This window comes from Vibrio splendidus, from assembly GCF_001557875.1.
GTDB classification, from domain to species: domain Bacteria; phylum Pseudomonadota; class Gammaproteobacteria; order Enterobacterales; family Vibrionaceae; genus Vibrio; species Vibrio splendidus_F.
Genome location: NZ_LNRF01000001.1, coordinates 461,374 through 519,044, shown reverse-complemented (window position 1 = coordinate 519,044; position 57,671 = coordinate 461,374). Strand labels below are relative to the sequence as shown.

52 protein-coding genes and 1 pseudogene (1 of these 53 running past the window's edge) are annotated in these 57,671 nt (G+C 45.0%); 28 read left to right on the top strand and 25 right to left on the bottom strand.

Annotated features, from left to right (window positions below):
- The first annotated feature begins 256 nt into the window (after positions 1-256).
- Complete coding sequence (locus ATB74_RS02265) at positions 257-721, top strand: hypothetical protein (RefSeq protein ID WP_061016256.1); 465 nt, start codon at positions 257-259, stop codon at positions 719-721.
- A gap of 177 nt (positions 722-898) precedes the next feature.
- Entirely contained in the window at positions 899-1,873 is a 975-nt protein-coding gene (locus ATB74_RS24370; RefSeq protein WP_061016252.1) for a YadA C-terminal domain-containing protein, read from the top strand.
- Between the two features lie 515 nt (positions 1,874-2,388).
- Here ATB74_RS24370 and ATB74_RS02255 read toward each other — a convergent pair.
- The 3 genes from ATB74_RS02255 to ATB74_RS02245 form a co-directional block, all read right to left on the bottom strand.
- Positions 2,389-3,084: an aspartate/glutamate racemase family protein gene (locus tag ATB74_RS02255; protein WP_061016251.1), complete on the bottom strand. Its 696-nt coding sequence runs from the start codon at positions 3,082-3,084 to the stop codon at positions 2,389-2,391.
- Positions 3,085-3,289: 205 nt separating this feature from the next.
- On the bottom strand, positions 3,290-4,273 hold the full coding sequence (locus ATB74_RS02250) for an HAD family hydrolase (protein WP_061017699.1): 984 nt from the start codon (positions 4,271-4,273) through the stop codon (positions 3,290-3,292).
- Positions 4,274-4,516: 243 nt separating this feature from the next.
- Positions 4,517-5,761: an NADH:flavin oxidoreductase/NADH oxidase family protein gene (locus ATB74_RS02245; RefSeq protein WP_061017697.1), complete on the bottom strand. Its 1,245-nt coding sequence runs from the start codon at positions 5,759-5,761 to the stop codon at positions 4,517-4,519.
- Positions 5,762-6,042: 281 nt separating this feature from the next.
- Here ATB74_RS02245 and nfsA point away from each other — a divergent pair, with 281 nt between their 5' ends.
- On the top strand, positions 6,043-6,765 hold the full coding sequence (gene nfsA, locus ATB74_RS02240; RefSeq protein ID WP_061016250.1) for an oxygen-insensitive NADPH nitroreductase: 723 nt from the start codon (positions 6,043-6,045) through the stop codon (positions 6,763-6,765).
- A 104-nt stretch (positions 6,766-6,869) separates the two neighbouring features.
- Here nfsA and ATB74_RS02235 read toward each other — a convergent pair whose 3' ends face one another.
- Together ATB74_RS02235 and ATB74_RS02230 are read right to left on the bottom strand one after the other, a co-directional pair.
- A complete protein-coding gene (locus ATB74_RS02235) occupies positions 6,870-8,399 on the bottom strand; it encodes a phospholipase D family protein (RefSeq protein WP_061016246.1) in 1,530 nt (509 codons plus the stop codon).
- Positions 8,400-8,606: 207 nt separating this feature from the next.
- Positions 8,607-9,176 carry a TetR/AcrR family transcriptional regulator gene (locus ATB74_RS02230; protein ID WP_061016244.1) on the bottom strand — a complete coding sequence of 190 codons (570 nt, stop codon included), beginning with the start codon at positions 9,174-9,176 and terminating at the stop codon, positions 8,607-8,609.
- A gap of 61 nt (positions 9,177-9,237) precedes the next feature.
- On the opposite strand from ATB74_RS02230, the gene ATB74_RS02225 reads away from it, so the two are divergent.
- From ATB74_RS02225 to ATB74_RS02210, 4 genes are all read left to right on the top strand, one after another.
- Positions 9,238-9,804, top strand: a complete 567-nt coding sequence (locus ATB74_RS02225; RefSeq protein ID WP_155645117.1) for a dihydrofolate reductase family protein — start codon at positions 9,238-9,240, stop codon at positions 9,802-9,804.
- A 235-nt stretch (positions 9,805-10,039) separates the two neighbouring features.
- Positions 10,040-10,831: an oxalate:formate antiporter gene (locus tag ATB74_RS02220; protein ID WP_061016240.1), complete on the top strand. Its 792-nt coding sequence runs from the start codon at positions 10,040-10,042 to the stop codon at positions 10,829-10,831.
- 209 nt (positions 10,832-11,040) lie between these two features.
- Positions 11,041-11,538, top strand: coding sequence for a hypothetical protein (locus ATB74_RS02215; protein ID WP_061016237.1), 498 nt, complete (start codon positions 11,041-11,043; stop codon positions 11,536-11,538).
- A 202-nt stretch (positions 11,539-11,740) separates the two neighbouring features.
- The gene (locus tag ATB74_RS02210) at positions 11,741-12,031 is read left to right on the top strand and encodes a putative quinol monooxygenase (RefSeq protein WP_061016236.1); all 291 of its coding nucleotides are present in this window, start codon (positions 11,741-11,743) and stop codon (positions 12,029-12,031) included.
- A gap of 81 nt (positions 12,032-12,112) precedes the next feature.
- On the opposite strand, the gene ATB74_RS02205 is transcribed toward ATB74_RS02210, so the two are convergent.
- The 5 genes from ATB74_RS02205 to ATB74_RS02185 all read right to left on the bottom strand — a co-directional run bounded on the left by ATB74_RS02205 (position 12,113) and on the right by ATB74_RS02185 (position 18,445).
- Positions 12,113-13,393 carry a dicarboxylate/amino acid:cation symporter gene (locus ATB74_RS02205; protein ID WP_061016235.1) on the bottom strand — a complete coding sequence of 427 codons (1,281 nt, stop codon included), beginning with the start codon at positions 13,391-13,393 and terminating at the stop codon, positions 12,113-12,115.
- A gap of 166 nt (positions 13,394-13,559) precedes the next feature.
- The gene (locus ATB74_RS02200; protein ID WP_017631496.1) at positions 13,560-14,708 is read right to left on the bottom strand and encodes an S-(hydroxymethyl)glutathione dehydrogenase/class III alcohol dehydrogenase; all 1,149 of its coding nucleotides are present in this window, start codon (positions 14,706-14,708) and stop codon (positions 13,560-13,562) included.
- A gap of 395 nt (positions 14,709-15,103) precedes the next feature.
- Positions 15,104-15,664 carry a sugar O-acetyltransferase gene (locus ATB74_RS02195; protein WP_061016234.1) on the bottom strand — a complete coding sequence of 187 codons (561 nt, stop codon included), beginning with the start codon at positions 15,662-15,664 and terminating at the stop codon, positions 15,104-15,106.
- A gap of 249 nt (positions 15,665-15,913) precedes the next feature.
- Positions 15,914-16,912, bottom strand: coding sequence for a LacI family DNA-binding transcriptional regulator (locus ATB74_RS02190; protein ID WP_061016232.1), 999 nt, complete (start codon positions 16,910-16,912; stop codon positions 15,914-15,916).
- A gap of 93 nt (positions 16,913-17,005) precedes the next feature.
- Positions 17,006-18,445, bottom strand: a complete 1,440-nt coding sequence (locus ATB74_RS02185) for a 6-phospho-beta-glucosidase (protein ID WP_061016230.1) — start codon at positions 18,443-18,445, stop codon at positions 17,006-17,008.
- Between the two features lie 319 nt (positions 18,446-18,764).
- On the opposite strand from ATB74_RS02185, the gene ATB74_RS02180 reads away from it, so the two are divergent.
- From ATB74_RS02180 to ATB74_RS24365, 3 genes and pseudogenes are all read left to right on the top strand, one after another.
- Positions 18,765-20,327, top strand: a complete 1,563-nt coding sequence (locus ATB74_RS02180; protein ID WP_061016228.1) for a bifunctional metallophosphatase/5'-nucleotidase — start codon at positions 18,765-18,767, stop codon at positions 20,325-20,327.
- Positions 20,328-20,688: 361 nt separating this feature from the next.
- A complete protein-coding gene (locus ATB74_RS02175) occupies positions 20,689-21,768 on the top strand; it encodes a hypothetical protein (protein WP_244270898.1) in 1,080 nt (359 codons plus the stop codon).
- A 132-nt stretch (positions 21,769-21,900) separates the two neighbouring features.
- Positions 21,901-21,993: pseudogene (locus tag ATB74_RS24365) on the top strand (EamA/RhaT family transporter); the annotation flags it as partial.
- A gap of 94 nt (positions 21,994-22,087) precedes the next feature.
- Here ATB74_RS24365 and ATB74_RS02170 read toward each other — a convergent pair.
- Positions 22,088-22,612 (bottom strand): hypothetical protein, encoded by a 525-nt coding sequence (locus ATB74_RS02170; RefSeq protein WP_061016226.1) that lies wholly within the window; start codon positions 22,610-22,612, stop codon positions 22,088-22,090.
- A 51-nt stretch (positions 22,613-22,663) separates the two neighbouring features.
- Positions 22,664-23,053: a VOC family protein gene (locus ATB74_RS02165; protein WP_061016224.1), complete on the bottom strand. Its 390-nt coding sequence runs from the start codon at positions 23,051-23,053 to the stop codon at positions 22,664-22,666.
- 196 nt (positions 23,054-23,249) lie between these two features.
- Between ATB74_RS02165 and ATB74_RS02160 the strand changes: the two genes are divergently transcribed.
- Positions 23,250-24,146 (top strand): DMT family transporter, encoded by an 897-nt coding sequence (locus tag ATB74_RS02160; RefSeq protein ID WP_061016220.1) that lies wholly within the window; start codon positions 23,250-23,252, stop codon positions 24,144-24,146.
- A gap of 56 nt (positions 24,147-24,202) precedes the next feature.
- Here the strand turns inward: ATB74_RS02160 and ATB74_RS02155 are convergent, their stop codons facing one another.
- Positions 24,203-25,117 carry a LysR family transcriptional regulator gene (locus ATB74_RS02155; RefSeq protein ID WP_061016218.1) on the bottom strand — a complete coding sequence of 305 codons (915 nt, stop codon included), beginning with the start codon at positions 25,115-25,117 and terminating at the stop codon, positions 24,203-24,205.
- Positions 25,118-25,306: 189 nt separating this feature from the next.
- On the opposite strand from ATB74_RS02155, the gene ATB74_RS02150 reads away from it, so the two are divergent.
- Both ATB74_RS02150 and ATB74_RS02145 read left to right on the top strand, forming a co-directional pair.
- Positions 25,307-27,379, top strand: coding sequence for an alkyl/aryl-sulfatase (locus ATB74_RS02150; protein ID WP_061016216.1), 2,073 nt, complete (start codon positions 25,307-25,309; stop codon positions 27,377-27,379).
- A 309-nt stretch (positions 27,380-27,688) separates the two neighbouring features.
- Complete coding sequence (locus tag ATB74_RS02145) at positions 27,689-28,000, top strand: hypothetical protein (protein ID WP_060980697.1); 312 nt, start codon at positions 27,689-27,691, stop codon at positions 27,998-28,000.
- A 510-nt stretch (positions 28,001-28,510) separates the two neighbouring features.
- On the opposite strand, the gene ATB74_RS02140 is transcribed toward ATB74_RS02145, so the two are convergent.
- Both ATB74_RS02140 and ATB74_RS02135 read right to left on the bottom strand, forming a co-directional pair.
- Complete coding sequence (locus ATB74_RS02140) at positions 28,511-29,125, bottom strand: short chain dehydrogenase (protein WP_060980698.1); 615 nt, start codon at positions 29,123-29,125, stop codon at positions 28,511-28,513.
- Between the two features lie 15 nt (positions 29,126-29,140).
- Positions 29,141-30,109 carry a haloalkane dehalogenase gene (locus tag ATB74_RS02135; protein ID WP_061016214.1) on the bottom strand — a complete coding sequence of 323 codons (969 nt, stop codon included), beginning with the start codon at positions 30,107-30,109 and terminating at the stop codon, positions 29,141-29,143.
- Positions 30,110-30,301: 192 nt separating this feature from the next.
- Between ATB74_RS02135 and ATB74_RS02130 the strand changes: the two genes are divergently transcribed.
- Both ATB74_RS02130 and ATB74_RS02125 read left to right on the top strand, forming a co-directional pair.
- On the top strand, positions 30,302-31,162 hold the full coding sequence (locus ATB74_RS02130) for a LysR family transcriptional regulator (RefSeq protein WP_060980700.1): 861 nt from the start codon (positions 30,302-30,304) through the stop codon (positions 31,160-31,162).
- A gap of 141 nt (positions 31,163-31,303) precedes the next feature.
- Positions 31,304-32,143: an SDR family NAD(P)-dependent oxidoreductase gene (locus ATB74_RS02125; RefSeq protein ID WP_061016210.1), complete on the top strand. Its 840-nt coding sequence runs from the start codon at positions 31,304-31,306 to the stop codon at positions 32,141-32,143.
- Between the two features lie 2 nt (positions 32,144-32,145).
- Here the strand turns inward: ATB74_RS02125 and ATB74_RS02120 are convergent, their stop codons facing one another.
- A complete protein-coding gene (locus tag ATB74_RS02120; protein WP_061016209.1) occupies positions 32,146-32,847 on the bottom strand; it encodes a lipoate--protein ligase family protein in 702 nt (233 codons plus the stop codon).
- Between the two features lie 228 nt (positions 32,848-33,075).
- Here ATB74_RS02120 and ATB74_RS02115 point away from each other — a divergent pair, with 228 nt between their 5' ends.
- The 3 genes from ATB74_RS02115 to ATB74_RS02105 all read left to right on the top strand — a co-directional run bounded on the left by ATB74_RS02115 (position 33,076) and on the right by ATB74_RS02105 (position 36,618).
- Entirely contained in the window at positions 33,076-33,975 is a 900-nt protein-coding gene (locus tag ATB74_RS02115) for a homocysteine S-methyltransferase family protein (protein ID WP_061016207.1), read from the top strand.
- A 113-nt stretch (positions 33,976-34,088) separates the two neighbouring features.
- The gene (locus ATB74_RS02110) at positions 34,089-35,099 is read left to right on the top strand and encodes a Gfo/Idh/MocA family protein (RefSeq protein WP_061016205.1); all 1,011 of its coding nucleotides are present in this window, start codon (positions 34,089-34,091) and stop codon (positions 35,097-35,099) included.
- Between the two features lie 10 nt (positions 35,100-35,109).
- Positions 35,110-36,618 carry an SgrR family transcriptional regulator gene (locus tag ATB74_RS02105; RefSeq protein WP_061016203.1) on the top strand — a complete coding sequence of 503 codons (1,509 nt, stop codon included), beginning with the start codon at positions 35,110-35,112 and terminating at the stop codon, positions 36,616-36,618.
- A gap of 98 nt (positions 36,619-36,716) precedes the next feature.
- Here the strand turns inward: ATB74_RS02105 and ATB74_RS02100 are convergent, their stop codons facing one another.
- The 4 genes from ATB74_RS02100 to ATB74_RS02085 form a co-directional block, all read right to left on the bottom strand.
- A complete protein-coding gene (locus tag ATB74_RS02100) occupies positions 36,717-37,811 on the bottom strand; it encodes an HDOD domain-containing protein (protein ID WP_060980706.1) in 1,095 nt (364 codons plus the stop codon).
- A gap of 236 nt (positions 37,812-38,047) precedes the next feature.
- A complete protein-coding gene (locus ATB74_RS02095) occupies positions 38,048-39,103 on the bottom strand; it encodes an alcohol dehydrogenase family protein (RefSeq protein ID WP_061016201.1) in 1,056 nt (351 codons plus the stop codon).
- The gene (locus tag ATB74_RS02090; RefSeq protein ID WP_060980708.1) at positions 39,100-39,618 is read right to left on the bottom strand and encodes a TetR/AcrR family transcriptional regulator; all 519 of its coding nucleotides are present in this window, start codon (positions 39,616-39,618) and stop codon (positions 39,100-39,102) included. The genes ATB74_RS02095 and ATB74_RS02090 overlap by 4 nt, the downstream gene beginning before the upstream one ends.
- Positions 39,619-39,819: 201 nt before the next feature.
- On the bottom strand, positions 39,820-40,941 hold the full coding sequence (locus tag ATB74_RS02085) for a multidrug effflux MFS transporter (protein ID WP_061016199.1): 1,122 nt from the start codon (positions 40,939-40,941) through the stop codon (positions 39,820-39,822).
- 97 nt (positions 40,942-41,038) lie between these two features.
- On the opposite strand from ATB74_RS02085, the gene ATB74_RS02080 reads away from it, so the two are divergent.
- The gene (locus ATB74_RS02080) at positions 41,039-41,812 is read left to right on the top strand and encodes an AraC family transcriptional regulator (RefSeq protein ID WP_061016197.1); all 774 of its coding nucleotides are present in this window, start codon (positions 41,039-41,041) and stop codon (positions 41,810-41,812) included.
- A 101-nt stretch (positions 41,813-41,913) separates the two neighbouring features.
- Here ATB74_RS02080 and uxuA read toward each other — a convergent pair whose 3' ends face one another.
- From uxuA to ATB74_RS02065, 3 genes are all read right to left on the bottom strand, one after another.
- Positions 41,914-43,101: a mannonate dehydratase gene (uxuA, locus tag ATB74_RS02075; RefSeq protein ID WP_017068145.1), complete on the bottom strand. Its 1,188-nt coding sequence runs from the start codon at positions 43,099-43,101 to the stop codon at positions 41,914-41,916.
- 207 nt (positions 43,102-43,308) lie between these two features.
- On the bottom strand, positions 43,309-44,091 hold the full coding sequence (locus ATB74_RS02070; protein WP_061016196.1) for an FCD domain-containing protein: 783 nt from the start codon (positions 44,089-44,091) through the stop codon (positions 43,309-43,311).
- Between the two features lie 107 nt (positions 44,092-44,198).
- On the bottom strand, positions 44,199-45,182 hold the full coding sequence (locus ATB74_RS02065) for a TRAP transporter substrate-binding protein (RefSeq protein WP_048610341.1): 984 nt from the start codon (positions 45,180-45,182) through the stop codon (positions 44,199-44,201).
- Positions 45,183-45,481: 299 nt separating this feature from the next.
- Here ATB74_RS02065 and ATB74_RS02060 point away from each other — a divergent pair, with 299 nt between their 5' ends.
- From ATB74_RS02060 to ATB74_RS02020, 9 genes are all read left to right on the top strand, one after another.
- A complete protein-coding gene (locus tag ATB74_RS02060; RefSeq protein ID WP_048609952.1) occupies positions 45,482-45,994 on the top strand; it encodes a TRAP transporter small permease in 513 nt (170 codons plus the stop codon).
- A 15-nt stretch (positions 45,995-46,009) separates the two neighbouring features.
- Positions 46,010-47,317, top strand: a complete 1,308-nt coding sequence (locus ATB74_RS02055) for a TRAP transporter large permease (RefSeq protein WP_048609953.1) — start codon at positions 46,010-46,012, stop codon at positions 47,315-47,317.
- A 96-nt stretch (positions 47,318-47,413) separates the two neighbouring features.
- Positions 47,414-48,877 carry a fructuronate reductase gene (locus tag ATB74_RS02050; RefSeq protein ID WP_061016194.1) on the top strand — a complete coding sequence of 488 codons (1,464 nt, stop codon included), beginning with the start codon at positions 47,414-47,416 and terminating at the stop codon, positions 48,875-48,877.
- 12 nt (positions 48,878-48,889) lie between these two features.
- Entirely contained in the window at positions 48,890-50,302 is a 1,413-nt protein-coding gene (uxaC, locus tag ATB74_RS02045; RefSeq protein ID WP_061016192.1) for a glucuronate isomerase, read from the top strand.
- Between the two features lie 3 nt (positions 50,303-50,305).
- Positions 50,306-51,283 (top strand): sugar kinase, encoded by a 978-nt coding sequence (locus tag ATB74_RS02040; protein ID WP_061016190.1) that lies wholly within the window; start codon positions 50,306-50,308, stop codon positions 51,281-51,283.
- Between the two features lie 9 nt (positions 51,284-51,292).
- Positions 51,293-51,919, top strand: coding sequence for a bifunctional 4-hydroxy-2-oxoglutarate aldolase/2-dehydro-3-deoxy-phosphogluconate aldolase (locus ATB74_RS02035; RefSeq protein WP_060980716.1), 627 nt, complete (start codon positions 51,293-51,295; stop codon positions 51,917-51,919).
- Between the two features lie 130 nt (positions 51,920-52,049).
- On the top strand, positions 52,050-52,553 hold the full coding sequence (locus ATB74_RS23610) for a YgjV family protein (protein ID WP_017057788.1): 504 nt from the start codon (positions 52,050-52,052) through the stop codon (positions 52,551-52,553).
- A gap of 269 nt (positions 52,554-52,822) precedes the next feature.
- A complete protein-coding gene (locus tag ATB74_RS02025; protein WP_061016189.1) occupies positions 52,823-54,871 on the top strand; it encodes a glycoside hydrolase family 3 protein in 2,049 nt (682 codons plus the stop codon).
- Between the two features lie 64 nt (positions 54,872-54,935).
- Complete coding sequence (locus ATB74_RS02020; protein ID WP_017057786.1) at positions 54,936-55,316, top strand: hypothetical protein; 381 nt, start codon at positions 54,936-54,938, stop codon at positions 55,314-55,316.
- Between the two features lie 108 nt (positions 55,317-55,424).
- Here the strand turns inward: ATB74_RS02020 and ATB74_RS02015 are convergent, their stop codons facing one another.
- The gene (locus ATB74_RS02015; RefSeq protein WP_061016187.1) at positions 55,425-56,879 is read right to left on the bottom strand and encodes a glutathione synthase; all 1,455 of its coding nucleotides are present in this window, start codon (positions 56,877-56,879) and stop codon (positions 55,425-55,427) included.
- A gap of 117 nt (positions 56,880-56,996) precedes the next feature.
- Positions 56,997-57,671, bottom strand: the 3' portion of a protein-coding gene (locus tag ATB74_RS02010) for a LysR family transcriptional regulator (RefSeq protein ID WP_061016185.1). It continues 273 nt past the right edge of the window; 675 of the gene's 948 nt are visible here — the last part of the coding sequence; the start codon falls outside the window, past its right edge — the gene reads right to left on this strand; it ends in the stop codon at positions 56,997-56,999.

Below are 57,671 nucleotides of genomic sequence, written 5' to 3'. Positions count from 1 at the left end.
GATTGGTATTAAGCACATTTCATTATTAACCTTAGCAAGTGCTTCAAATAACAAATGAGATCCAGTACACAGCCTAGAATATAGACAATTCAGATTCACAAATTTACAACATGTATTTGGAGAATCGGTTTACTGATTTTGATTAATCCCCATAGAAAAAGTCATTAGCAAGGTTCTTTAAACAAAGAGCACCAAGCTCCTTGTTGATATTAGGTGTTTATACGTTATAGTGACAAAAACGATTTGGAGAAAACGAATGGCACGCATATCAGCAAAAGAGAAAGAAGAGAAACAAAAGAAATATGACGACGTTGTCTTTAATATCTTCATTACTGAAGGTTGGGATGCAATCAGCTATGGACGTATAGCTAAAGAAGTCGGAGTCACCGCTTCATCACTACAAAATTATTATCCTCGACTGGTCGATTTTGGCAGAGCACTGCAGGGACGTGTTTTCCCAATGGTCGCACATCAATTAGATTTCTCTTCTAAAGAAGCATTTGTGGCTTCATGGGATATAGCGATACAAGGTGGAGGCTTATTTCCTTCATTGGTGAGAATGCTCATTCAAAGTGCTCTGGAAGCCGAGACTAGCCCGCAAACAGTTCAGGGTATCATCCGACTAAAAGGTATTTTAGGGCAGCACATGAGTCCAGAAGACGCAGATTCGGCAATAAAATCCGCGTTAGGTACAACAATAATAACCCTAATGAATCAATAGCTTAATAATAAATCAATAAAATAAACTAAATTTCTTTTAAAAATCGCTTGTCTTTATTCGTATATATACCCATAATTCACTCCATCGAAACGGAACAGCGTTTCTAAGCCGGTCAACCGGCTTTATTTTAAAACTTAATACGTACATATATGCTTTTAATATTTTATAGGTAATGAAATGAAAAAGACAATTTTAGCTACAGTAATCGCGGCAACTTCTTTTGGTGCAATCGCAGAAGCTACTATCCCTCACGTTCCGGAACTGGGTCACCGCATCCCCGATACAATTGTCGCTCCAGTACCAGATGTGATTGTAAAGCCTATTCCTGTTGATCAAACCCCAATTCACGGTGGCGACGGCACTGGTCGTGAGGCAGTAGCAGCTTACATAAAATCAAACAACGGTGATGTTGGAGTTAACCCTCCTGTAGCTAAACTTCCACCTGTAGATGATGTAATCGTTGAACCTGCGCCAACTATCCCTCACGTTCCGGAACTGGGTCACCGCATCCCCGATACAATTGTCGCTCCAGTACCAGATGTGATTGTAAAGCCTATTCCTGTTGATCAAACCCCAATTCACGGTGGCGACGGCACTGGTCGTGAGGCAGTAGCAGCTTACATAAAATCAAACAACGGTGATGTTGGAGTTAACCCTCCTGTAGCTGAACTCCCACCTGTAGATGATGTAATCGTTGATCCAGTAGATGGTTCAAAGCCACAACCATCGGAAGGCCAAAAAATCGTAGAAGGTCTTAAAAAAGCAGCTGATGGCATCCGCGATGCAGAAAAAGATTGGGGCGAGAACTCTACAGGTTCAGTGATAGCACACTCTCAAACGGTTCAAGCTCAAACACAGCAACAGCTTGCCGATATCGAAAACGATGTAGATGTTCTATTCGGCGAAGTTGACCGCCTAGATACTCGTATTGACCAAACTCAAGCATTAAACGCGGCAACGGTTAACGCTCGCCCAATGGTGACAAACGGTATGACTGCTTTCGGCGCTGGTGTTGGTTACGCAGGTTCTGAAACTGCACTAGCAATCGGTGTTGCTCACAGCTTTGAAGATACAGGTTGGTCTGCTTCAGGTACTGTTGCAGCCTCTTCTGATGATTCAGTACTAGGTGCGGGTGTTCAATACGCATTCTAAGAGTTACCTATAAAACATAAGTTTTAGCCCCTCGAAAGAGGGGTTTTTTTCGTTTACGGCAAAATAAAAGCCTTGTGATAAAACAAGGCTTTATAGGGGATAACTCTTTATGGGGGTCGCTATCGGAGCAGCTAAAAAGGTGTTTCTGAAAAAGAGATTAACTACTACACCCACTCGTATCCACTTTATTCATTTGATCATGTGAAGATGTGTCAGAGCCTGTCGATTGGCATCCTGCCACAAACAATAGCGTTACAGACAAGATAAGCCATTTCATAATTAATCCTCTTTTAGTCATGACTAAAGCATAGTGCTTTTAAGTGCAGATACCTCAGTCATTAACTAAAGCCTTACCTACCGATAAAGCCTTGGTTAATGAACAAAGCATCGCTTCATTAATTAACGACCTGCTTTTGTACAAAAAACTTTCACTCAACTGAATAAAAATCGTTCAAAAACTGGAAGAGGACAGTTGTGGAGCCATGACGAGGATCTAAAAAACAAGTCGCTAAATGTTAGTCACTAGTCGCCAAACGCACTGCCGCTTCTGCATGGATGGCAGTGGTATCAAACAGAGGCACATCGGTATGTTGTTGCTGAATCAGCAGGGCTATTTCAGTACATCCCAAAATAACGGCTTCAGCACCTTGCTGGCTTAGCTTCTCGATGATTTGACGATATACATCTCGAGACTCTTTTTTTACTTCGCCTCGACACAGCTCTTGATAAATGATGTTGTGCACTTTCTGTCGGTCACTCTCATCAGGAATAACAACATCAATACCGAACTTGTTAGTCAGGCGCCCTTTATAGAAATCTTGTTCCATCGTGAAAGCGGTACCGAGTAATCCTACTTTCTTCACGCCCTGCTCCAGCAGCTTCTGCGCGGTGGTATCAGCGATGTGCAAGATAGGAACCGTGATCTTTTCTTCTATTTCAGGAACGACCTTATGCATGGTATTAGTACAGATAAGAATGAAGTCCGCCCCTCCTTTTTCAACAGATAGAGCCGCTTCCGATAAGATGTCTGCCGTCTCTTCCCAACGACCTTGATGTTGGAGCTTTTCTATCTCATCGAAGTTCACGCTGTACATACAAACCTTTGCAGAATTGAGCCCACCAAGGATCGCTTTAACACCCTCGTTGATGGATTTGTAGTAGCTCACTGTCGACTCCCAACTCATACCGCCGAGCAAACCGATCGTTTTCATGTTTTTATTCCTTTATTTTTCGACTATCCGATTAAACCGTCATGAGTTAAGAACTTATAGTACGTTCTTGCTTATAGCGAGGCATTAAGCCTTCATTGTTTTTAAACGTTCATTCCAAACCTCTGATTTCAAATACGTCCGCGAACAAAAAAGCTCGAATTAACAATCCGAGCCTTTATGATTTTGACCAAAGGTAAACGAGGCGTTAGTACACCTCACACCAATCTGATTTCATGTCTATCAGCGTCCAGTCCTCCCTGGAATTCGCTTCATCTAGAGCTTTATCCAACTTACCAACATGAGACTTACGATCGTACTTCCACTCTCGCTCAGCATCAGTGTGATGAACAATCATCGCCATTGAGTTGGGTTGGCTCGTTGCCCATTGCATCATAGCTTGGTCACCGTCTGAGTTGCCTACTGCTAAAATAGGCTTCTTACCGATAATATGCTGAATATTCGTGACCTTTCCAGCTTTGTCATCAATGGTCAAAATGGACGAATCCTTAGTAACCGTCGGCTTACCATCGTTGTAGCTATAATTGTATTTAAGCGCGCTGCCGATAATCTGTTCGGTAGGAATGTTGTAAGCTTGCGGAGCCCACGCTCGCATGAAATCAACACCACCTCCCGACACAATGTAAGTTTTAAAGTCATGCTCTTGTAAGTAAGTCAGCATCTCTTTCATTGGCTGATAAGTCAGGTCTGTGTAGGCTTTATTGAAACGTCCGTCTTTTGCTACCGTCAACCATTGCTCAACGTCTTGTTGGTATTGCTCAACAGTCATACCAGAATGTGTCGCCATAATAATTTTCAATAACCCTTCTTCACCGCTGCCAAGAACGCTCTCGATATCATCTTCAAGCACAAACTTAAAAGGTGCTTCGGTTTTCCATTCAGGGTGATCTGGTGCCATCTCTTTTACACGGTCTAACGCAAAAGCCAGTTGGAAGTAGTAAGGCTTTTCCGACCAAAGCGTACCGTCGTTATCGAACACGGCAATACGATCTTCAATCGCCACGAACATATCAGACTCAGCTTTGGTGGTTTTCCCAACATAGTCGACGATAGCGGATTTGCTCTCGCTATCTTTCCAAGAAGGCAGCAAATTGGGATCACAATCTTTAGCAAAAGATGAGAAAGAAAGACTGGATAAAATCGCGACGGATAAAAGGGTTATTTTCTTCATTGCAACTACCATGTTGTTGAATTAATTGTAGGGTTTAATTCAATTCATCCTAGTTGGTCTACTCTAATTTTCCACTTATGGACACTATAACCAATACTCATGTTGGTATTGGATTAGTGCCGCAACAAGGACTGACCGAAAGTGCTATACGACGTATTTCTCGAGAATTCAGATTTTAAAAGAGACAAACAAAAAAGAAGAACTTCGATTCCTCAAAGTTCTGCTTTAACAATCCATTACTGCTTACGCTCTGCGCTTTTTGAACGCGTGCCAGCCGGCGCTGAAAACTGTTTTTAACACCACACCGAGTGCGCTTAATTTAGGGTCGGCATTCTTGCCAGAGGCAATACGCCACATCTGATGCTCATACCAAACCAACCCGACCATCGCCACCTTGTCTAATGCGGGTTTACCTGTGGTTGGCACCGTTAGCGGCATGCCGTGGCTAGGGTTTTTGATTAACTTGTTAGGAAAATCAGGATCAACCGCCATTGTGCGCGCAATACCAATAAAATCGGTTGCCGATGTGTTTAATGCTTCATTCATTGCTTGCGCGGTTCGAAAGCCACCCGTGACCACCAGCGGTGTGCTGACGAGCTTTCTCGCCTTAACCATGTAATCCATAAAATACGCTTCACGTTTTACTGTGCTGGCCTTGATGGGTTCATCCTTGTTCTTTGAACCCATCATTGAAAGACTTTCATAGGTACCGCCGGAGATCTCAATCAGGTCAATGCCATTATCACTCAGTGTTTGCACAACCTGCATCGACTCTTCTTCCGTGAAGCCTCCTTTCATGAAGTCAGCGCTGTTGAGTTTAATTCCGACAGGGAAATCGTCACCAACCTCTTTTCGAATCGCACGATAAACCTCAAGTACGAAACGAAGTCTGTTTTCGAGTGAGCCCCCCCATTTGTCTTGGCGTTGATTGTGTCTCGAAGACAAAAACTGACTGACAAGATAACCATGAGCACCGTGAATCTGCACGCCAGTAAAACCCGCTTGTTTTGCAAGCTTTGCACTCAACGCGAACTTATCAATGATTGCGATTATTTCCGTCTCAGTAAGAGCTCGTGGCGTATTGAAGCCTTTTTCTAATCCGCGCTCTAAAGAGATAGCTGAAGGGGCAACCGGGCTATCACATAAAAACTTAGGAATTTGCTTACCTGGGTGATTCAGTTGCATCCATATCTGAGAACCGTTCTGTGTCCCAGCCTTCGCCCATTCACGAAATATGGTTAAGTCACTGTGCTCATCCAACACAACGTTCTTAGGTTCACCAAGCGCACCTCTATCGACCATCACGTTGCCCGTCATGGATAGACCAATTCCTCCTTGAGCCCAACGCTGGTAAAGCGTGACTAAACCTTGCTTAGGGTTATGGTGTTTATCACCTAGCTGTTCACTCATTGCCGATTTGAACAGGCGATTTTTGATTACTTGGCCATTAGGAAGAGAAAAAGGGTCGTTGAGGCAGATGGGATTCATGCGCATGGTTACTTTCTTGGGTTTATATATTGCGTCCAGTATGCCCTATTTTATCTGACAGTTCTGAGCATTTAACGCCTATTTCGAAGCAAGCTTTGCTCAATAATAAAATGCCAACTGCATAACAGCTGGCATTAATCGATAATAAACAGAGTCTCAAAAATCGAAGCGGGCGCTACGGAGTTTCGCTAACAAGAAAAGCTCTATCTCCTTTACGCTTATGGTAATTGTCGTTATTGTGATTCCCTACGTCATCATCACCACAAGGACTGTCAGAGAGCATGAATAGCACGATTGAGACCATTTTGGGGCATCGCTCCATTCGCCAATATACGGATCAACCTATAGATAAGCAGCACCTCGATTTAATTGTTCAGGCAGGCCTTGCCGCATCGTCATCGAGCTTACTGCAGGCTGTTTCTATTGTGAGAGTGACCGACAAAGAGAAGCGAAAGCTGCTAACAGAATACGCAGGCAACCAAGCTTACGTTGAAAGTGCGGCTGAGTTTTTAGTATTCTGCATCGACTATCAACGCCACGCTCAAATCAACCCTGAAGTGAAAACCGACTTTACTGAACTGACCCTGATTGGCGCAGTCGATTCAGGCATCATGGCGCAAAACTGCATGCTGGCTGCTGAGTCTCTTGGCTTAGGTGGTGTGTACATTGGTGGCCTGCGTAACAGCGCACAACAAGTCGATGAACTGTTAGAACTACCACAACACACCGCCGTGTTGTTCGGGATGTGCTTAGGTCACCCGGCACAGCAACCGGAGGTGAAGCCTCGCCTCCCTGCTCACGTAGTGATGCACGAAAACCAATATCAACCATTGAGCCTAGATGAAATCGCAAGCTATGACGATTCAATGCAGAGCTACTACGCCAACCGCTCAAGTAACCAGAAGCAAAGCAGTTGGTCACAGCAGATCACGCAAAAGCTGTCTGGTGAATCTCGTCCTCATATTCTGCCGTACTTGAACAGTAAGCAACTGACTAAGAGATAGCATTCAAGACCTAGCTCAGATAAAAAGCTCAGTTTCAATCACCATAAACAAAAATGTCAGCGTATTATGCGCTGACATTTTTATTCTCTATGGTTCTGATTTTATTATAGATATTTCTCTATCGGGAGAAGCTGTAGGAAGCCTGATTGCATGCGTTCCCACTTGCCGGTTTCTGGTTCGCTGTCCCAGCTTTGCTCACCTGAGTACCAATACACATCACCATCTTCTAGCTCCAAGCGCCAACTGTTATCTTCGCTCATCGCCTGTTCGATAGTTTCAGCTAGCGTTTCAGCAATCGCTTTGTTTTCGATGATTAACACAGACTCCGTATTTAGGTAAGTCGAGCGCAGGTTGAAATTGAATGAACCAATACTCGCAATACTGCGGTCAAATACCACTGATTTAGCATGCAGACCATAAGCCGTCTCTGGCGCACACTTAGACACGTCTTGGGTAGATGCTTCACACAACTTGGAATCTGGTTTTAGCTCAAACAGGCCGATGCCATGCTCTAACATATCGTAGCGTCTGCCCGCGTAGGCAGAGTGGTTAGTAACCAAGTCATTTGACGCCATTGAGTTAGTCAGTGCCTTTATCTCAACGCCTTCGTCATTCAGCGTTTGCCACTCATCTAATTGACCATCATCGAATACCAAGTAGGCCGATTCAAGTAAGATCTCTTGTTTAGATTCACTGGCTAGCTGACCTAGCAGAACCGCCGTTGCTTTAGGTTCATCAGTATTGTCTGAATCAACAGGCACAGGACGATCATAAGCAAAACGAGCATTCACCCAAGTCATCTCATCTAGAGCCTCTTTCAGCAGGCTATCTGCCGCTTCACGATTTAATGGTAACTCTGGGTAGTTTTTGTATTTTGGAACGGTTATATCGTCAATCTTTGAAAGATCCGGTTGTTCCTCGTCACCTAACATATCGACAGGGTAAGACCAACGGCTGTCCCAATACTCAATAAAGCTGGTTTGGATAGTGGTAACGACGGTACCCATCACCAATACATCACGATCTCGGAAGTTGATTTCATCAGAAAGATCGAAATATTCATCACCAATATTACGTCCACCAACCACAGACAAGGTGCCATCTACGGTAAACGACTTGTTGTGCATACGGCGGTTTAAGCGAGAGAAGTCGCCAAGGAAGCTCAACCACTTACTGAAACCACGGCGCGTTGGTGTTGGGTTGAAGATGCGGATCTCGACATTCGGGTGAGCATCGAGTGCTGATAATAGCCCTTCACGCTCATTGAGGTTGATGTCATCCAACATCACTCGAACCTTAACACCACGATCAGCGGCTGCTAATAAACGGCTAGCGAGATATCTGCCCGATTCATCGGAGTTCCAGATGTAGTATTGAATATCAATGGTGTACTCTGCACTTTCAACCAACGCCAATCGCTGCGCTAAAGCATCCCAACCGGATTCTTGTAAACGAACGGCGGTCGTCGCCTGCTCTGATGCGGGTTGATATTCATCTGCCAAAACCGACAAAGTGCTTGGTCCATAAGAGGTGTACGGTTCTGCAGGGTGGTCAATGCCTTCTGGTAATGAAGAACAACCGCCCAGAATAGCGGCTAAAATTAAGATTAAACTGATGCGTTGGAGCACAGGCATGTGTCTGACTTCCTTTTCACGATGACGTCTTTGAGAATAGCCTCGACAACTTTACAACTATCAAGCTATTCGGGTTTATTCATTGATTATTACTGCTAAATCCAGAAATTTATAGGTAATTATCCAGTATAAATAAAACTTAGTTGCTCCATCGTGGAGAATACATCCCCAAAGCTCACGATCTGGCTATCAAACTGTGCGGCAAGATCACGATGATTTCAGTTGTTCGATGCCCAAACAATAAAGACCTAAAGGCTTTCTCACTATCTCAACCGTAATCTCTGTTCTATCTGGGTTACAGTTCAATGCAAGCGCATAACCATGCAAATAGTCCACTAGCAAATGAAGGGCGTCTTCGGTTTGCTCTGATGTGAGATTCAGCGGGCTCAACACCGCTTCAAAGCGTTCACTAAACACCTCGACAGGCCCAAGCGATTTCATCGTTAGTAGAGTTTCAAGCAGCCCACGGTAGTCATTCAACACCGACAGGTAACTCACGCTAAGCTGATAAAGATTCTCTTGCCACACTTGGTTTTGCTCAGGCAGCGCCACTTCTCCGACTAAAGAGACAGTGATCGATTCCAATAGATCATTTTTGTTTTTGAAGTAATGGTATATCGCCATCGCATCCACACCAAGCTCTTTGGCTAACCCTCTGATACTCGGCACTTTACCGCCTTCACGCATCATGCACTTTGCCGTATCTAAGATCTTTTCGGCACTTAGTTGGCTTGATCCACTCTTTGGTCGACCTCGCTTTTGAGCCTTGACAGTCATAACACCACCTCTTAAACTTAATTTTCTACACTGTAGAATATTTTAATTTAATACAGTGTAAATGCCAAGTTCCTGTTCAATTTCGGAGTTAACAATGTCAAATATTGTCTTTATCGGTACGAGTCTTGATGGTTACATTGCAGACAAAAACGGTGGTCTAGATTGGCTACAAGCCATCCCAAATCCAGAGGGTGATGACATGGGGTACAACGCCCATATCGATCGTATCGATGCTTTGGTAATGGGCCGAAATACAATGGATATGGTGCTGAGCTTCGGTATTGATTGGCCTTACACAAAACCTGTTTATGTATTGAGCAACACGTTGACGGAAGTACCTAAAGAGGTTGAAGGTAAAGTGTTCTTGATAAAGGGCAAACTCACTCAGATCATCGAAGACCTCAACAGCAAAGGCCTTAACAATCTGTATATTGATGGCGGTGTGACCATTCAAAACTTTCTGAGAGAAGATCTGGTTGATGAACTGATTATCTCGACGCTCCCTGTCGTTCTTGGTGGAGGCGCTCCGCTATTTGGTGACTTAGTCTCTCCTCTCGACTTTACGCTGAAAAGTGTCACCACTTACCTTGATGAGATCGTAACCACTCACTACTTGCGTAAGCTTTAAACCATTTAAATGATCGATGCTGATGAGCCAAAATCGAGTTGGCTCATCATGACTTACGAAATCTAAAGTCTGCAACCGCAGCTCTCACCTCAAAGCCACTATCTATTTTGTTCACAAGCGAATTATTGACAAGCTAGTATTTGACAAGCTAAGCCGACATTGACACTCTGTAATGCTGCGTTGATTTTGCCGCACTAGCTGCACTGCAGTTCTAACTTGTTAAGATAGGTAAAATATGAACTACCCAAGCACTCTTCCAGCACCTCACAAAGCACTTCTCATCAAAGTGGTTGATGTCTTGTCTCAAGATCCTCGTATATGTGGCATTGCCGCAAGTGGCTCCTTTGGCGCTGATTCGATGGACAAATACAGCGACTTAGATTTTGTTATCGCGGTCAACCCAGCCGACTATGAAAGCGTAATGCAAGAACGGTTCAACATTCTTGATAGCATTGGAGGTAAAGTCGCGGCCTTCACGGGTGAACATGTTGGTGAACCACGTTTAATTGTGTCGATATTTGGCCCAGAACCTGTGCACGTTGATTTCAAATTTGTCTCTCTGCCAGATGCAGCAATTCGAGTTGATAACAACCTGGTGTTATGGGAGCGAGATAGCTTATTAACCGATGTATTCAGCAGTGCGGAACCACGCTACCCACAACCAAACCCGCAATGGATTGAAGATCGTTTTTGGATTTGGACGCACTATGCCGCAACCAAGATAGCTCGTGGCGAATACTTCGAAACGGTTGAGTTTCTCTCTTTCGTTCGTCAAAACGTTCTATCGCCGCTGGCGCTAAAGCAAGCAGGGCTCACGCCATCTGGTGTTAGGAAAATTGAAGAGCGACTGCCTGAGTTTGCACAAGCACTCGTAAAAACAGTCGCAATGCCAGAACGCGACGCGTTAATCCCTGCACTCAAACAAGCTGTCACACTGTACCTTGAGTTAAGAGGTAACGAGCAAGTCAACATTGATGATCATGCTCAGTCATTTTGTCTTCAATACGTTGAGGACGAGTTAAGCTAATTCCGTATTAAGTGAACCACAGGTTTTAACTGTCAATTCATAAATGCGCCGAGGGCTAATTGCTCTCGGCGTATTCACCCTCGACACATACATTATAAATACAGCAATCTTGACACGACACTTGCAATACCGGGTTGCTCGCTCCTACACAACACTACCCAAAATTAGTACCATTGATCGTATCTCATTCTTAATGGTATTTATGCCTTATGAAGCTTTTAGTCGATCGTACTGGTGAACAGTTTTTAGAAATTCTGGAAGAATCAGGAGACAAACTGACGGTTCAATTCATTAGCAATGAAGGTAATCGAAAGGGTAAACCGTTCCAAGATAGCTTGAGTGGCTTGTTCCTCACAGGCTGGAAGCCTCGCACGACCTCTACCGCCATTGGCTTAGAACGCTTTAAACAAGGCAAGCTGCAAGACCCGAAAGTGAGCTTCGCGCTTCATCAGCTCTACCCACTTGGCCGAGATGTAAAACTGCCTACTGGAGATATCGCCACAATAGCAAGTTACGCCAATACTCACAGCGACGGCTACTATATGTTTGTGCGCCTCAACGATGAGTTAACCCGACTCAGAATTACGCCCGATTGGGAACTGCAACCTTCCGCTCAAAGATTGGCTCTGCCTTATTACCCTGCTCCAAGAAGCCAACAAGAACTCGACAATATTGATGATTTTGATGCTTGGGCTGGCGGGTTTTAATACTCTTTAGCCCATACCCGAAAGACTGTAAACCTAAGTTTATTATCAAATAATTTTTGATAATTATTCTAACTGCGCGCGGTTTATCGTTTTGAATATCCCTACTATTATTTATCCATCGACACAGACGAGCTAGATAAACAAAGCGCCCTGTGACAAAGAACAACACCACTTCGGTGAATCAAATATATAGGTAACGAACATGACTCAACTGACTATCATTGCAAACATCGTCGCTAACGAAGACAAAGTTGAACTGGTTAAAGCAGAGTTGCTAAAGCTGATTGATATCACTCGCGCTGAAGAAGGTAGCATCAACTACGACCTACACCAAGACAATGAAAATCCTGCGCATTTCACGTTCTACGAAAACTGGACATCACGTGAACTGTGGCAAGCGCACATGGGTAATACTCATCTCGCTGAGTACATGGCTGCAACCGAAGGTTGTGTGGCGTCGTTCACTCTCAATGAGATGACGAAAATCGGTTAGTCACTGACTGCACACATTAACAAACAATAAAAAGCCCGTTCAGAACACCTGAACGGGCTTTTTCATTGAACTTGGTATTCTCTAAGCTACAGACTCGCTCAGTGCAGGTTCAAACACTGTCTTTTGTTGTTTCTGCCATTTATCCACGACCAATGCGGCAATCATGTCACCTTCTACGTTGACCGCAGTACGGAATGTATCCAGCGGTCGCTCAATGATCAGTAAGATCGCTATCGCTTCAAGTGGGATACCTGCCGCCAATAGAACAAGCTGCATGCCTGACATCGAGCCAGATGGCATGCCCGGAGCACCTACAGAAGAGACCATCGCCATAATGAAAATCATCACCAAGCCAGAGGTAGTGAGGTCAACACCAAATAGTTGAGCCAAGAAGATTGCCGCAACACCTTCAAAAAGTGCCGTGCCATCCATATTCATCACTGCACCCAGTGGCAGCACCATGCTACTCGTACTTTGCGATACACCGAGTTTTTCTTCTGCACTCTGCATCGCCAGTGGCAATGTAGCAGAGCTTGATGACGTTGCGAACGCCATTGCCATCGGTGCAGAGATACCTTTGAATAATGTGCTGAGACGAATCCCAGTCATCACCTTCGCAATGGTCGGCAGTACAATCGCCCCGTGGATCAAAGTCAGCACAAACACGAGCAAAGCAAATAGTGCCAATTGCTCAAACAGTGACTCACCACCACGCACCGTAAAATCGAAAACAATGGCGAAAACCGCGAGTGGAGCTAAACGAATGATCCAACCAACAATGGTATTGATGCTCTTGTTCAAGCCATTAAGCACCTCAAAAATCGGATGTTTTTCTGGCAATGAAGAAAGTAGAGCAATACCCAGCATGAATGAGAACACGACAATCGCGAGCAAGTTACCATTGGTTAAGGCCGCTACCGGGTTCACGAGTGCCATACTAAAAAGCTTGCTAGCAATCGCAGCGCCACCTGCCGCATCTTCGCTTATAAGCTGAACATCATCTCCAATCGTAGCAACACTGGTCAAAGGCTCCCAAGCAGGCAACAGCAGTGAAGCACCCAAGCCCAAAGAGATGGCTATCAACGTCGTGAAGCTATAGAAAAGCACCGTATTGCGGCCAATTTTCTTCAATCGAGTTATCGAACCAATGCTTGTTATGCCTTGCAGTAACGAGAATAAAACCACTAACCCAACGACCATTTTTAGCAAGCCGATATAGGTAGTTTTGCCAAGCATTAAAAACTGATACCAACCCGATTGGGTTACATCAGATGTTGGAGAAATAAGTTGTGCGAGAAACCAAGCAAGCAATGCAGCGAGCATTAGTTGAAGAGGTAGAGAGTGGCGAAGTTTGGTCAACATAAGGATGATTCCAGTAACCCTGTAGGACAATTCAGATACCTTTATTAAAGGGAACAACCTTTAATAAAAATATTCCTTGGTAAAGTGTGCCTAGGAAAAAATAAAGTCCGTTAGAGATTCAATCTAACGGACTTTATGAAAACCAGATGAGGTTTAAGATTTAAGGCTATTTATCCATGTGTAGAACAGTGCGGATAGACTCACCTTTGTGCATTAGTTCGAATGCTTCGTTTACGTCTTCAAGACCCATAGTGTGAGTGATGAACTCTTGTAGTCCGAACTCACCCGCCATGTAACGGTTTACGATTTCTGGAAGCTCAGAGCGGCCTTTAACACCACCGAAAGCAGAACCACGCCATACACGACCTGTTACTAGTTGGAACGGACGAGTTGAGATCTCTTGGCCTGCACCTGCAACACCAATTACAACTGATTCACCCCAACCTTTGTGACAACACTCAAGAGCTTGACGCATCACATTTACGTTACCGATACACTCGAATGAGTAATCAACACCACCGTCTGTCATCTCAACGATAACGTCTTGGATTGGCTTGTCGTAGTTCATTGGGTTGATGCAGTCAGTCGCGCCAAGTTGTTTTGCTAGCTCGAATTTGCTCTCGTTAATATCAACACCGATGATTTTGCTTGCACCCGCCATACGAGCACCGATGATTGCAGAAAGACCGATACCGCCTAGGCCGAATACAGCAACTGTGTCACCTTTTTCAACTTTAGCTGTGTTCAGTACCGCACCCATACCAGTGGTTACGCCACAACCTAGAAGACAAACTTCCTCAAGAGGGGCTTCTTTGTTTACTTTCGCTAGTGAGATTTCTGGAAGTACAGTGTACTCAGAGAAAGTAGAACAACCCATGTAGTGGAAAATTGGCTCACCGTTGATAGAGAAACGGCTTGTGCCATCTGGCATTAGGCCTTTACCTTGAGTTTCGCGAACCGCTTGGCAAAGGTTAGTTTTACCAGACTTACAGAATTTACATTCGCCACACTCAGCTGTGTAAAGTGGGATAACGTGGTCGCCGACTTCAACGCTTGTTACGCCTTCGCCAACCATTTCAACGATACCGCCACCTTCGTGACCAAGGATAGAAGGGAAGATGCCTTCTGGATCGTCACCTGAAAGAGTGAATGCGTCAGTGTGACAAACACCAGTAGCAACGATACGAACAAGTACTTCGCCAGCCTTTGGCAGTTCAACGTCAACCGTTTCACGCTTTAGCGGCTCACCAGCTTTCCAAGCAACCATAGCTTTAGATTGGATATGAGTTTGACCAGGTTTGATTTCGATAGTCATGTGATATTTCCTATATTAGTCAGTCAACGTTGAGCTTGTTTGTCATCGCTCTCTCGTTTTGTTGAGGCTAGTATAGGTGCGACCATCCAATTTGATAATCCCATATTTTTGATAATGATTATTACATATTGGTAATAATAAATAGCAAGATTAATTTCGTCTAACAGTGAATCAAAGGTTTAACCTAGGCTGAATAAAATCAATAAACGCGGAGATACGCTTGGATACCGAGGATGACTTTTAGAACACAGCATTGACTCGCTACTGTATTAACTCGATTCAGTGGTGTTCGAGACAAGAAACTAGATCAGCAAACTGTCCCTGCTAACACCTCACTAGAATAGAAAAAACAAAGCCCGAATCTAGGTTCGGGCTTTGTCTATTTGGTTGTTCTACTATTCATTATCAATTGGCTTCAAAACTCGGCATGGATTACCGACCGCGACCACATTGTCTGGAATATCTTTGGTCACCACGCTACCTGCGCCAATCACACTGTTCTTGCCTATGTTCACGCCCGGGCAAATGATCACACCTGCACCAATCCAAGCATTGTCACCAATCGAAATTGGCGTACCGAACTCAACGCCTTCAGCGACGCGGCTCTTCACATCCAATGGGTGACCTGCCGTAAGCACTTGTACATTCGGAGCAAACAACACATTGTCGCCAATCGTAACTTCTGCCACATCTAAAACGACGCAATTAAAGTTGGCATAAAAGTTCTTACCCAGCTTAATGTTTGAACCATAGTCACAACGAAATGGTGGCTCTAAATAAGCGCCTTCAGAATCAGGAATTAGAGTGTCAATTGCAGAGCGCCATTCGTCACTGTCTGGAATACTGTTGTTAAGCTTTTGAAGAACCTTACGACACTCGATTCGCTCCGCGTACAGCTCTTCATCCCATGCTAAATAAGGCTCTCCGGCCAACATTTTCTGTTTTTCTGTTTTCACGTTATTTACCTATTTCCACACTACTTACCCAGTAATGGTCAATTCATCGACCAAAAAACGCAATATCGCATATCTTTCCCTCTCACAATAAGAGCGGTTTTAAGAGTCTTACGGAGATGCGCTTCCTGTCACGATTTGTAGTGAACGACCCATTAAAATTCATGCACAACAAACGAAACACATAGATGACGCCAATAAAAAAGCCTTTGTTATTAAGCAAAGACCAGTATGAAATTGATGTGTTTTCGTTTAGGTACGCTGAGCAACTGAATCCCGAATTACAAGGCTGCCAGTAGTGTCGATGGCACCTGATTGTTCCGAATCTCCAACGATTTGCAGAATCGCTTTTTGCGTCATCTGCTCCAGCGGTACGCTGACAGAGGTTAAGCTTGGTGTTAAAAACTCGCCCACTTTGCTGTTATCAAAACCGACGATAGAGATATCTTGAGGTAATGAATATCCCAGCTCAGTTAACGCCTTAATCGCACCAATCGCCATGTCATCGTTTTCAGACAAGATAGCAGTGAAGCTTGCTTTGCTTTCCACTAAAGCTTGCGCGGCACAGTAACCACTCTCCATCGTCCAATCGCCTTGAACCACACTAGACTCGTTCAGCTCAATACCATGCTGAGTGAGCATATCTTGGTAAGCTTGATAACGTTGCTCATCGGTCGACGACCCTGCTTTACCACGAATGACCGCAATCTCTGTATGACCTTGCTCGATGATGTGTTCAACCATCAAACAAGCGCTTTGATAGTGATCTGTAGTGATCGCGTGATCAGGCTTCGAAGGCATTTCACGGTTGAGCACCAGAATCGGTGTATCCGTGCTTTCGATGATCTGAGCTATCTCGCTTTCTGTTAGACATTGCGGATAGATGATGATGCCCGCGCATTTCATATCAAGTAAGAAATTGATCGCCTTTCTTTCGTCTTCAGCACTGTGTTTACCATCGGTGATCACCAATTGGTGATTCGACTTTTCACTGTATGAAGCCGCGTGGTACATCAAGGAAGAAAAGTAAGGGCCGTTGAACAACTCATTGGTGATAACAAAGCCGATGAAGTTGGTCTTCTTGGTCGCCAATTGCTGAGCTAACAAGTTTGGTCGATAGCCCGTTTCTTGAATCGCATCAAATACCTTTTTCACCACATCAGGGCGCACGATATTCTTGCCATTTAAGACACGAGAAACCGTCGATTTAGATACCCCTGCGCGATTCGCGACATCAAGCATTGTGACCATTCGCTTCTTTTCCTCATATAAAAAATTAGCCGACATAGGCCGACTAATTTAATGTTAATTCAGTTTGCGCGTAACGACGCAACAAAACGCATTCTAAATAGTGGCACCGTTAGATGCAATCACGCCTTTATACCACTCGAACGACTTCTTACGCTTGCGCTCTAGTGAGCCAGATTGATCGTTGTGCTTATCTACGTAGATGAAGCCGTAGCGTTTTTTCATCTCACCCGTAGTAAACGACACCAAATCGATACAGCCCCAAGGGGTGTAGCCCATCAAGTCAACGCCATCAATCGCAACGGCTTTTTTCATCTCTTTGATGTGGTCGCCAAGGTAAGCAATGCGGTAGTCGTCATTAATGCTGCCATCTTCTTCAATGCTATCAACAGCGCCAAAACCGTTCTCAACGATGAACAATGGCACTTCATAACGTTCATACAGAGACGCTAAACAGAAACGCAAACCTGTTGGATCAATTGGCCAGCCCCAATCGCTCGACTTGATAAACGGGTTATCGACCGAGTTTTCATGACCGCCGTCCATCGCTTCTTCTGTCGATTGGTGAGAAGACGAATCCAATGTATTCGACATGTAGTAGCTAAAGCCTAAGTAATCGGCCTTACCTTCTTTTAGGATCTGCTCATCTTCTGGCTGCATTTCAATATTGAAGCCTTTGATAGCCCAATCGCGTTTTGCGTAGCTTGGGTAATGACCGCGAACCATCACATCTGAGAAGAAATAACGATCACGCATCGCTTGCTGTGCCACCATGATATCTTCTGGCTTTGAAGAACGAGGGTAGAAAGGTACCATCGCACACATTGCACCGATCTGAAGATCTGGGTTGATCTCATGACCTTTCTTAACCACCAGCGCACTCGCAACAAACTGGTGGTGAACCGCTTGATACATCGCCTCTTGCGGTTTTTCGCATTGTGGGAACTTCACGCCAGAGCACAGCCAACCGAAGATGTCTGCCGAGGTGTTCATCTGGTTGTTGATCTCGTTAAACGTCATCCAGTATTTAACTTTGTGCTGGTATCGCTCCATCACCGTAGTTGAATACTTAACAAAGAAATCGATCACTTTACGATTCATCCAGCCGCCATATTCATTAGCTAGATGGTAAGGCATTTCAAAGTGGCTCAGTGTTACCACAGGCTGAATGTCATATTTTAACAGCTCATCAAACAGATCATCGTAAAACGCTAAACCCGCTTCACACGGCTCAGATTCATCGCCATTTGGGAAGATACGTGTCCACGCGATACTGGTGCGGAAACACTTAAAGCCCATCTCAGCGAATAACTTAATGTCTTCTTTGTAACGATGGTAGAAATCCACTGCGACTTGGTTTGGATAGTTTTCGCCATCAATCACACCATCAGTGATTCGACGCTGTACCCCATGAGCGCCCGCTGTTAATACATCAACAACACTGACACCTTTACCATTCGCATCCCAGCCGCCTTCTAACTGATGCGCTGCTACTGCACCGCCCCATAAAAAATCGTTCGGAAATTCGTTGTTCATACCATTACTCGCTACAAGTTATTCGTGAAAAAGATCAGGATTAGAGATGTGGCTTCAACTCTGAAACCGATTTCAATAAAAACAAAGATACAGATTGAAACCGGTTTCAGCAATACCTTTTTGATCTTTTTTTGATCAAAGCTAAGGGGGGATTTAAGGTCACATCTGACAACTTGACTCCTTTAACCAAAAACCAACTCAAACGGTAATTCCTTACTTTCTAAGAACAATCTATACCAAAGACTGTGCTTTGGCGCACACTCATCCAACTAGCGCTCACTAAAATGGCAAACGTTTCCTTCACTGACATGAGCACGCTATGAAAAACCTTAAAATGAAACCTTTATGCTTTGCTGTCTCCGTATTAACGACAGTGGCTTCAATGCCAGCCTTAGCCGAAATAAAAGAGATCACTCTGCTTCATACCAACGATATTGAAAGTGTTTACGAACCCGTAGACGCGTTCTGGAATGATGACATTGAGCTGATTGGCGGTATCCCTTACTTGGCGACGTTAATCAAAAACGTTCAAGCTGAGGAAGAAACCAGTTTTCTATTAGACGCTGGTGATATTTATACGGGCGCACTCTCTAAAAAGTCGAAAGGGAAGCTGCCTTTCGATCTTTATAGCTCAATGGGTTATGACGTAATTACACTGGGTAATCATGAATTTGAATACGGTTGGAAATCATTGGTAGAAACCATGCCTCGTGCAAGTTTCCCAGTGCTCAACGCGAACATCTTCCATGAAGCTTCTGACTCAATGTTTGCTCAGCCATACACAATCATTGAACGTGATGGTGTTAAAATCGGCGTGATTGGTGTCATGGGAATAGATGCGTTCTACAACACAATGTGGAAAGGAAACCGTAAAGGGCTAACCATCAAAGACCCGACAGAAATCGCTCAAAAATGGGCTGATAAGATCCGCGATGATGTCGACATGATCGTGGTATTAACGCACCAAAACAAGACGGCTCCAATGCAAACCGATAAAGAAGCCGACGCAGAAGTTCAGCGCGGATTTGATGAAGATTACGAAATGGCAGGCAAACTTAAGGGAGTGGATGTCATCTTCGGTGGTCACTCGGATAATGGTTTAGTTGAACCAGTCGTTCATCCAAAAACAGGCACCGTTATCGGCTTAACCTTTGGTCAAGGCATGCACCTTGGCTACACCAAATTTACCGTCGATACCGAAAAGCATGATGTGACATTCTTAGGCGGAAAATTGATTCCCGTTGAATCTGCCAAATTAGAGCGTGACGAAGCAACTTACGCATTGATTCAGAACATTCGCGATGCTCACCCAACATTAGCAGATCAGCTTTCTACCCTAGATAAAGCCGCATCACGCCGTTACTATCGAGAGTCGAATATTGGTAACCTTGTGGCTGATTTGATGAAAGATGCAGGCCAAGCTGACATCGCGATGATCAGCTCAGGCAGCCTTCGTGTTGACCTAAACCCGGGTGCTGTCACTCGTGAAAATGTAATGAACCTTTTCCCGTTTACTGACACACTAACTGTGGTTGAATTAACGGGTGACAACGTTCAAGAGCTGCTTGAATACAGCTACACATTACCTTACGGTCTGGCGCAATTCTCAGGGATCAAAGCCACTTACGACAGTACACAACCGGAAGGGAAGCGTTTGATTAGCTTGAGTATCAACGGCGAGCCCGTTACCAAGAATCAGAAGTACAAAGTTGCGACGTATTCATACGCGGCCAGTGGTGGCGATGGTTACACTGTATTTAATAAAGGCGAAACACTATCGAACGGAGACCCGGTCATGCAAGTACTAATTGAAGGTTTCCAAGAACGCAAAAACATCACAGTTCCTGAACTTGGTCGTCAAGTCGATGTAAGTCGTCAGTAATAAAGATATCCAACAACCAACGTCATAAAATATGTATCAGGGGTTAGCAGGTACAACGCTCATGAGAACTCAGTTCAATTGCTGTAAAACATATAACTGTTTTAACCTAGCTAATCCTGATCTAAGCCTTTATCAGCGCAGCGATCAATTAGGCTTCGCGTCTTATAAATGCCCCTTGTGTGGGGCATTTACTCCGATACTGGAAAACGAGCCGATCCTCGCTTTAGCGAAGCAAATCGAAACTAATCAACTCCGCTTAGCTGATATTGAGTGTCCTACTTGCTTAAAACACACCGAAACCAGCGCCTATGGGAGCACAAGGATCGACACACCGCGTGTTAAATGCAAACAATGCTCAACGGTGTTCAGCCTACTCAATCCACACAAGACTAGTAGCAAACTGCAACCTTTGTTAACGCTGCTCACTTCTGGCGTTTCACCTAAAGATCTTCAACGGTTATCTCAACTCAATAGCAAATTGTTCTACGCACGACTAAAACAGTTGGCTCAGTTGCTGCAACAGTTCAATCAACTGCTGATTAAAAAATATCTCAGCGAAACCGAAAGCCGCGTGTCTCTGCATACTTCAAGCTTTACGTTTTTATCGCGCTCAGGAAAAGGAAACACCCTAAAATGCTGGAACCTGTCGACCACCGATAGCCAGTATGGTTTCCATGTTTTGGACAATGACAACTTTTATCAACATGACACACGGAACAGCCCTACTGGGCTTTATTACTTAGACTTCGTTGAAGCAACTGATGAATGGTCAAGCTCTCCTTTAGCAACGGTTCAAAAGACTTACGATAAGATTTTCTCTCGAAGTAAATTTGATGAATTAGGTTACGCCCATCAAATAGAATGTCAGTCCAATGAAGGGAGTGTTCTTCGCCCCGTCTATGCAGCACACGCCCATTGGATAAGTTTGTCTAAGATATTTCCTCAACATCACAGATTCGACTTCTTTCTAGAACACGAGAGTTTCATTCGTGGTGGCGCTATCACCAACCTTACCCAAGGTATAATGGCTGGTCGTTACAACCTTTATTACCTATACACAACACCTTCGCAAAACAATGCGGAGACTGATATTGAACAAAAGAGTATTGGTTGGTGGGGAGAAAACTGGTCGACCCAAACCAAGCAATATCCAAGTGGCTATTGGGATGTCACTCTATGCGCTCTAACTGAAAGCAAAGAACCGAACCTTGAATTCAACGGCATTGAATGGCACCAAAACTACTTAAACCAGCTAGTTCAATGGCTACCAACCCAATATCAAAAGACCATCTCTTACCAGATGTCGCAGCATTGGCGTACCATATTCAACTACTTATACAACTTCACCTATAGCCAAGATAGACGCCAATGTTTCGCCGAATTTGAATTCGAATCAATTCTAGAAATAGTCACAGCACTCAACGCCTCAGCTTCCAAATAACGCTGTACAAGCCTCTTATCAAAATAATCAAATCATCATGTTTGACCCGTCTAGCAGTGTAGGCTTTAGATTTCACACTCAGACAACCATTAGGTGTGTTATGTCTATAAACCGTTCCTTTGCGTAGCCAGTGCGTATATCGCACTCTATTTTAGCTTCTTAACCGAGAGTAATATTCCATTAGCCGACGCAACGGCGCTTGGTTTTATGAAGGTGTTTTCAGTGCCATGATGCCTTTTGTAATCAAACTCAAGAAAGGTCAATAATTCATGGCTCGATTTCCCCTACCAATTCGATAGGGATAAATGGCATCCCGACATCAATGCTGCTCAAAATACTGATCATGCTGCGATTTGCCAGATTGGTTTTGAGTTCCTGGGTAGTACTGGACGAGTGTCTGATCGGCTAGTGTGAGGTGAATCCAACCCTCTTTGACTTTCAGCCAATTGGTGCCGTTGGTCTCATAGACCGCAGGAAAGGTGCCCCAACCTGACTCTGATACCTGCAGCTCTTGAAAGCGATTAATCGGGGTGAGTTTATTACTATTGAAGTCAGCATAGTAGTAAACCAACAGAGGCTCGATAGCATCGTTTGGCTTAAACGTATAACAGCTTACAGAGGCGGAAATGTGATCAAACCACTGGTAGGGTTGTGCGCCTGTTAGATCATAGACCGTACAGTCGTTAAATTGAATCGCCCACTCTTGGTGAGCTTTAAAACCGAGGTAGCCTATTGGCTGTGATGGTTCAGGCGTAGAGTCAGTCTCTGGTTCATAAACCGGTTCTGAGGTAGCACATCCCATAAGCCCAAGACTAAAAAGGAAAGTCACTGCACACTTCATCATTGTCATACCTCAGTCCCGTTTGTAGATGAGTAACCCAATTAAGTCTCTACATTAAACGGTAAGTTCCAATCGATTACCATCAGGATCGAGTACACAGCTCTCATAATAGCCATCACCCGTTCTTCTTGGGCCATCTAAGCGTTCATAACCATCTTCAACCAAACGTTGAGTCAGTTTATCAACCGCTTGTTCCGAGCCTAATGAAATCGCCATATGAATGAAGCCGGTAAATTGATCATAGAGGTCATCTTTCGATTCAGGAACCGAGTCCATTTCCATGATCTCTAGACGACTTCCTGTTTCGAAAGATAGGAAGTATGAAGAGAAACCTCTAGTTGGGTTATGGTATTTTAAGTTCGATGTCATGCCGAAATAGTCTTCATAAAATCGTTTCAACACTTCGAGTTGTTTGGTCCAAATTGCAATGTGTTCAATCTTCATTTTGTTCACCTAAGTTTGATGTCTAACGCTAGATTACTCATCTAACCAGGATCAATAAACAGAACGAAATCAATCAAATCCATTCCTATTTAAAAGCTCGAACCTATACCCACATTTGCCAATGTTAAGATCTAAGTTTGTGTAATACTTAGCTTTGATTCATAGTCGGTGTTTTACATCTTCAGAGGTTCATGCTGTGAGCTTTATAAAACTAATTATCCTCGCTGCGATATGGGGTGGTTCATTTCTTTTCATGAGAATCGCAGCCAACCCTTTGGGCCCAGCAGTCCTAATTGAAGCGCGAGTTCTGTGCGCAGCAGTCACCCTACTCTTGGTTTCTTTTTATCTGAAAAGGAAGCTCTCTTTTAATACTCATTCGCAGCACTTTTTCATTCTTGGCTTGTTTAACACCGCGCTTCCTTTTTTGTGTTTCGCTTATGCTGCTCAAACTTTGAATGCTTCAACCCTTGCGATTTTAAATTCTACGGCACCGATATGGGCGGCAATCATTGGTGCGATATGGACGAAAACCGCACTTGAAAGAAAGGTATTACTTGGATTAGGTATTGGGGTAACTGGCGTAGGCGTGTTAGTTGGTTGGGATGCGATAAACATCGGCCAAGAAGCCATTGTTCCCATTTTTGCCGCGGTAATGGCCGCATTTAGCTACGGCATCGCGTCTAATTACACTAAAACAGCACCAAAAGTTGAAGCCTTCAATAACGCCCATGGCAGCATGTGGGCAGCCGTATTACTCGTATTGCCGTTCGTCTTCTTTTTTCCGATAAGAGAAGCACCGGACCTCACAATCACAACATCGGTGATCTTGTTGGGTGCGATTTGTACCGGATTAGCGTACCTACTGTATTTCAATCTCATCTCTGAACTCGGCGCACCTTCGGCACTCTCGGTAACTTTCTTAGTCCCGGTTTTTGGTATCCTTTGGGGTAGTTTGTTCCTAGACGAAGCAATCGGCATTAATACCATTGTCGGATCTATTCTAGTTATCACTGGCACCATGTTAGTCACTGGCTTATCCCCTGTTCAGATGATTAAGAATGCGCGCCAAAACCGAAAACGAAAAGCGGAATGAGAAGATACAGAAACGGCCTCATTTAGAGGCCGCTTTTACATGCGTATCTTTTGAATTCAGCTGTTCTCAGACTTCTTCATATATTGTTGAATTTTGTTTCTCAACCACTGATGAGCTGGATTGGATTCGGTTCTTTTATGCCAAATCATGTATTGCTGCATCGGCAACACCTCAAATGGCTGCTCAAGAACTTGAAGCTGGAATCGCTCCGCAAATTGGTTTGCAAAATCACGAGAAGTACTGCCGACGCAATCAGAACCTGATACCAGCACACACATCATCATTAATGAGTCGCACTCTGAACTTACTTTTCTCTGTTTGATCGCCTTCTTGGTGAAATAGTCAGCCGTATAGAGGCGAGAACGACGCATCCGAAAAGTCACATGCTTCTCATCGTAATACTGATCTTCGGTCACGGCACCATCAATTCTTGGATGCCCCTTACGAGCAATCAATACTAACTTGTCCTCAAGCACTTGCTGATTCATATAACCATTCACTTGTGGGTAGTGGATATCGATCGCTAAGTCGGCTTGCTGCATGCTCAAACTCTGAAGAAGCTCTTCTTCGTTGTTCGGCACCATATTGAACTCAATTGAGATATTCCCCAGCGTTTCATCTTGTTCGACAAGGGGTTGAAGCTTGGTTAAACCGATCTCATTCACTAGAAGTCGGAATACATGATGCTGCTGATTATCGAATTGCTTTAAGGTACTGACAGCGCTGGTGATCCCCTCGAGTGCGGGTTCCACTCGGCTTGCCAGTTGCACCGCAGCATTAGTCGGGATGATCCCTCGCCCTTCACGAATAAACAAATCAGTATCAAGCTGAGATTGGAGTCGCTTCAAGGCTCCACTCACTCCAGGCTGAGTCATACCAAGTGATTCAGATGCCAAAGTGATCGACTTTAATCGATACACTTCCAAAAATACGCTCAGTAAATTCAGATCTAATTTTTCAACATCACTCACAGTCACTCTCCATGTTAGGTGTGCTCGCATCGAGCATACGACGAGCTGTTGGCTTCAATATGCCACTGATAAAGCAGACAACACATAACAGTTCGTGATGTGTTAAATAAAGCTTACTTTATTTTTTGCTATATGTCTTATTCCTATAATCATCTCAACGAAACAAAATTCTGAAATGAAGAGGCTCTTATGACAACTTCTCGCACGTTCAAAAATGCATCACTGTTCCTAGCTATCTCGCTCGCATTCCCTGCGGTTGCAGCCAATCATGATCACGCACACTTTAGTGAAATTGGCGACCAAGGTGGCAAAAGCGCAACCGAGATGACGACCAAAGCAAACCAAGAGTTCGCAAAAACACTTAACTTTGCCGACACTCGTGCTTTCGACAATAACAACAAGGGTCTGATTGCTAGCTTTGATCAAGAGACGGGCGACATCATTCGCAATAGCTTTAACTTCATCGACCCAAGTGTGACGAATGCAGATCAAGCACCTGATTCGGTCAACCCTTCGCTTTGGCGCCAAGCGGTATTGAACCAAGCGGCAGAAGGTTTATATGAGGTTGTTCCGGGTAAAGTTTACCAAGTTCGAGGTGCGGATTTAGCGTCTATCTCTTTCATTCGCAGTGACAACGGTTGGATCGCTTACGACGTTCTTCTTACCAAAGAAGCGGCCGCTAAATCTCTCAAATTCTTCAAGAACAATGTGCCTGATGGCGGTGAACTGCCCGTCGTTGCAATGATTTACTCTCACTCGCACGCTGATCACTTTGGTGGCGCAAGAGCAATCAAAGACGCGTACCCAGATGTAAAAGTGTACGGTTCGAAAAACATTACTAAAGAAATCGTCGACGAAAATGTATTGGCGGGTAATGCAATGTCTCGTCGTACCGCTTATCAATATGGCGCAACTCTGAACCGACACGAGCACGGTATTGTTGATGCGGCACTGTCGAAAGGTCTATCAACCGGTAGCATTACTTACGTACTGCCAGACTACGAGCTGAACCATAACGAAGAGATTGAAACTCTGGTTATCGACGGCCTAGAAATGCAATTCATGGATGCTTCAGGTACCGAAGCGGCCTCTGAAATGGTGACGTATATCCCGAGCATGAAAGCACTTTGGACAGGCGAACTGACCTACCAAGGCATGCATAACCTGTACACTCTGCGTGGTGCTAAAGTACGTGACGGCTTGAAATGGTCTAAGAAGATCAACGAGATGTTAGTCACTTGGGGTGAAGATACTGAGGTGCTGTTTGCGTCTCACTCATCGCCAATCTGGGGCGAACAAGAGATCTCTGATTACCTAAAAATGCAGCGTGACGCTTACGGTTTTACTCATAACCAAACGCTTCGCTTAGCCAACAATGGTGTGGTTCTGCAAGACATCGGCGACGAGATTTACAAGGTAATGCCAGACAGCATTCAACAGTCTTGGCACACCAACGGTTACCACGGTACTTACTCTCACAACGCTCGCGCTGTGTACAACATGTACCTTGGTTATTTCGACATGAACCCAGCTAACCTAAACCCATTACCAATCAAGCCAGAGTCAGTGAAGTTTGTTGAGTACATGGGCGGCAGCGACGCTGTGATTGAAAAAGCGCAGCAAGATTTCCAAGAAGGTGAATACCGCTTCGTTGCAACAGCACTCAATAAGGTGATTCAAGCTGAGCCAGAGAACAAAGTTGCACGTGGCTTATTGGCAGATACGTACGAGCAATTGGGTTATCAATCAGAAGGTGCAGGTTGGAGAAACATCTATCTAACGGGCGCTCAAGAACTTCGTATTGGCACTCAGCCGGGCGCACCAAAGACTGCATCTCCGGATGTGTTAGCGAACATGACCATTGAAAACCTACTCGATTACTTAGCAGTAAAAGTGGATTCTCTAAAAGCGCAAGAAACACCATTTACATTGAATATTCAGCTACCAGATGTGCAAGAGTTCTACTACGTTGAGATGTCTAACGGCAACCTGAACAACATCCAAGTATCAGAACTGCGAGATGCGGATACAACACTTATCATCAATAAGTCTGATGTGTCTGATATCGTGCTTAAGAAAACAAGCCTTGGAAAACTGTTAGAAGACGGACAAGCAGGCGTGAAAGGTGATAAGACATCGCTTAACAAACTGCTGTCTTCACTGACAGAAGCTGACACCTCTTTTGAGATTGTACCGCGTCCAAACAAAGGTGAAGAAGTTGATGCAGAGCTATACCAAGATTCAGCGGTACACGCTCATTAAACGCTCAAGCGATAAAGCGATAAAGCGATAAAGCGATAAAGCGATAAAAACTATAACAGCGTCAAACAAAGCCTAAAAAGGCAAGATGGCTAATAACGATAAAGCCTCAACCGATTCGATTGGTTGAGGCTTATTTCGTATTAAAAGTGACCAGCCACTCTTCCAACAGCATTAATTACAACATGGCACAAAATGGTAAAACCTCCGTTCCCATACTTTTTATAGTGCGTACACCAGGTACTTACCACAAAGCGGGATATAACCGCTTATATATGGCAAAAGCCGATTAATACAATGGAAGACTGAACAATGAAAAAACTGGCACTAGTAGCATTAATCACAACATCATTCACAGCCTCAGCAAGCTGGTTTAGCAGCGAACAGGATGACATATCAGAAATGATGGGAGTCATGCAGGCATGCGTATTATTCGAGCAAGTAGAAAGCACGCCGGCCTCTTACACTGACCTTTCCACACTGATTGAAAGCCGATATGACCATGAACAGATATTTAAAAGGGTGAGTGCTGAGACTTTAATCAAACTCAAACACGGCACGATGGCCACTAGCGAATGCAGAACTAATGAACAGCGCGCTCTAGAATTTTTAACGTCAATATAAAAGCCTATCGCCAATGGGAAGCTATCATTAACAATACTAGTTACAACGGCAGTAATAGTAACGACAGCAGCAACGGCTTAGGATGATCGCATAGGTTTAGGATGATCGCATAGGTTTAGGATGATCGCATAGGTTTAGGCACCCAAAATTCGACCGTTTGGGTGGTACCTAAACCGTAATTGATATGGGATATGACTTCCCCCGAATTCTCGGTGTCTCTGCTACGTACCGACTAGCAGATGATAAACAACCGAAGTGGTAGAACTTGATATCGTGGCGGAATACAAATTCAACATATCCAAATGTTGAACAGAAGTTTGTTAGTTCGTTTACTCTAAATTGAAGCTATCAGCTAAGAAAAAGTATACTTAAACTCCACAGCTCCAGTACAAAATGCCACTGAATCGAATATCTAGTCCTGTTGGAGCAGAGCAGGTAATCTAAATCCCCAAGAACTCACTAAATAGTGAACTAACTAAGTATGCTTATGCTGGGCTAGCTCTATTAAGATCAGGAGTTGACATATTTACCACCTACCGCTTGAAACACTTCACCATTTCTATTGCTACAAATAGTCGCTTGATAATAGGTGGCAACATCACTGGCAGCTATTCCGTTACTGCTATCGATACCCCACTGAACCAGGGTTTCTTTCACCATACCTGGACTCACCACATTAATGCGTTTGCCATCCTTTAACTCGAGCGCTGCCGTAGCCACAAAAGCATTGACCGCAGCAACTCCCATTGCGATAGCAGCCGTACCTGGCATTGGGTGATTAGAAGCCTGTCCCGAGGTAAGCGTAATCGAGCCCCCCTCACTTAGGTAATCCAAACCGATACGCACCAAATTCACTTGTCCCATCACTTTGTTGTTTAGAATGGTTTGATATCCGGATTCTGGCATATCCTCCAGGCTACCCATTTCACCATTACCCGCCATGCTAATAATGGCATCAACTTTTCCGACTTTCTCATAGAGAGCACTAATGGACGTCTTACTCTCAATATCTACCGTATAATCACCCCAGCTATGTCCAACTGCTATTACCGAATGTTCTTGTTGTAAAAGACTGACGACCGCCTTGCCAATAACACCATTTGCCCCAATTGCTAGAATTTTCATATTGTCTCCGATTACTTAATAGTTCGTTTTTTCTAACCAGCTGATCACGTTTTCTGCCAACTGCTGAGATTGGTCTTCTTGCAAAAAGTGGGATGCATTTTCAATAGTGATGTGGGGTTGTCCTTTCGCACCACTAAAGTTCGCCTGAAATTTCTTGTCGTAGCCTTGATCAGCTAAGAATGGGTCTTTGTCACTAAACAAGGTAAGAACGGGTTTATGCCACTGTTTGAGTTTTTTCCAGTCGGCGTTAACCTGATCGAGTTCAGATGCAACAATTTCCGGCATCTTCCTAGGTCCCGCAAAGTAATCTGCTGTTGGGAATGGAGCATCATAAGCTAGCATCTCAGCTCTACTTAATTGCCTCGTTGTTAACGTTTGAAGAATTTGGCCAATCTCTAGCTGATCAGCATGCCGAAAGTAACCAGCCCAATTCCCGTAATTAATATTGTTTGCAAATTTTTCGACACTTGGCTTCCCAGCCAAAGCTGCCATCAGCTTAAGCACTTTGGGCACCATGAATTTTTCAAGTCCTGACATTTCTGCAAGTGCCGTATTGGAAACCACAAGTCGCTCTAACCACTCAGGCTCTTGTGCTAAGACTCTCAGACCAATCATCCCGCCCCAGTCCTGCATAAAAGCCGAGGCATTTTTGATCCCTAACTGACGCACAAAGCTGGTCATCCAACGTACATGGTTACCGTAAGAGTGGGCCTCGCTAGAGGCAGGCTTGTCGGACTTACCAAAGCCGATTAAATCTGGCGCAACGACCCGATACCCAGCCTCAACAAACAAAGGCACCATATGTCGGTATAAATAGCTCCACGAAGGTTGACCATGCAATAGGAATATTGTCTTTTCGTTGTCTTTACCTTCGTCGATGTAATGCATTCGCATTCCATCAATATCCATATAATTTGCCGAATATGGGTAGTCCTGTAGGTTCGTAAACGCGCTCTCTGGTGTTCTAAGGATCTGCTGATTCATATCCATTTCCTCACTGGCCTAATAATTTGACCACCCTACCTATCCAAATAGCGTCAATGTGCTCATTTGGGTATAAGTGCCCTTTAGTTAAGGGAGCTTATAATTGGGTGCGATTGATGAAGTTAACTTTATTCAATAATAACGACCGAAAAAAGCATATCTTTTCGACCTTAACGGTCATATTATTAGACCATGATTGCATTAGAACATTTACACGTTATCAACGTGATTCACCAGGAAGGCAGCTTTCGTAAGGCCAGTGAACGCCTATTCAAAGCACGCTCTGCCGTGTCTTATTCAGTAAAACAGGTTGAAGAGTATTACCAGATTGAGATCTTTACTCGTGATACCTACCGACCGGAATTGACGCGCAATGGCAAAATATTAATCAATAAAATTCAGCATTTGCTTAATGAAGCCAGTGACTTTGATATGTTTGCCCGTCAGATGAATAGTGAAGTAGAGGCTGAACTGCGCATCAGTATTAGCGCGATATTTCCCATAGACAAGGTCACGCAATTATTGGGGCGACTTAAACAAGAGTTTCCAAAAACGATTATTCATTTGGACATTGAAACCGCATCGGGAGAACGGATGTTGCTGGATGACTTGGTCGATATTGGTATCTATGGTGGCTTCATACAGGATGCAAGAGTGCAATACCGCTGCATAGACCACTGTGAACTCCCGGTCTTTATTTCGGATCGCTTTCCTTTGGCAGACAAGGACAATATCAGCCAAGTCGACCTAATAGCATACCCACAAGTCGTCGTAAAATCTTCATACAAAACAAGCCCTGATTCTGGCATCGTGAAAGATGGTATTCAGTGGTATGTCTCTGATCATAATACAAAAAAATCACTAATACGCAGCGGGCTTGGCTGGGGGCGATTACCAATGCACGATGTTGAGCAAGAAATTAAGGAAAAGAAGCTCATCCAGTTGAATACCCAAAAGACGATGGATGTGCCTGTTTATGTAGCCAAACTAAAGAGCAAAGCCTTGGGACCTGTCGGTATCGCCGTATGGAATTTCTTTAATGATTATGTGTGAAAGCAATGAAAAACCAACTTGTATATTCCTGAACTATCACTAACAAGTACGCTTCTTGCGTTGTTCCTGTGAACTACTAGAAACTTTGCGCAGTTAAACTTTGTTATAAAAGTGGCTAGTATTCTGTTTTAAGGAAGGGATATGCAAAAAATAATTCTGATCACAGGAGCCACAGATGGCATTGGTTTGGAGACCGCCAAAGCGCTGACTCAACAAGGACATCACCTTCTAATTCATGGCCGAAATCCAGCCAAGGTGAGTAAAGTCGTGGCCGCTTTATCTTGCCTTTCTAAGAGTGCAATCATCGAAAGCTACATCGCAGACTTATCGGCGCTCTCTGATGTCGATAAGCTCGCCACCCAAGTCAAAAGTAATCACAAGCGACTCGATATACTGATCAACAATGCTGGCGTATACAAGGTTTCGGAAGTCACCACCTCAGACAACCTTGATGTACGTTTTGTTGTGAACACCATTGCGCCTTATCTACTGACACAGAAGCTGCTCCCTCTTTTTGATGCGACAGGTCGTATCGTCAACCTATCTTCAGCAGCCCAATCAACCGTAGATTTAGAAGCGCTTATCAGTCCGAAAGCAGGAGAATTAGATGGCCCTATTTATGCGCAAAGCAAGTTAGCGCTCACGATGTGGTCTATCAACTTAGCTCATCAACTCGGGTCTAACGGTCCTTCGATTCTTCCCGTCAATCCGGCTTCATTTCTTGGGAGTAAATTGGTTAAAGACGCATATGGATTAGATGGCAACGACTTAGGAATTGGTGCTGATATTTTGTGTCGAGCGGCACTGTCTGATGAGTTTGCCAACGCATCAGGAAATTATTTTGATAATGATTCGGGGTTATTCAAAGACCCTCATACCGATGCATTGAATCCCGCTAAAAACCGTAAATTAGTGGAAGTTCTTAACCAGTTGCTAGGAGAAAAGTTGCACGTCGCTCCATCTAATTCTGGAAGCGCATAGTATTACGCGTACTTGATGAAAGCTTGGCTTAGCTGCTGAAAGAGAGTGTCTACATTGGGGAGAGTTGCCAAATGCGCAGACAGCGGAGTATGAACCTGCGCATCCACTACGGTTGGGTTGCCGCAAACTTGATTATAAAAGTTCACGGGGGCAACGATGTGCTCTAAATCAGCGTCTAGCAAGATACAGGCTTGCGAAAGGACGATTTGGCCGCCCCCTTGTTTAAGCAATACACGCTGCGCAGTACCCACTATTTTTTGTTTATTGATATTGAGGTTGTAGTCACCATCACAATAAGAGCCGGGGGTTGCATGGACATCCACATCGACGCCCAGCTCCTTAAAAAATCGCGTTAATACATTGCACAGATGTAGATACGCTTTTTGGATGTTGTAAGCTTCATCACGAGGCCAATGGTAAATGTGCGATAGGTTAATGATCCCCGGCAATTGAGGAACGGGAGCACCACCTGTTTTACGTGAGGTGAGTTGCCAGCCTTGTGCCGCAAGTTGCTTTCTAGACTCTACGGTCACTGGCCACTTTTTTCCTGCGGGCAAAACGAGTGTCGGCGTTTTTGCTTGCCACAGCATTAAGGCTTGTCCAATCTCACCCGCCTGAATTTGCTGCAATAATTCAGCTTCTTTTTCAAACGCACGATCAACATCAATGTGCGGGTAACGTACGAGTTTATTCGTTAACTTCAAGGTACTTCTCCTCTACAGATTGTTGTGTTCGAATTATTCACAGGCCCCAATGATTAATAATATATCTCCCAAGTCCAATACAACATAGCGCCATAGGGACAATATTTTATTATTCCAATTATACGGTACGACTTAGCTAACGCCCTTCCGTTTGGATAGCTTTAGTCAGACAAGGTTGTCTGATATGGTGGCGGCAGAACTTCAGCAATTGTTTAGATAGTATTGAATATGAAAACACTAACCATACTTGATGGCGGCATGGGCAGAGAGCTCAAAGAAATTGGCGCGCCGTTCTCGCAACCGCTTTGGAGCGCGCAAGCTCTGATTGAGGCACCCGAGTTTGTTAGCCAAGCGCACCAAAACTTTGTCGATGCAGGCGCTGAAATCATAATTACCAACAGTTATGCGTGTGTGCCTTTTCACTTAGGTGAAGAGCTCTTTGAACAAAGGGGATTTGAGCTAGCGGCACTGTCTGGCGAACTGGCAAAAGCAGTTGCTAACAATGCCCCTCACACAGTTAAAGTTGCAGGCGCGATTCCACCGCCATTTGGCAGCTACCGACCAGACTTGTTTAAGGTAGAAGAAGCGGCACCTATCATCCAAGCCCTTTACGATGCGCAAGATCCAAACATCGACCTTTGGATAGCAGAAACCATCTGTAGCCTGCAAGAGTTCGAATCCATTTATGCGGTACTTAAGCAATCAAACAAACCGTGTTACTACGCATTCAGTTTGGAAGACACCAAGGGTGATTTTGCAAACATGCGTTCTGGTGAGAGCGTAACAGACGCCATCAAACTTGCCTGCCAATCGAACGCGAAAGGCATTATGTTTAATTGCTCAGTGCCTGAAGTGATGGATCAAGCAATTATCGATGCCAAGAAAGTGATCGATGAGCTAGGCAGTGATTTAGAAATAGGTGTCTATGCCAATAACTTTGCGCCTATCAGCAGTGAACATGAAGCGAATGATATGTTTCAAGAAATGCGTGAGTTGGATGGCCAAGGTTACTTAACTTACGCCAAACGCTGGCATGCACTGGGCGCAAATATCGTCGGTGGCTGTTGTGGCATTGGGCCAAAACACATTCAAGCTTTAGCCGATTGGAAACGCTCCACACAGAGCTGATCCAGAGCTTCAACTAGAATAAAATAAATAGAGAACAGGTTGAGAAGTCTGTTCTCTATTTGTATGTGCCGCCTCTGAGTACACTGATACAAAACAACGATTTGGAGTAACTGATGAGCGACACGCAACGCAAAATTAAATGGGGTATCGCAGGGCTAGGCAATATCGCCAATCGATTCGCAACCGCAGTCACAGAGCACTGTCTACATGGTGAATTGTATGCCGTTGCTGCGAGAGACCAGACACGCGCAGCAACGTTCGCCAACAAGTTTGGTTGCGGCAAGGCTTATAGCTCTTATGAAGAGATGGCGAATGACCCAAGTGTTGAAGCGGTTTACATCGCTACGGTTCACCCATACCACCAGCCACTTGCTGAACTGTTTCTGAAGAACAATAAGCACGTATTGGTCGAGAAGCCGGCTTTCACCAACCTTACTGACTGGCTTAAGATGAAAGCCCTCGCCAAGCAAAATGGCGTGATGCTGTTAGAAGCAATGAAAACTGTGGTGTTTCCCGCGTATCGTGAGCTCCAATCATTCTTGGTCGACAACAACATTCAGATAGACTCAATCGAAGCCAGCTTTGGTAACCATCACGACTATGAGCCCGATTTGTTTATCTTCAATCCGGATTTGTCAGGTGGAGCAACACTCGATGTCGGCGTCTATGGGCTTTGGTTCTTCTACGACCTGTGTCGAACACTGGGTGTGAACCCTTCAAAACCTCAGGTAGAGATGTCATGTCTGTATGAGGGGGCGAATGTTGATACCGATGCGTGCTTTACCTTCTCTGGTGATATGAACGGCAAGATATCGGCATCAACGGTGCAAAACCTTCCCCGATCAGCACATTTGAGTGGCCTTGATACTAAGATCACCATTCACGAAAAATGGTGGAATCCGACCTTTATTGAGATTGAACATCAAGGCAACAAGTCGACCATCAACTACCGTGTGAAAGGCAATGGATTCGAGTTTGAAATCGACCATTTTTCAGAGTTAGTTCTTCAAGGCAAAACTGAATCGGATATCCTAAGCTCAGAGATAACCTCTCGAGTTCTCGATACGATGGAAAACGCACTCATTGACTCTAGCTATCCACATTTAACTCAACCTCGTCGTTAGGAAAAGCACATTGGGCAACCTTAAGCGCAAGCTTGAACTGTATGAAAAGATATTTCAGGCTTTTGGGCCTGGTGTATCACATTGTCAGATCAACCAACTGGCCACCCTGCTGCACGTAAGTGAACGTCATGTTCAGACCTTACTCAAAGCGATGACAGCGCAAGGTTGGATTGAGTGGAAAGCCAGTTCAGGCCGAAGTAAGAAGGCACAACTCACGTGTCTGGTTGAGCCCATTGATGCCTGTTACCAATACGCACAAGCCCAAGCTGACGCAGGCAACATAGAACAGGTGTTTAGCACCTTAAGCTTCAACGGCCGCAATGCTGGCGCTGAGTTGCAAGCCTTTCTAAGCAGCACCAATCCGTCGGCGCAAAATATCGCGTATATCCCTTTTCACCGAGAGCTCGAGGCTCTTCACCCTCAACGAGTTCTTAGACGTACCGAGCGTTTTTTAGTGATGCAAATTTGCCAACGCCTAACCTCAGTTAAGCATGGTCAACTCAGCGGCGATCTGGCTTATCATTGGCAGCCTAATCAAGATGCGACACAGTGGCGCTTTCAGATTCGCAATGGTGCGCAACTCCATAACGGTCGAACACTCGAACCTCAAGACATAGCACGCAACCTTAACTCGCTCTGCCAAAGCAAAATATGGTGTCGTTGTTATCAGCATATAGATGAAGTCTCTGTCTCGACTGGTAATGTGGTTGTCGTGAAATTGAATCAACCTGATTGGCATTTACCGCGCTTACTTGCCAGAGTTGAAGCCTCCGTATTTGATCACTCATCACCGACTGATAGGCTGATTGGATCTGGCGCATTCTCATTAGACATCTTCTCAAGCAAGATGTTGAGATTAAGCCGCAATAGCGCCTATTCACACAACACACCGATTCTCAATCGAGTCGAGTTGTGGGTCTACCCGGAATGGGCACAGAGTAAAGCCTGCGCTCAAAATCAGGTGTGCGTGAAACTGCCCGAAAAGACGATTACCGTGCGTGGCGATGACCATGCTTCCCTACCGGATTTCGGTTCAACGTTTTTCAAGGTTCAGAACCCAACATTAACTAAGTCAGTTCGTGAATTCACCGTTGAAGACACCTCTGAATGCCAAGCCCTTTTCGAGCATTTGTCAGTGTCTGGCGACCACAAAACCAGCGTGGAATATGGACACTACCTAACCACCAAAGACATCGCGCTATGCAGCATTATTGATGAGAACGACACCTTCACTTCGTGGTTAAGCTTTTTCACTCGCTTCCCGTTTGAGGACTTAGCGCTGCCTTCTGAGATGCTAGAGAAAATCCAACAAGGCTTAGCCGCAATAAGAAACCAGCCAAACTTTGAATTAGCGATGAATGCACTGTTGGCGCTTCGGCATTGGTTGCATGAAACTGGGATTGTGGTTGAGCTCAAGCAAGAGGCGTTCAACTTAGAGGTTTCTGAAAAGATACACGGCGCGCAAGTGAATGGCTTCGGCTGGTGTGAGCTCGACAAGCTATGGATTAGCCATTTGTAAGCGTATTTCGTAGCTGAACTGTATTTCACAACCTAGCCCAACCAAGCTGCAACCAATCATTATGTTCAGTCACAGCGCTGGTCGAATAGGCTAAGGGGTTAGCTCACTAGTGATAACTCAGACTCTTTATAGATACGCTTTGCCACTTTGAATGCCGCTGGAGATAAGAGTGTCTCTTTACATCGAGTCTTAAACTGCTCTGCTTCAATCGTTTGCTCTTCCAATAAATATTTCAGCTCACTCAAATAGTTAGCCTCAGACACTGCTCGCCCAAGTGGCGTGCATGTATAACGGCTCGACTCTTGATATCCAATCGCGGTCAACACAGACTCTGGCAGCTCCCAGAACTTAGCAATGGTGTAAGTCAGGCGAATAGAGTAGCTGTTCATCAGACGCTTCAATGCTAACGAGTTAGGCGGAACAGAAGGATCTACATGCTTGAAAGCTTCTACCATCATCTGGAAAATAATCATCTTGCCTAAGTTGCGAATTAACCCAGCAAAGTACGCCGCGGCTTGATCTTCTTGGGATGAAGAGTCTTTCATCAACTCCTTAGAAATAGACGCGGTTTGAACACTGTGATTCCAAATTTTCTCACCGAAGTGACGCCAGTAAATATTGTTCCCCGGCGTGAAGTTCTTCATGTAGCTATTCACCACCCCTTCAACAAGCCCCTGAGAACCCATATTTAGGAATGCTGTTTTTAGGTCAGTCACCTGTTTTTCACCACGCTTATAGAAAGCACTGTTAGCCAGTTTAATTACATCAGCCGCCATACTCGGCTCGCGCTCAATCACTCTTAACAATGCATCGACATCAAACTCATCGCTCTGTAATTCTGCCATTAATGTGGTCACAGAGGCTGGCATCACTGGCAGTTCATTAAGCAAAGCTTTTGGAGAGCGAATCAAACGTTCGATCTGACAAGCGACAAAATCGCTAAACGAGTCTGACTCAGTTCGAAGGCGAGACTCTCCAAACAAATAATCAAGGAACTCACCATCATGAAGGCTAAGCGTCTTATCGACGATTAATGATGATGGTTTAGCTGACGAAGGCGGAACAAAAATTGAAGACTGAACAAAATCAGTAGCAACGGCTTGTTGTTGCTCTTTTGGGACAGGCTCAGCAAAGGATTTGTTTTTTGGATCAACAAAAGGTGAGAATAAAGCCTGCAATACCCTTTTAAACATCAATACGGCTCCTAGATGATTATCAAACAATTCGGGATATATAACGGCGGTGATTATCGCACAGTTAATTCATAAACCACACAATGATAAATGAATCATTAATTTCTCAGCTGTATAGGATCTGTTACTCAACAGGCTGCAAGACTAAACCCGCCTGTATTCTCCAGAAACGAAAAGAGCGAGCACATCACGCTTGCTCGCTCTTATATAAATCTAAACCGTGAAGCTGACTAAAACTAGCGTTCTGCCACTTCCAACACGATCTTACCGACATGCTTTTTCTTCAAGAACTCATCTTGTGCTTTATGGATATCGGCTAGCGGATAAGACTCTGCAACGATGGCGCCAATCTGCTGCTTCTCGATACGGTCGACTAGATTCTGGAATACCTGTGGTTCTAAAACCGTGCAACCAAAAAAGCTGAGATCTTTGAGATACAAAGTGCGAACATCAAGCTCAACCATCGCGCCACCAATTGCGCCAGATACGGCATAACGACCGTGTGGTTTCAGCACTTCAAGGAATTCCGGCCACTTGTCACCAGCAACCAAATCGATAACCACATTAACGCTGCTTTCACCTAGCGCTTTAACCAAATCAGCATCACGAGCAATTACTTCATCAGCGTCAAGTTCAAGTAACTGTTGGTTCTTGCTTGGGCTAGTGATGGCAATAACATAGGCGCCGCGAGCTTTTGCTAGCTGAATAGCCGCAGATCCCACACCGCCCGATGCGCCAGAGATAAGCACGCGATCACCTTCAGCCACATTCGCGCGAGTCAGCATATTCTCTGCCGTCGAATAGGAGCATGGGAAAGACGCCAGCTCAACATCCGACATGGTGCTGTTCACCGCGTAAGCATGCTTAGCTGCTACTTTGGTGTATTCAGCGAAACCACCATCGCACTCAGAACCGAAATACCATGGCTGTGGCAGATCTCGTCCGTACACTTCGGTTAAACAAGGTTCGATAAGAACACGCTCACCAATACGGTCAGCAGAGACTTCATTACCCACTGCTACGATGAAACCACACACGTCAGCACCTTGGATACGAGGGAATTTCAACGCTTCACCCGACCAACTAGCATCGTCTGAATCATCGCTTTTTGAGTACCAGCCGATTCGTGTGTTGATATCGGTATTGTTAACGCCAGCTGCCATCACTTTGATTAGCACTTCATTAGGCTCAATTTGAGGAACAGCAATGTCTTCACGGTACCCAAGCGTCTCTGCCCCACCGTGTCCTAGCATCTCTGCGCCTTTCATTGTTTTTGGTATCTCGAAATTCATACTGTTTCCTTGAGTAATTTTGTCACCATACTCTGTGCCGATGCCACTGCTTCTTCGCCTAAGACTGGCCACGCGCTTGATACGCCTTCATGAAGTAAAAACAACGGTGTCGCGAGATCCTCTCGCAGGCTCTGCTTGCCTATTAGCAAACGAACTTGTTCTTTATGCTGTGTAACCGCTTGGCTGATAAGCTCATTATCAGGAAATGCGGCCATCGCATTCATCGACATACACCCGTGCGGCGCATATTCTTCTAACCATTGTTGAAGCTTGTTGAAGATATGAGTAACCGATGCGAGCCCCTTTTCAGGCGACGTTTCCAACAAGAAATCTAGGTAACGTTGGTGTCGATATTCCAAGGCACCAACGATCATCGCTTCTTTTGAAGGGAAGTGTTTATACAAGGTTCTTAGGCTTACATCGCACGCCGTTTTCAGCTGTGCAACGCTCGGCTCAGCAAAACCTTGTTGGCTAAACGCCACCTCTAAGCTTGCTGCAATCTGTTCTCTCAACATAGTGCTCTCTTAATACCGAATACCAATCGTAGTAAATAACTGTAATTGGCATAACAATGGGTAGAATGATTGTTCTACTTACAGGGTAGAACAATCATTCTACCCCTGTCAATATCCAGATTTACAAACCAAGAAATGATAAATTCCGCGCCAAACAGGACACGGAATTTATCACTACAAATAAGAGACTTAGCGTTTAAGCTAGAGTCGACTGCGTATCGTCACCAGCACAGATAAAGCGCCGCAAAGTACCAGCACCACACCTAAATCTTGAATCATTCCCGCTAAAGCGAGCCCTGAACCGATCAAGGTGTAGTACATCAAACCAAACAGTGCGCCTGCACTTCCCGCTTGAGATTGGTAGCTGACTAATGCGCGACTCAACACATTGGGAATCGCAATACCAAACGCCATAACCACCAGCATCATCGGAAGTAAAAACCATATTGAGTGTTGTGAAAAATAGACACCCACCGCACCTAATGTTTGAAGCCCTGCTGCAATACCAATTAAAGACATTGAAGACACCTGTCGCTTCAATAATGTCTTGTTCACCAAGCTTCCTAACAGAGTCCCGAATCCAAGCACAATGCCGCTGTAGCCAAACTGCTCAACGCTAAATCCAAGTTGAATGAAGGCAAATGAACCCAATTGATAATAGGAAAACAGCGCAATATTGAACGACGCGACCAGCAACGCAGACATCCATATATCGCTATCTTTGACCATGTGAATACTGAGTGACTTTAACTGCAATGGCTGCTTAGATTGTTGCGTTTCAGGCAATGACCATAGGCTATGTACCAACAACGCTAACACCATAATAAACAAGGCAATAAACACATATTGATGCCCGCCTGCTTGGCTTAGTTGGCCGCCAAGAAGCAGCCCGATGATTGGGCTAATCGACAGCCCCATTCCCATGTAACCAAACACTTTAGCTAGTTCAGTACCGCTGAAAGCATCTCGCAGCATGGTTTGTGTCACCACCGAGCCCACCGCAAGCCCGAAAGCGCCAATGGCTCTGGCTACCATCAACCAAACAAAGCTATTGGTTTGCATAGCAATAAGTGCTGAACACGCGAATAAACCCAAGCCCAATAACATGGTTGGCCGGCGTCCCCATTTGTCTGCCAATATGCCCCATACCACAACACCGAGCGCAAACGCTGAGAAGTAGATCGAGAGGGTTTGCGCCGCTTGTGCGTAACTGACATCAAAGGATTTCGATATTGAATCCAGTGTCGGGCTATAGATAGTTTCTGCGATTTGAGGGAACATCAGCAATAGCACCATTTGCCATAAAGAAGGTTTTGCTTTCATCATTTTTCCAAGACCAGTGAACTTGACGAGAAGTCTAGGGGAAACTAACCTTGGCTCGTTAACAACATTAAAACCAAAAACAACAAGATTGGGACAAATGGCATTAATCAGCGAAACTATTGAGTTTGATGCAGACAGCTTACCTGCGCCCGTAATAGGGATTGCGGCAGAGCTAGGTCAGCATGATTCGGGAATACATCACCACGTAAAAGGACAGCTGCTGTATGCTCCGCAGGGTTGTATTACCTTGACCTTAGAAAACGCTATTTGTATTTTGCCGCCGACCAAAGCCGTGTGGATCCCGCCTTATACCAAACATCGCGCGCAGATGACTAATGTGGTTGCTTATCGGTCGCTCTATTTTGATAGCAGTATTTACACCTGCCCAGAAGCGATTGAAATTGTGGAAGTGAATGAGCTTTTAAAAGCCCTGATCAATAAGATGGCTTTCTGGGATTGGGACATTGCCCGCGAGCAAACCACCAATACCGCCAATCTATTCTGGGAAGAGTTTTACAGCGCTAACCAACACTCGTTTATCTTGCCGCTACCGACAGATCGCCGCTTTAAAAGCTTTTGCAAACGAGTCCGAACCGCCTCGTTTCTTGCCCCAGCCCTGTCGACATTAGCGAGCTCGGTTGGCGCAAGCACCAAGACGATTACTCGATTATTCAAAGCCGAAACAGGCATGACCTATCAAGAATGGCGTCAGCAATGGCGCTTGTTTAAAGCGATTGAACTGCTTTCAGAAAACCGACAAGTTGGTGATGTGGCACATTTGCTAGAGTTCTCGTCCAACAGTGCATTTATCGCTTTTTTCAAACAGCAAACCGGACAAACTCCGTTGGCGTTTACAAAGTTAGGGGCATGATTCTTGTTATCCAAACTCTTAGGTTTTACTTAGCTCAGATACAAAAAAAACCAGAACATGAGTTCTGGTTTTTAAAAGTATTTTAAAGCTAGATGCCGTCGTTACTTGGTATAGAAAGCGCGTTTCAATGCCATCTCTAAACCACGAACTTCAGCCAAACCTTTCAATCGACCAATCGCCGAATAACCTGGGTTAGTGGTTTTCTTCAGGTCATCCAGCATTTGATGACCGTGATCCGGACGCATTGGAATTAAGCGGTGATCGCCTACTTCTGCACGACGATTTTCTTCATCCAAAATGGCCATCACAACATTGTACATGTCCACATCACCATCTAGGTGCGCTGCTTCATGGAATGTCATTGGATTGCTCTCTTCGCGCTTAGTTGAACGCAGGTGCGTAAAGTAAATTCGGTCACCGTGCTTTTTGATCATGTTAACCAAATCGTTATCGCCACGAACACCGTATGACCCCGTACACATCGTCAAACCATTCATTTTGCTCGGTACATGCTCGGTCAACCAATCAATGTCTTCGATCGTTGAAACGATGCGAGGCAAGCCTAGAATTGGACGCGGTGGATCGTCTGGGTGAACCGCCATCTTCAAGCCATTCGCATCACAGATAGGCATCAGCTCAGCGAGGAAGTAAGACATGTGCTCACGTAGCTTGTCTTTGTCGATTCCCGCATAGCGATCTAGCTGTGCTTGAAACGCTTCTAGTGTGTAACCTTCTTCAGCGCCTGGCAGGCCAGCGATGATGTTATTGGTCAATTGCTGAATTTGCTCTGGCGTCATGTTGTTGAAGTAATCCAACGCTTGAGCTTGCTCTGATTCTGAATAGTCCGATTCTGCACCTGGGCGCTTCAAGATATGCAGCTCAAATGCCGCAAACGCGATTTGGTCAAAGCGCAGTGCGCGCGAGCCATCAGGCATTTCAAATTCTAAATCGGTACGCGTCCAGTCCAACACGGGCATGAAGTTATAACAAACCGTATCGATGCCACACTCAGCAAGGTTAGACAGAGTTTGCTTATAGTTATCAATCCACTGCTGGTAGTTACCAGTTTGAGTTTTGATCTCTTCGTGCACAGGCACGCTTTCTACAACCGACCACGTTAAACCTTTCTCTTCGATAATGGCTTTACGCTTAAGGATTTCTTCTTTTGTCCAAACTTCACCATTTGGAATATGGTGCAGTGCATTCACAATACCAGTTGCGCCCGCTTGACGAATATCGTCTAGCGAAACTTGATCATTAGGGCCGTACCAACGCCACGTTTGTTCCATGAGACTTACCTTTCTTTAAGACGCACTTAGCCGGCTCGAATTAATCAAGCTAAATGCAATAACGACTTCTTAATGGCAGCAATGACAATTACTGCCCGAGATAGCACCGGTCTACGCCGGTCTAAAGACGATTACCTATCTACAACCTAGTGATTGAATCAGCTTTCAAGAAGAACCTTGTCGCTGAATTCAACATTAGCTTCAGAACTAGCTTTCTGAGCTAAGCAGCACCACTGGGTTGGAGCTAAATAAGTAACCATCAAAGTTTGGGTCATCAATGTCTGACAGCGCTAACAAACGCTGTTTAACATTCTCAAGGTGTTGCCACATTGCGTTCTTAGCAGCGACAGGGTCTTTGCGCTGTAAGGCGGCGAGGATACGAGCGTGATCATCTAACCATTCTTCACGGTAATCTTGACCACTGATGTGAGAGTGGAGTTTATTCCACATTGGACTCTTTTCGCGTCGATCCCAGGATTGTTTCAACATATCTACCAATACAGAGTTTTGAGTGGCCTCTGCAATACACATGTGAAATCTTTCATCTCCGCTGCAATCGGTAGTGCCGCTTGCAAGCTCTTCGCGCTCGAGTTCGAGTGCAGAGCGCATCTTAATAATGTCGCCCGGAGTGACCTGAGTTGCCGCAAACTCCGCGATATTACTTTCCAGTAATTGGCGGGCCTGCAGCATCTCGAATGGACCAGCGTCATCGCTGACCACATTCTCGCGAGAATGAGTTGGAATGTTCAGGACATAAACACCCGACCCTTTTTTCACCTCAACTAAGTTTTCAAGCTCCAGCATGATGATTGCTTCACGCACTACCGTGCGACTGACGTCTAAACGTTCAGCAATATCGCGTTCTGGTGGCAACCTATCTCCGACCTTATACAGACCTTCAATCAGTTCTCTTCTTAGTACTAACCCTATCTCCTGATAAGGTCTTTTCGGCTCGAAAGGCATCATGATGATATTGTCACTTCTTTCCATTGTATTTCTCTCGCCATCATAATGACCAAATATAATTGGTCAACCTCTATATCCTAAAATGCAGTAACACCTTGTTTTTGTATTACTATTTTTTCTATATTTGCTAGTTATTCAACAGCCTGAATACGGTCAATCAATGCGCTCAATTCTGGGTCCGCTTTATCTAGCGCGTCATACATAGGTTGAACCGCGAGTGCGAACGCAGCCTTGTCTGGCTCCACAAAAGTCACGCCCATTTTCTCGGCTTTAGCACGCTCTTTTGCTTCCGATTCAGCCCACAATTTTTTCATCAATTCAGATGAATCACTTGCCGCTTTCATTAGCGCATCTTGTTGTTCTGTAGTCAGTTTATCGTATGCTTTGGTTGAGATAACCAACACATCCGGAACCATCGTGTGCTCATCTAAGCTGAAGTATTTAGACACTTCACTGTGACGGCTCAAGCTGAATGAAGGAATGTTATTTTCGGCCGCATCCACCACACCTTGCTGCAGTGCTGTGTACAACTCACCGTAAGCTAGTGGCGTTGGGTTACCGCCTAACGCTTTCACCATCGCAATTGCTGATGGGCTTGGTTGAACACGAACTTTCAAACCTTTCAGATCTTCTGGCGTGTTAATTGGCTTATTGGTATAGAAGCTACGCGCACCAGCGTCGTAGTAAGTCACACCAATAAAGCCGCTATCACGAGAAGAGTTAAGAATGTCACGGCCTACTTCACCATCAGTCACACTGTAGTAGTGTGCTTGATCGCGGAATAAGTAAGGCATGTTGAATGATGAATAAGCAGGAGAAAAAGCTTCTAGCTCAGCAGCATTACTTTTCACCATATCTAAAGCGCCGTTCTGCATCAGCTCCATAGATTCACGCTGTGTACCCAATTGAGCATCAGGGTAAATACGAATACGCACCTCACCATCCGTCAATTCACGTACTTCTTTCGCCATAAACGTCATCGCTTCATGTACTGCATGGTCACGAGGGTGGTTATGGCTCAGTTTCAATGTTGTCGCTGCATAAGCAGAAGCTGTTGCTCCAAAAGTGAAAGCAGCACCGACAACCGCACTAATCAAAGTTTTACGCGTCATCATCATTCTTATTCTCCGTGGATTGGTTATCCAAAATGTAGGGTGTTTTTTGTTATGGGCTCATATTGGGGCTCAAAAAAGGAACCGTCAAAGCTGAAATTAAAATTGATTGACCAATATCACAATAAAAACCCACAAATTGGTCAACCAAAATCATTTGTGAAGTTGCTCACGCCAACCAAAAAATGAATAGCTTATGATTCAGCCAGATTTTTGAACATCCCATCCCTACATAGAAACAATTTCTTACATTGGTAAACCAATTGTTATGAGATACGCAATTTTGTTGAAAGGAAATAAACATGAATAAATTGGTCAGTTACATAAATAGAGGGTTGGCCGCCTTTACAGTGTCTCTATCGTCTTTCTTAGTACTGTGTGTGATATGGCAGGTCTTATCCCGCTATGTTATTGGCAAACCAAGTACTGTTACCGACGAGCTCGCGCGTTATCTCTTTATGTGGGTAGCCTTAATTGGTGCTGCTTACACTACGGGTCTGAAACGCCACCTTGCCATCGACCTGCTTACGATGAAGCTGACTGGCAAACGCAAATTAATCAACGAAATCGTTATCCAAATAGCCATCGCTTCTTTCTCTTATATCGTTCTGGTACACGGTGGAAGCCAACTTGCTGCTAAAACGCTTGCGATGGGACAGCTGACTCCCGCTCTAGGTTTAGAAATGGGCTACATCTACTTCTGCTTACCGATTAGTGGCGCTTTGATGATTTTTTACTCCGTCGTATTTACCTACGAACGCGTTAAACAATTAATGTCAGGTGACGATTTGATCACCGACTCACAACTTGATTGATAGAAGGATTTCACAATGGAATGGCAAGTAATACTGACCTTATTCGGTAGTTTCGCTGTACTGCTTACAATCGGTGTACCGGTCTCTTTTGCGATTGGTTTATCGTCACTGGCAACCATCTTGATGAGCTTACCGCTTGAGCCTGCAATCGCTGTAGTTGCTCAACGTATGGCCGCTGGCCTTGATAACTTTGCTCTACTGGCAATCCCGTTCTTCATTTTGGCGGGCAACATCATGAACCAAGGCGGCATAGCACTGCGTTTGATCAACTTTGCAAAAGTGTTGGGTGGCCGTCTACCGGGTTCATTGGCACACGTAAACGTGATGGCAAACATGATGTTTGGTTCTATCTCAGGCTCAGCGGTTGCATCGGCGGCTGCAGTTGGTGGCACCATGTCTCCTCTGCAAAAGAAAGATGGCTACGACGAAAACTTCTCTGCTGCGGTAAACATTACTTCGTGCCCTACTGGTCTATTGATTCCGCCAAGTAACACGCTGATCGTTTTCTCATTGGTTTCTGGTGGTACTTCAATTGCGGCTCTGTTCTTAGCAGGCTATATCCCAGGTATCTTGATGGGATTAAGTATCATGATTGTGGCGGGTATCATCGCGAAACGTCGCGGTTACCCAGTGGCAGCGCGTCCTTCATTATCAATGGTTTGGGATACCTTCCTAAAAGCGGCACCTTCTTTAGCACTGATCGGCATCATCATGGGCGGCATCATTGGCGGTATCTTTACTGCAACTGAGGCTTCCGCAATTGCTGTGGTATACACGTTTGTTTTAGCTGTGCTTGTCTACCGTGAAGTGAAATGGGGTGATATTCCAAAGATCATCCTTGAGTCTGCAGTAACAACATCTATCGTTCTATTACTGGTTGGCGCATCAATGGGTATGTCTTGGGCAATGGCGAACGCCGATGTGCCTTACATGATTGCTGATGCATTACTGGCGGTTTCTGATAACCCGCTAATGATTCTGTTGATCATCAACATCATCCTGCTGATTGTGGGTATCTTCATGGATATGACACCAGCGGTACTGATCTTCACACCAATCTTCTTACCAATCGCGCTAGACCTAGGCATCGACCCTGTGCACTTCGGCATCATGATGACTTTCAACCTTGCTATCGGTATCTGTACGCCGCCAGTGGGTAGTGCTCTGTTCATTGGTTGTTCGGTTGCCAACATTGCCATCGACAAAGTCATCAAACCTTTGCTGCCATTCTATGCAGCACTGATTGCAGCCCTAATGGCCGTTACTTTTATCCCTGAGCTGAGCTTGTTCCTACCTGAATTGGTACTGGGCTACGGTTCGTAATTTGGTCACAGATAGATTCTAAGACTGCTAAACACTCAAACGCTTTATCAAATAATAAAATCCCGCTGGTTCGCTGGCGGGAAAAGGAACTGAATAATGAAGACTGTTGCTAACTCTACGCTGCCAAACACTGTATTACGACCTTACTACGACCGTTCAGCACTCCAAAGCCGTATCGTGCACCTTGGCTTCGGTGCATTTCACCGAGCACACCAAGCGCTGTTCACCAATGAAATGCTCAGCAAAACCAACACTGATTGGGGCATTTGTGAGATAAACCTATTCGGCGGCGAAGACCTAATTGAATCACTTCGCGCGCAAGACCACCTTTACACCGTAGCTGAAAAAGGCGCTGAATCCACAGACGTTAAAGTGATCGGCTCAGTGACAGAGTCTCTTCATCCAAGCTTAGACGGCATCAAAACCGTATTAGAAAAAATGGCAGAGCCTCAAGTCGCTATCGTGTCTATGACCATCACAGAAAAAGGCTACTGCGCTGACCCTGCGACCGGAAAACTCGACAAAAATAACCCATTAGTCATCGCAGACCTAGCTAACCCAACTCAACCAAAATCTGCGCTTGGCTATATTGTCCAAGCCCTAAAAATTCGCCGCGAACGTGGCTTAACACCATTCACGGTGATGTCTTGCGACAACGTGCAAGAGAACGGTCATGTAGCAAAAGCAGCGATCATTGAGTTTGCTCAACTGCTTGACCCAGAATTACGTGATTGGATTGAAACTAATGTCACCTTCCCATGCACCATGGTTGACCGCATCGTACCTGCAGCAACAGAAGAAACACTGACAGAAATTGCAGAACTGCTTGGTTGTGAAGACCCATGTGGTATCGCCTGTGAACCCTTCCGCCAATGGGTGATTGAAGATAACTTTGTGGCAGGTCGTCCAGATTGGAATGTCGCTGGCGCAGAGTTCGTCGAAGATGTAGTGCCTTACGAAGAGATGAAGCTGCGCATGCTCAATGGCAGTCACTCTTTCCTTGCTTACCTTGGATACCTTGGTGGCTACGACCATATTTCCGACACCATGACAGATACAGGCTACCGAAAAGCCGCTTTTGACATGATGATGAAATCACAAGCGCCGTCGTTAACGATGCCTGAAGGGACTGATTTAGAAGGTTACGCAAGCTTGCTGATCAACCGTTTCACTAACCCAAGCTTGAAGCATAAGACCTGGCAGATTGCGATGGATGGCAGCCAGAAGATCCCTCAACGTATGGGTGGCAGCTTACGATTCCATTTAGAGCAAGGCTCAGATTTCTCGTGGCTTGCAACCGCTATCGCTGGCTGGATGCGTTATGTATCTGGCGTTGACGAGCAAGGCAATGAGATTGATGTTCGCGATCCAATGGCAGATACACTTCGTCAGATCTGCGACCAGCATGGACTCAATGTTTCTGTGGTTCCCGCATTGCTTGCGGTTGAGGCGATTTTCCCTGCTGAGCTAGGCCAAAACCCGCAGGTCATTGATGTAGTAAGTTCAGCGTACCAATCACTAATTGAACACGGTGCTGTTGCGACCGTGGCTGCGTTATAAGGAGTACAAACAATGAAGAATTTCTTATGTGAAGACTTTTTACTGTCGAATGAGACTGCACGCCGTTTGTACCATGAACACGCAAGCCACCAGCCGATTTATGACTATCACTGCCACCTAAACCCGGCAGAAGTGGCTCAAGACCGTCAGTTCGAAAATATGTCTAAGATTTGGCTTGAAGGTGACCACTATAAATGGCGTGGCATGCGTTCAGCAGGAATTGACGAGCGTCTGATCACCGGAGATGCAAGCGATTATGATAAGTTCATGGCGTGGGCTAAAACTGTCCCTCAAACCTTAGGTAACCCTCTTTACCACTGGACGCACTTAGAGCTACGTCGCCCATTTGGTATTACTGGCACTCTATTTGGCCCAGAGACAGCCGACCAAATTTGGCATGAAGGCAACGAGCTATTAGCGACACCGGAATTTAGTGCTCGCGGCATCATGCAACAAATGAACGTTGTGATGGCAGGTACGACAGACGATCCGATTGATTCTCTTGAACACCATAAAGCGATCGCTCAAGACAGTTCATTTGATGTGAAAGTTCTACCGAGCTGGCGCCCAGATAAAGCGTTCAAAATTGAGCTTGATGGCTTTGCTGATTACCTGCAAAAGTTAAGTATGGTTGCTGACATTGAGATCACTCGCTTTCATCATCTACTAAGTGCTTTAGACAGCCGCTTAGCGCATTTCAACGACCATGGTTGCCGTGCAGCAGACCACGGTATTGAAGTGGTTCGCTACGCACCTATTCCATCGGAATCAGATTTAGATTCCCTCTTAGCTCGACGCCGCAATGGCGAAACGCTCACAGAACTAGAATGTGCACAGTTTTCAACAGCGGTTCAAGTGTGGTTAGGCAAGCGTTACGCCGCAATGGGTTGGGTAATGCAGCTTCACATTGGTGCTCAACGCAATAACAACACGCGTATGTTCCAACTGTTAGGCGCAGATGCAGGGTTTGATTCGATTAGCGATAAGACGTTTGCATTCGAATTGGCTCACCTGTTAGACGAGATGGATCAAAGCAACGAGTTGCCTCGCACCATCCTTTACTGCTTAAACCCTCGCGATAACGAGATGATGGCCACCATGATTGGTAACTTCCAAGGCGGCGGCATCGCGGGCAAAGTTCAGTTCGGTTCTGGTTGGTGGTTCAACGATCAGAAAGACGGCATGCAACGCCAAATGGAGCAGTTATCTCAACTTGGCCTGCTTAGCCAGTTTGTCGGCATGCTGACCGATTCTCGCAGCTTCCTTTCTTACACTCGTCACGAATATTTCCGCCGTATCTTATGTGACATGGTTGGCCGCTGGGCTGAAAATGGTGAAGTACCAAATGATATGTCACTGCTTGGTCCAATGATTGAAGGCATCTGTTTTGGTAATGCTAAGCGTTACTTTGAAGAGAGGGCATAACTGATGAAACATATCGCCATTATTGGTGAATGTATGATTGAGCTGAACGGAAAACCGTTTGGCTCAATGCATCAAACATTCGGTGGCGACACACTGAATGCCGCGATTTATCTAAGTCGTGGCTGTGAAGCCAATGTAAACCTTGGGGACGTTAAAGTCTCTTATGTCACTGCTCTTGGTACCGACCCAATTAGTACAGGTATGCTGTCTCGCTGGCAAGATGAGGGTGTTGCGACGGATTTAGTGCTGCTCGATGAAACTCGCACACCCGGCTTATACCTAATCCAACTTGATGACCAAGGTGAGCGTACATTCTTGTACTGGCGCAACCAATCTGCAGCGCGATACCTGCTTCAACATCCAAGTTTCGCACAGATCAAGCAAGCATTAACTCAAGTAGACGTGGTTTTCTTAAGTGGCATTACCTTAGCTATTTTACCGGAAGAAGATCGTATCTCGTTGCTCAATCTGTTAGTCGAACTCAAAACACAAGGGGTTGAAGTCGCTTTTGATAGTAACTTCCGCCCAGCGCTATGGCCACAAGACAACAATCAGACCGTCAAAAACATTTACCAAGCCATGTATCAACTCACTGATGTTGCACTGGTAACGTTTGATGATGAACAGCTGATTTGGGGTGACAGCTCCCCAGAACAAACAATAAACCGCCTGAAGACATTAGGCGTAAACAAGTGCATCATAAAATTAGGCGCTGACGGCTGTCTAATTCAAGATTCCACGAATCAGGGTTCAGGTACGGTTTTGGCTCCACAATCCGTGCCAACCCAACCTGTCGCACAAGTGGTGGACACCACCTCCGCTGGAGATTCATTTAATGGTGGCTTCTTATCGGCATACCTTGTAGGCGCAGATTTAGCGACCGCATGCCAAAGAGGCAACGCAATGGCTGGCGCGGTGATTCAACATCGCGGCGCTATTATTCCAAAAGCATTCACACAACCGGCGCTTGGCGTCGCTTAAGGACCACACATGTCTAGTATTAAAGAACAACTAAAAGCACTGAAAGTCATTCCTGTTATCGCTATCGATAAGGCAGAAGACATCATCCCTCTAGGTAAAGTTTTAGCCGAAAATGGCCTACCAGCGGCAGAAATCACTTTCCGCTCTGAAGCTGCTGTAGAAGCAATTCGTCTACTTCGTGAATCGCAACCAAACATGTTGATCGGCGCTGGTACCGTACTAAACCGTGAGCAAGCTATCGCTGCAAAAGAAGCAGGCGCAACGTTTGTAGTATCTCCTGGCTTTAATCCAAATACTGTCCGAGCATGTCAGGAGATTGGTATTGATATCATTCCTGGGGTCAACAACCCGAGTACAGTAGAAGCCGCTCTAGAAATGGGCTTAACCACATTGAAGTTCTTCCCAGCAGAAGCATCAGGTGGCATCAACATGGTTAAGTCACTTCTTGCGCCTTACACGGATATTGAGATCATGCCGACAGGTGGCATTAACCCAAACAACATCAAAGACTACCTAGCGATACCTCGAGTGCTCGCATGTGGTGGTACTTGGATGGTGGATAAGAAGCTAATTGAAGAAGGTAATTGGGAACAGCTGGCTCATTTAACTCGTGAAGCCGTTAAGTTGGTCAATTAAACCTAATGCAACAACACCTTTAACGTTATATCTAGCCCTCCTTTTGGAGGGTTATTTTATGGTTGAGCATTATTCTCTCAAAATTAATCGTTGTTCGCGTTCTATAGCATCTTAGAAATAAAGGCTAAATATGGAAAACTGGATAACACAAGGAGTTGGCGGCCTGGCTTTTTGTATCGGTGTAATGGCCTTTTGGCAAAAAGATGATATGCGTTTTCGCTACCAGATGATGATCTTTTGTTTTGTTATGAGTATCCATTTCATATTAATGGGTGCCATAGTAGCCGCCATAGGTGTAATTATTAATGCGATTCGCAGTTACGTATCGATAAAAACTCAATCGCGCAAAGTGATGTGGTTCTTTATTGGCTTGATGTGGTGCATGACTTTGCCCAACATGAACCATTTCTTTGAGTTTATTACGGTTGTTGGTTCATCCGTTGCGACATGGGCACTCTTTTCAAGACAAGGCATCGCCTTGAGGTCCTTGATCTTATTCAATTCCTTCTGTTGGGCCAGCCATAACATTTGGATTGGTTCGATTGGCGGCTCCTTTGTCGAAATCACCTTTATTGTCACCAACATGGTCACTATCTATCGTTTACATCAGCGCAGATTGTTAACTATAAAATAGGCAATATATTTTTTATTCTAAATTTAAAATATGGAAGTAACACACCACTAATTAAACGAAAGATTAATTGGATATCAAATGAATAACTCTAACTAAGTTTACGTTATTTAAACGTCGTCAATATATTTCCAAGACTAAATTGAATTAAATCACCAATTAAATTTATATGGTGATCCAAATCTTTAGTTTGCTTTATTTTGGTTAACCAATAATCCGTTAATTATTAAAATTGGTCATGTACTTATTATACTAACAATAGGATCGTGACCATGAAGCGTCTTACCCTGACACCTATAGCAATCGCGTTGCTTCTTGCAGGATGCAACTCATCTGATAGCGACAATAACCTCCAGCAACCCCAAGTTCACTCTCGTGTTCATGATGTATTGAACGTTGAGGGTTACCAATTCCGAGATTCTAACGGCAATGGAAAACTGGAACCCTTTGAAGACTGGCGATTATCTCCAGAAGAACGAGCAGCAGACTTGGTTAGCCGAATGACGCTAGATGAGAAAGCCGGCATGATGCTCATTGACACCTTAAATTCAGCGGAGGGTGGGCTTGTTAGCAGTGCCGGGCAAGACATGATTGCCGATGCCCAAATGACGCGCTTTATCTTCCGTAACAGCGTAGTTGAAACCCCAACTAACACACCTGATTGTGATGCTGGCCGTTCAGGCTGTCAGATAACCCCAACAGAAGCGGCCCAGTTCATGAATAGTGTTCAAGAACTGCGTGAACAAACTCGAATGGGTATCCCCGCTCTATTCAAATCCAATGCTCGTAACCACATAGACCCATCAGCTAAAGCAGGGATCAACGTTTCTTCAGGTGCCTTTTCTGCTTGGCCTAAAGAGGCAGGTTTAGCAGCCACTCGGGACATGGATTTGATCACTGAATTTGCTGGCATCATGAATGACGAATGGTCTTCAATCGGCCTGCGCAGTATGTACGGATACATGATGGATTTGGCGACAGAGCCTCGTTGGTACCGAGTACACGAAACCTTTACCGAAGATGCCGATTTAGCGTCTGACATTATGCGTTCACTGATCAAAGGCTTGCAGGATGGCGGTGAGGTCAACGAAGACAGTATTGCGCTAACCATCAAACACTTCCCTGGCGGCGGCCCACAAGAAAACGGCGGTGACCCACACTATGACTTTGGTAAAAACCAAGTCTACCCAAAGAACAATTTTGATTACCACCTAAAACCGTTTATTGCCGCGATTGAGGCTGGCGCTTCATCAATCATGCCTTACTACGGCATCCCTGTAGATCAAAAGTGGATGCCAAACGATGTTGGCATGTCCTTCTCAAAAGGCATTGTTACTGACCTTCTCAGAGACGAATTGGGCTACACAGGTAACGTGAACTCAGATACCGGCATTATTGGCGATCGTGCATGGGGTGTGGAACACAAAACGATTGATGAGCAGGTTGCCATGGCGGTCGAAGCTGGAGTCGATGTTCTTTCAGGTTTCCATGATAAAGAAGTCATCGTGAAACTCGTGGAAAAAGATCTGATCACCGAAGAGCGTGTAGACCTATCAGTCACACGCTTACTTGAAGAACAATTCAAGCTTGGCCTTTTCGAAAACACTTACGTTGATGAGAAAAAAGCCCAAGAGATTTTAGGCAACGATAAGTACCAAGAACGCGCTGATTACGCACAGAAAAAGTCTGTCATCTTACTTCAAAATACCAATAAGACTTTACCTTTAGCTGAATCAACCGCACAAAATCCTGTTGCTCTGTATGTCATGGGAATGGACGAAAACATTGCAGGAGACGACAAGTACAACTTTACCGTGACGTCTGGAGATTACGAAGCGGGAGAAACGCGTCCACCAGTACCAGCCGATACGGACTATGCGGTTATTCGTGTTCGCGTATCTAACGAAGGCTCAGATCCTGATCTTATCTTTGGTGGCGCGAACCCAGATGAACTCGATATTCTTGCGTTCAGTGAAATGGCTACAGCTGCATCTTGGCATATTGAACCAAGCCTAAGCGACATTAAAGCCGTTATGAACGAAGTGGGCGCTGACAAAACGGTATTGTCCATCAACTTTAGACAACCCTTCGTGCTAGACGATCAAAGTAATCTTAAGCAAGCCGGTGCCGTGATCGCCACATTTGGTGTCTCGGACAGCAACCTAATGGAAGTACTTTCAGGCAACTTTGCTCCTCAAGGAAAACTGCCATTTGCTTTAGCGAACAGTGCCCAAGCCATTCAAAACCAAGACTCAGACTACCCTGGGTATGATCAAGCCGACACCCTTTACCCGTTCGGACATGGTTTAAGTTACGAATAATATTTGAGCTAATTCAGGCAGTGTTGAGCACTGCCTTTCCTTCTTAGATACCAAGGACAAAGTCATGGAACATATCTTACAACTGGGTTGGGATGATCACGCTATTCCACATAAAATCTGGATAGAACAATACTACGATGGGTGTCGTATCTGCTTGAAAGTCGTAAAGGACGTTGAGCCAGAAATGCTCTCATTGATTGTTCCAAATATTGATGTGCAAACCACTCATAAAGCGTGGCAAGGTAAAGCGACGAACATTACACCGGCCTATGATGACGGCGTGTTATTCACGCAAACTCGCTCGCTATTCAATTTGCCTCACGGCTGCGTGATCTGGGCGGTAACACATATCCAGATGCAAAACGGCTTAAAGATGTCGGCAGACAAATTGTGCTTCGTACCAAAATACAGCAATCAAGATTCTTGTTTTAAGGTTCCAGCGTAACGCAACGACAAGCTGAGTCACTTATCCAACTTGGCGCTAACCTGTAAAGAATCATAAAAAAGGCCAGCGTATAAACGTTGGCCTTCTGTCTGTCATCAGAATTAAGCACTAATCAATCAACACCAGCGAATCGAGAATCCCTTTTCCACTGTGGATTCCACCTTCATTTTCGCTAGCGGGTTTGCTGCGGATTAAGTAGCCCGCGTAGCCGCCAAGCTCTGTTACTGGTTCACCTTGGTAGTAAGCGGTGAACAAACCCACTTCGCTGACTAAGTCTGTCACGAGCGTTTGTTGGGTATCACGCACTGCAATAGTCGGCACGTCACGTTCGTGTGGGTATAAGCGCTGCATCAGTGCCCATGCGTCGTACTCTTCTGGCTTAAGTTGACTCAGTTGCTGGCTTATATCGTCACCAAAAACACAGTGGCCACCTCCCTCACCTTGGTTTTTCAACACCCACTCTTGCTTATTAGCTTGCGTGTTAAACCACTCTATCGATTCACTGGTGATTGGCTTCATACCGGCTAATACACTCTTGACCAGTTCGGCTTCTTGTAACGTTAAACCCCAGCGTGCGTATTCTGTTGCTGGCATCATGGTCAGCAGCATTTGCATGGTTTTACTGGTCGCTAACTGTTGGCTGATGGTCGCGTTCATTGCGACATGGTGTTGTTCCATAAATAAGCGAGTCTGACTTAGCGTGTGGCAACAAACCGATTCGTTGAGTTCTGGAGCCCAGTAATCTGAATACTGATAGCCAGCTCTTAGATACACCACATCGACCGCGCCAACATCTTGCAGCAACAAACGTTGGTTATCTCCTGTTGAAAGCTGACAGCTCAACTGTTCAAAAGTACGACGCACCGTGCGAATGCCTTGCTTTTGCAGTTCAACTTCGAGCAAATGTTGGTCATATACGTTGTCTTCGTTCTTCTGCACCACCATCAAGAAAACTGGTTTATCTTGCTCATTAAAATCGGTTTTCACTTGCCTTGCAGCATTAGCGATACCATAAGCCAACTGCGTTAAGCCTTGGTTTTCCGCCGGTGTTGCTGACAATTCTTCCAACCAATTGTTATAAACGTTTGGCCACTGATTTTGCATGAACGCATGAAATTCCGTTGCGCGTTGACCAAAAGGCGCCATTCCTGCAGCAATGCCATTAAACTCAATCACTTTTGCACCGTGTTGGCGGTCATCCATGAAATCAGTACGCATCAACAACAAAGGTTGTCGAGCTGGATTCAAGCGCTCATCGGCACTGCCATGGGCCTGTTGATGAAGCTCCATCAAGCGACCAAAAAACGGATCGGCTTTAGCCATATCGCTCAATGATGACTGTAAAAAGTCATGGTCTTCCGAGACATTGTTGATGAGCTTGGTGATAAGCGGCGTCACCTTCAACAGGTGTTCAAAAACCTCACGCTCAATACTCATTGGAGCAAGGCTAAAAGGGCAATGTCTCGCGGTATTGTCAGACTGACGAAAAGCGACACCGTGCATAATGGCCCACTCACAAGCATCTTCAATTACTTGCTGCGGAATCAATGGCATTGAATTCATTTAGATATCTCATTCTTGGCGGGCATTTGGCACCCGTAGTAAGACGATGCTCATTCTAAAAAGACGAAATAAATTTCAAAAAGTTATTTCACCGTTTTGCTCATCGTTGCTTGAAGTTTACAGCTGAGGTTCTTGAGTCTTATTAACAATGAGGTCGCGGAGCCATTTGTGGCTTGGTTCAGATTCAAAGTAACGATGCCAAAGCAAAAACAAACCACCGGGAACCAACTCAATGGGAATAGGCTTCATCACCAGCTCGCCACTCTCAATATAGTCACGAACCGAGTTGTACGGATAACACATCAGCAAATCGCTTTGTTTACACAGCTTTACTGCGCTGGTGATGTCTGACACGTTGGCGGCTTTGTTAATTTGAAGCTGTTTGGCTTGCAAGATCTCCAGAAGCAACCAGTCGCCAACGCCACCAGTGACTAACTGAATATGACGGTATTTAAGGAAGGCTTGTAGGTTCCAATCTTCTTGAAGCACCGGGTGATCATTACGCATCAAACACACAGAGTAATCTTGCAACAATTCGACATGGTTTAGCTCAGCAGGGATATTTTGAATGTGAGTACTCGCTCTTTCATCGAGCTCAAAAATTCCAATCCCAAAATCGACCTCACGCTTTAGTAGGCGCTTGAAGGTTTCGCTACTCCAAGTAGTGCTGTTTACCGTAATGTTCGGCGCATCTGCCAACGCGTTAGGCATAAATTTAGGATAGATCGCGGTATAAGCTGTTTCAACAAGATCGATATTAAAAGTGCGCTCGCTGTCTTTCGGCTCAAAAAT

Coding starts and splice junctions, on each gene's coding strand:
- ATB74_RS02125 (WP_061016210.1), top strand. CDS start 31,304: ATGCAAAAAATAATTCTGATCACAGGAGCCACAGATGGCATTGGTTTG.
- ATB74_RS02035 (WP_060980716.1), top strand. CDS start 51,293: ATGTCTAGTATTAAAGAACAACTAAAAGCACTGAAAGTCATTCCTGTT.
- ATB74_RS02230 (WP_061016244.1), bottom strand. CDS start 9,176: ATGACTGTCAAGGCTCAAAAGCGAGGTCGACCAAAGAGTGGATCAAGC.
- ATB74_RS02130 (WP_060980700.1), top strand. CDS start 30,302: ATGATTGCATTAGAACATTTACACGTTATCAACGTGATTCACCAGGAA.
- ATB74_RS02210 (WP_061016236.1), top strand. CDS start 11,741: ATGACTCAACTGACTATCATTGCAAACATCGTCGCTAACGAAGACAAA.
- ATB74_RS02190 (WP_061016232.1), bottom strand. CDS start 16,912: ATGGTCACAATGCTTGATGTCGCGAATCGCGCAGGGGTATCTAAATCG.
- ATB74_RS02080 (WP_061016197.1), top strand. CDS start 41,039: ATGGCATTAATCAGCGAAACTATTGAGTTTGATGCAGACAGCTTACCT.
- ATB74_RS02140 (WP_060980698.1), bottom strand. CDS start 29,125: ATGAAAATTCTAGCAATTGGGGCAAATGGTGTTATTGGCAAGGCGGTC.
- ATB74_RS02255 (WP_061016251.1), bottom strand. CDS start 3,084: ATGAAAACGATCGGTTTGCTCGGCGGTATGAGTTGGGAGTCGACAGTG.
- ATB74_RS02065 (WP_048610341.1), bottom strand. CDS start 45,182: ATGATGACGCGTAAAACTTTGATTAGTGCGGTTGTCGGTGCTGCTTTC.
- ATB74_RS23610 (WP_017057788.1), top strand. CDS start 52,050: ATGGAAAACTGGATAACACAAGGAGTTGGCGGCCTGGCTTTTTGTATC.
- nfsA (WP_061016250.1), top strand. CDS start 6,043: ATGAATAGCACGATTGAGACCATTTTGGGGCATCGCTCCATTCGCCAA.
- ATB74_RS02050 (WP_061016194.1), top strand. CDS start 47,414: ATGAAGACTGTTGCTAACTCTACGCTGCCAAACACTGTATTACGACCT.
- ATB74_RS02060 (WP_048609952.1), top strand. CDS start 45,482: ATGAATAAATTGGTCAGTTACATAAATAGAGGGTTGGCCGCCTTTACA.
- ATB74_RS02025 (WP_061016189.1), top strand. CDS start 52,823: ATGAAGCGTCTTACCCTGACACCTATAGCAATCGCGTTGCTTCTTGCA.
- ATB74_RS02055 (WP_048609953.1), top strand. CDS start 46,010: ATGGAATGGCAAGTAATACTGACCTTATTCGGTAGTTTCGCTGTACTG.
- ATB74_RS02225 (WP_155645117.1), top strand. CDS start 9,238: ATGCCAAGTTCCTGTTCAATTTCGGAGTTAACAATGTCAAATATTGTC.
- ATB74_RS02095 (WP_061016201.1), bottom strand. CDS start 39,103: ATGAATTTCGAGATACCAAAAACAATGAAAGGCGCAGAGATGCTAGGA.
- ATB74_RS02085 (WP_061016199.1), bottom strand. CDS start 40,941: ATGAAAGCAAAACCTTCTTTATGGCAAATGGTGCTATTGCTGATGTTC.
- uxuA (WP_017068145.1), bottom strand. CDS start 43,101: ATGGAACAAACGTGGCGTTGGTACGGCCCTAATGATCAAGTTTCGCTA.
- ATB74_RS02015 (WP_061016187.1), bottom strand. CDS start 56,879: ATGAATTCAATGCCATTGATTCCGCAGCAAGTAATTGAAGATGCTTGT.
- ATB74_RS24370 (WP_061016252.1), top strand. CDS start 899: ATGAAAAAGACAATTTTAGCTACAGTAATCGCGGCAACTTCTTTTGGT.
- ATB74_RS02220 (WP_061016240.1), top strand. CDS start 10,040: ATGAACTACCCAAGCACTCTTCCAGCACCTCACAAAGCACTTCTCATC.
- ATB74_RS02250 (WP_061017699.1), bottom strand. CDS start 4,273: ATGAAGAAAATAACCCTTTTATCCGTCGCGATTTTATCCAGTCTTTCT.
- ATB74_RS02115 (WP_061016207.1), top strand. CDS start 33,076: ATGAAAACACTAACCATACTTGATGGCGGCATGGGCAGAGAGCTCAAA.
- uxaC (WP_061016192.1), top strand. CDS start 48,890: ATGAAGAATTTCTTATGTGAAGACTTTTTACTGTCGAATGAGACTGCA.
- ATB74_RS02100 (WP_060980706.1), bottom strand. CDS start 37,811: ATGTTTAAAAGGGTATTGCAGGCTTTATTCTCACCTTTTGTTGATCCA.
- ATB74_RS02170 (WP_061016226.1), bottom strand. CDS start 22,612: ATGATGAAGTGTGCAGTGACTTTCCTTTTTAGTCTTGGGCTTATGGGA.
- ATB74_RS02070 (WP_061016196.1), bottom strand. CDS start 44,091: ATGGAAAGAAGTGACAATATCATCATGATGCCTTTCGAGCCGAAAAGA.
- ATB74_RS02235 (WP_061016246.1), bottom strand. CDS start 8,399: ATGCCTGTGCTCCAACGCATCAGTTTAATCTTAATTTTAGCCGCTATT.
- ATB74_RS02040 (WP_061016190.1), top strand. CDS start 50,306: ATGAAACATATCGCCATTATTGGTGAATGTATGATTGAGCTGAACGGA.
- ATB74_RS02110 (WP_061016205.1), top strand. CDS start 34,089: ATGAGCGACACGCAACGCAAAATTAAATGGGGTATCGCAGGGCTAGGC.
- ATB74_RS02185 (WP_061016230.1), bottom strand. CDS start 18,445: ATGAACAACGAATTTCCGAACGATTTTTTATGGGGCGGTGCAGTAGCA.
- ATB74_RS02090 (WP_060980708.1), bottom strand. CDS start 39,618: ATGTTGAGAGAACAGATTGCAGCAAGCTTAGAGGTGGCGTTTAGCCAA.
- ATB74_RS02180 (WP_061016228.1), top strand. CDS start 18,765: ATGAAAAACCTTAAAATGAAACCTTTATGCTTTGCTGTCTCCGTATTA.
- ATB74_RS02245 (WP_061017697.1), bottom strand. CDS start 5,761: ATGAATCCCATCTGCCTCAACGACCCTTTTTCTCTTCCTAATGGCCAA.
- ATB74_RS02135 (WP_061016214.1), bottom strand. CDS start 30,109: ATGAATCAGCAGATCCTTAGAACACCAGAGAGCGCGTTTACGAACCTA.
- ATB74_RS02205 (WP_061016235.1), bottom strand. CDS start 13,393: ATGTTGACCAAACTTCGCCACTCTCTACCTCTTCAACTAATGCTCGCT.
- ATB74_RS02145 (WP_060980697.1), top strand. CDS start 27,689: ATGAAAAAACTGGCACTAGTAGCATTAATCACAACATCATTCACAGCC.
- ATB74_RS02200 (WP_017631496.1), bottom strand. CDS start 14,708: ATGACTATCGAAATCAAACCTGGTCAAACTCATATCCAATCTAAAGCT.
- ATB74_RS02165 (WP_061016224.1), bottom strand. CDS start 23,053: ATGAAGATTGAACACATTGCAATTTGGACCAAACAACTCGAAGTGTTG.
- ATB74_RS02150 (WP_061016216.1), top strand. CDS start 25,307: ATGACAACTTCTCGCACGTTCAAAAATGCATCACTGTTCCTAGCTATC.
- ATB74_RS02020 (WP_017057786.1), top strand. CDS start 54,936: ATGGAACATATCTTACAACTGGGTTGGGATGATCACGCTATTCCACAT.
- ATB74_RS02215 (WP_061016237.1), top strand. CDS start 11,041: ATGAAGCTTTTAGTCGATCGTACTGGTGAACAGTTTTTAGAAATTCTG.
- ATB74_RS02265 (WP_061016256.1), top strand. CDS start 257: ATGGCACGCATATCAGCAAAAGAGAAAGAAGAGAAACAAAAGAAATAT.